We start from the raw sequence: 57,671 nt of genomic DNA, 5'->3' as shown, positions 1-57,671 counted from the left end.
TCTTTTTCCAATGATTTTCCCGTGGCATCCGTGGACAGAGGATTCATGGCATCAGAGGCTGCCTTTATGTCATCTGTAACCGTTGTGATGGGTGCCTTAAATTCATTCACTGTGTTTTCCACATCAATGCTTTGTTTAAAATCCTGGGCTGCTTTTTTAAATTCTCCCATGGCGCGCCCCAGGGTTTTTGCCAGATCAGGTAATTTTTTAGGTCCTATCACCATCAGCGCAATGGCCAGAATCAATAAAATTTCAGGCATTCCCAAACCAAACATTATTTATAACTCCTTATTTTTCATATAACATACATGAGAGCAATCACTTTTTTTATAACAAACAGTTGTACCCTGTCAAGAAACCGGTGGTTTCTTTTTGGACGATGGAGCGGAACGCCTTCTTGGGGGGCGCCTGTTCCTTGAAGGGCGCCTGGATGAACCACCGGAGTTTCGTCTTTTTGATTTGGAAGGCTCAACACGAATTTTTCTGGGTTTGGGAAGGGTTGCCATCATGGCCTCATCCGGATATTCACAGGCCAGAGAATCACCCAGAACTTCTTCAATGGCAGGGATGTAAAAAGAGCTGTTCTCATCGGCAAAACTGACGGATATCCCCTCCGCTCCGGCCCTGCCGGTGCGGCCGATTCTATGCACATAATGTTCCGGTTCCTGGGGAAGATCATAGTTGATCACATGACTTATCCCTTCAATGTGCAAGCCCCTGGCTGCCACATCCGTGGCCACCAGAATTTTGATTTTTCCATTTTTAAAATTTTCCAGGGTTTTCACCCGCCGGGCCTGGGAAACCTCGCCGGATAAAATATCTGCGTTAAGTCCATACTCTTTACACTTGTGGGCCAATCGCCGTGTGGTGTCCCTTCTGTTAACAAACACAATGACCCTGTCAAGTTTTTCACCGTGGATGAGATTGTACAATAGAATGAACTTTTCATCCTCAGTTACGATGAACACTTTTTGATTAACGCTTTCCGAAGCCGTATGACCGGGATCAATCTCTATTTTAACGGGGTCTTTGGTCCATTGGGAGGCCAGGCGTAATATCTCAGGGCTCAGCGTGGCACTGAAAAACATGGTCTGTCGCCGGTCTTTATGGGGGGTGGCATAGATGATGCGACGAATATCGGGCAAAAATCCCATGTCCAGCATGCGGTCTGCCTCATCCAGAACCAGAATTTCCACTTTTTTAAGATTTATGATTTTCTGGCCCATGAAATCAATGAGCCTGCCCGGTGTTGCGGCAATGACATCCACATGGCGATGGGCAAGCGCCTCCTGCTGCTTTTTGTAGTCCATGCCTCCAAACACAGACACAATGCGCAACGGCGTATATCTGGCAAGTCCCCTGCCGTCTTTTTCAATCTGGATAACCAGCTCCCTTGTGGGGGCCAAAATCAAGGCCCGGGGGGTACCGCGCTCCCGTTTTCCACGAATGGGATTTCGCAACAATCTTGTGAAAATACCCACCAGAAATGCAGCACTCTTGCCGGTTCCGGTCTGGGCCTCGGCCGTGGCGTCCTTTCCCTCCAGGGCATGGGGCAGCACCTCTGCCTGCACCGGCATGGCGTACTCAAATTTTAAATCGGCAATGGCGTGCATGATGCTTAGGGGCAGTTTAAAATCATGGAACCTGGATTTTCCCTCCATGGGGGGAACCTGAAATTTTTCCAGGGTCCATCGGGGTTTCCTGCGGCGGGGGGGACGACGGGCAGGTGGTGGGGATGACGGGTCTGATTCCAATGATGATTCAGGCGTTTCAGCCGTTTTATCAAGCACTTTTCCCGGGGATGGTGAAACGGATTCCAAAGGAGGAACGCCATCCACTTTTTCTTCACTCTTTGTCCCAAACAGTCTGGCAAATAACGATGCAAAAAAACGTATCAATCACTTATACCTTTTACAAAAGGCCCTCACCGCGGCATGGGCCGTTGCAATGGCAACCCCAGATCCGCATTTCAAGCGGGTCCAGTCGCAGTGGGCCAAAATTGAACCTGCGGCAAACAGGCCGGGTGCAAAGGGCATTGACGACTCTGTCAATGGCCGAAACATTCCGTCAACCTGGAGGCCTGCACGATTTATGGGGTGTCCCCGGGGATCAAACAAATGGGGGTTGTGCCATTTTTCTCTTTTTGTCGGCTGAATCACCGGCAAATCCATGAGGGTCTCACGGATACCGGTACGTTCCGCACGCAGCCCCTTGCCCAGAAATCGCCCCGTTGCAAGGATAACACCCTTTGATTCTATTCGCTTAAGAGTCCCGGATTCTCCGGCAGTGATCTTGAATTTTCCACTGGAAAAACTCTCGACTCTTTTTACCATTTCTGGCAAAGAAAGCAAGGCATCATTTTGTTTCAGCCCCTTTAAAAAGATCTCCTGGAGACGAATACCGGGTACGGATACCGGGGGGGTGGGAATTTCAAACACAGTGACCCCCAACATTTTTTCCAGGCTTCTGACCGTTTCACAGGATTTATACATGCCCAGAAGGGCAGGAAATCCCACAGCTTCGGCGTTCTTCATCAACGGCAAAATTTTACCGGCAAGCTTTTCGCGGGTTTCGTAAATATCCAGACTCCTTGCCAGATGTTCAGGATAAACCTCCTCTTTACCTTCTGTGCCCGGAAACCGGACGGTTGCATCCCCCAGGCCCTGCCAGGATTCTCCCAGGACAGACGTAATTTGACGGGCACTGTATATCTTAAGCCCGGTGAAATCCATGAGCAGCGTGGGACAACGTTTTTCCAGGACCTTTACCCCCCGCCACATGGAAAGGGGAATCATATGACTTTTTTTCAGGGTCCCCATGGAAGTGATGATATCAACATTACGCCCGGGCGCCCGGCCATGGGGGAGCCCATGATCCCCCAGAAACCGTTGCACCGTCTCCAGGGCTGTGTCAATCTCTTTGTTGGTAATGGAAGCATAGGGATGTCCGGGCTCTTCTGATCGAACACGGTCAATGGCGGCAAAGGGCTCATCCCATTCATGTCCCGGGGGATACACCCCCATGAGATCCATTAGACCTGTGGCAAAATGGATGGAACCGCTTTTGCCTGCCAGCACCACGGAAAGCCCCTGTTCCAGGGCAAACAGGGCCGCACAAAGTCCGGCCATGCCTGCACCGATGATGGTAAGATCCGCTTTAATGGGGTCCATCTCATTTGCTTTCATGGTCACCTGCCAGTTCAAGGTCAAAAAAACCACAATGCATGGCTTCGGTCAGTTCTGCCTGTATGAGTTGCTCCCCCCAGAAAATGGGCAATTGCCCTTTCCAGCGTTCGTTTAAAAAAGCCTTGATGTCATCCACCCCATGGTTGCCGGAAAGAGCCCCCTTATCATACATGTGGGCCAGCACCCGGACACTGCAAAAGGCTCCCTGGCAGGGCCCCTTGCCCAGACGACTGCGTTTTCCAATATTTAAAAGATCTGGAATTTCATTGTTTTTTTTCAGCTCACAGGCAATGTCATCAATGGTTTTTTCAGAGATCATCTCACATTCACAAAGAATTTTATCTGTCTCACCATGGGGCTTGGCCATCCAGCGTCTGGGGGCAAGACCCGGTTCTGTCCATTTGCCTTCCATGGTGGAGGGCAAAGGTTCTGTGCGGGTGACACAGGGATTTTTATTGCCAAGTTTTTCACACGCCATGTCCGAAGTTTTTTCCGCCATGAGCCGAAAGGTGGTCAATTTACCCCCGGTGATGGTGATAAAATTATCCACACCGTCTTTTCCATGGTCCACCAGGGTAAAGCCCCGGCTGACATTACGATCATCTGATCCTCCCTCTGCCGATCCCACCAAAGGCCGCACCCCGGAATAGGCCCGGATGTACCGCACCTGTTCAAGAACGGGAATCATCCCGGCACCCTGGGATACAATGCAGTCTGTTTCTGCCACCGTGGGCACAATATCATCGGGATCATCCACCCGCCGGGAGGTGGTGCCGATGATGGATACCGTTCCCCCGGGCACCAGAATATCTCCATCCGCCGGGGGCCTGAGACGGTTGATAACCCCATTGCAGATCCTGGACTGGCTCACCAGTAAGGTGCCCATGGAACAGAGGATAGTTAAAGATGCCCCGGCCATGGCAGCGATTTGACCGGCCCAGGCCCCACCGGCATTGATCACCAATTGTGGATGTACTGTCATGATTTTACCGGATCGGCTATCTTCAAGAAAAACGGTTTCAATTTTCCTTGCTCCCATGACAAATTTAACGGCCCTGGTGTGGCAAAACAATTTTGCCCCCATTTTTTTTGCATGGGCAATATTTTCCAGGGAGAGCATAAAAGGATCAATGGCCCCGTCTTCCACCTGGTAGGCCGCAATGAGCCGGGAAGAGAGTTCCGGCTCCAGCTGTCTTGCCTCTTCAGGACTCAAAGGATTACAGGGCAATCCGTTTTTTTCACAAAATCCCGGGAAATCCGCCACATAATTTTCATCATCCCCCTCCACTGCCACAAACATCCCACCGCAGTCATCAATGCATTGGGGGGCCACGTCCCTTAAGATACGGCCCTCTTCCATGCATTCCCCGGCGCTGTGCATATCATTTGACACATACCGTGCGCCACTGTGGAGGAGACCATGGTTACCGCCGGATGCCCCTGCATTGATATCTGTCTTTTCCACCACAATTGAAGGGATACCTCTCAGGGCCAGATCCCTTGCAATGCCGGTCCCGGTTACCCCGCCGCCAATGATTAATACTTCGGTTTCCACCTGGGATGCCTCCATTGTTATGATTTTTGTGGGGTAAAACCTGTATTATTGTCCATTACCATTTGGAACATGGTTTTAGCAATATTATATTTTCAATTTCCAGGAGATGCCCTGTTATACAATGTCAAATCGCGGGCTTGGTCATAACATGGGCCATTTTGTAATAAAATTTTAGAGACAAAAATTAATAGCTGTAATTACAGCATGTTGAAGTCAAAAAATTTTATTTCACATATAGTAGCCCAGCTTATGATCACCCCCCAAATCCGCCGTTGTTGTTAAAACGATACCGGCTTTTGATAAAAGGTCATTGGGTGGTTTGATAAAGCAGTTGGCATGGAGAGAAGATGAAAAGCGATTTTGATCGGAAAAGGTTGAACAGAGGGGATAAATAAATTGGCCGGGAAAAGAGCTTCAGGAATGAGCGGCCTTGGTTGTCATTCTTTGGCAGGTCCTTTCCCCCATAGCCATTTGTCCTCTTGAGGATGCCGGGAACGGGAGCCTTGATTGTAAGTGTTCTTTTTTAGTGATGTTTTAAACAGGGTAACACGACTACTAAATTGTGTAGTCAGTAGCAAACGCCTAACTACGCCAATATGCGTTGTTTTCTGTGATAACATTCAAGTTGCTGTGTTTAAAGTCCGCATCATTGGTCATCAGAAACATGTCTTCAACTTGGCAGAGATTCACAATATGATTGTCGTTGAAATCTGTTCCAAACTGATCCTCTTGAAGCAAATTTGCCATTGAAGTTTGGTCATAGTTTGTATTTACAATATGGGAGTTTGATAAGATTTTTTGACGTACAATATCACATACCGTTGCCCACGCCTCTTTGTAGTCTTCAGTGATTCGATAGTCTCTTTTATAATTAATAGACGACAGGTTTTCTCTTTTTAGATAGTTTGAACACGCTATTTTTAGATAACGATTGATGAACTCAGACAGAATGGTCAAATCAGTATAAATCGTGTTTTCAGATCTTAAAAGAATATAAAACGCTTTGGAGTATGTATGTACAAAAAATTTATTGTATTCTCCGATTTCACAAAAAATGTATATCCAGATATTAGTATCAAAAAGTACTTTTTTATTCTTCAAATCTGGAAGGCGATCTATCCTAACATAGTGGGCCATCTAATCTTCCTCCATGATTGTTTTGATGGAGTCTTCAAGTTGATTGGGATTTGCGTAATACACTTTTGCTGTATCAATAACTCTTTTCAAACGAAGTTTGTCGCTGCTGTCCATGTCTTCCACGGACATATGCTTCTTGACTGTCTTCTCATCGTATTCACCATAAAGCTTTCCAATGGCTGTATTGAGAAATGCGGTGGTCAGCATCTCTACATTTTGAAAAGAAAGTGTTATTTTCTTATTTTTTTCAATACCCATCCGTATCTGCTTAAAAACTTTTTCTCCGTCTTCAGCGGCTACGCAAAAAGAATCTCCTACGATCGAGAATATACTAAGTTTAATTGTATCCATTAAGTTTCCTTTAAAAAATATCGTCTGTGACTTCTTTTGAAAGCATGTATTGGTTGGCATCATTGGTACATACCGATATATTAACCATTGTTCCCGGAAATTCGTTTGTAAAACTTCTAACTACTTTGCCTGTATGACTTAGTTCCCAGAAACCTTCATTAGAAACAATCTGAACCGTTCCTCTATTTAATTTAATGAATTCATGTAACAAAGCAAGACCAATTCCTCCTGAAACGTCCTTTTTTGTTGTATGCTTATCTTGAATCGCCCATTCGATTGCTTGAATAGCGCTTAAATTGGAACCAAATCTATTGTTTACAACATTCTTAATCCCTATTCCAATATCAGTTATCGTGAATATTATTTTATGTTTTTTGGGGAAAAATTGTCCACAAACAAATATTTTTTCCGTTTGACTGTGCATTTTTGCATTAATGAAAATTTCATAAATAGATTCGGCAAGTTTCCTCTTTAGAGCATCGGTCATGACTGGCAGGTCTGGCCTGCTTATGAATTCTTTGAAAACATAGTTATTAAAATATCTATCATCCTCTGTTGACAAAACTTGGTATGCTATAGCGGTATGATTATAGTCTATTGCTTTTGAATGCCCAAAATGGGAAAGAAAACCATTTCGTTTGAGAATACTTTCAGATTTTTCGGCAAAAATACGGACGGTATTTAAATTATTTTGAAATTTGGTTAATATAGCTCCTAAAACAGAGGATGAGTTTGCTGAAAACCATCCATATAAATTCACATCTATGTCTCCAAACCACTCTTCTTTATGGTTAGCATAGAGATTGATGAGCTGTTGATAGCTATAATAACTATTCTCAATTTCACATAATGTTTCAGCGCTCATAACAAACTATCCTTCACTATAGGGTAGAAACACAAAAATCTTAGTTACTCTTATAATGAAAAAAATCCAAAAACAAGTATAGAGATTTCGGGCCGCTTTACAGAATTTCTACAATTTGGTTTGCAACGTGCTTTTTTTGAATAAAAAAAGAAAACAGGTATAATCGGTTATTTTTCCGGTCAAGCCCAGATCAAACTCATCAAAAAATATCTCGGCTAACCTTTGGCATAGGAATCCCTGAATATTCCATAAAAATAATTTCCAGATCCCGTTGACTCAACCCTTCCTGGGGCCATCTAAACTGCTCCACCTTCTCAAGATAGGATAGAGCCAATTCTTTCCCCAGCCATTGAATTGCCCATTCTTCATCGTGAAATTTTTTCTGGGATGTTTTCCGGTAAGGAACAAAATAGCCTTTGGCCATCAATACCCGATAGAGTGGTATGGCTGGCTGTATCAAGGGGAGCTTTGCCTGTTTTCGAAATTTATTGATGGTTCTGGGAATGGCCAGCCCTGCGGGATCAAGATCGCCAAAATACCACAGACCTTGGGATTCCAGTTGGGCCTCAATTTCCACAATACCATCCATTTTTTCAGGCTTAGTGGCGGCTTTAAATCCTTTGCCATAAACAATGGCTGCAAAGGTCTGGGTTATTTGATTGGCCCGGCGGCAACTCTCATAGGTATTTGCGTTTTCCACAAAAAGAAGCGCCTTTCCCCGGGTATTTTGAACATCCGGGGAAAGCGGATAAAAGGGAATGGGTTCCGGACAATAAAAGCAATCCAGATCTTTCAGGGAGATGCTGCCGGAAAAAAGGCCTTGATCCTTCACCTTGTCCAACGCTTTTTCATCTCCGAATATCCGAAGCGCCCTTTCCCTTGCAGGAATCATGGGCTGATCTAAGGGTCTGTTGATCAAATAACTGTTCACTTTTTGTGCCTTTTTGCAATCATCCAATGTCATTGGACAGCAATCACCATGGATAATGGGAATCATCTTCTCAGGTTCCCAGGAAGTGCTATTTAAAATATCGTCTCGTTCCTGCTTATTCCTTTTTTTTCGTATATCTTCAGCAGTATTGACCAAGGTGACATGGTGGGGTAACTTAGTTTTGACGTCCCACTTTTTTCCCTTTGCAGCGGGTAACTTAATAACCCCTTCCCGGGCAAATTGCTCCAGTATTTGAAGCAGCTTTTTCTCAACAGCCAGATCACTGTCCTGATTTAGGGAACGATCCCTGGCGGTACTAAAAAGCAAATCAGCAGGAATTTTTTTCCTTTTTGATGTGTGAAAGAGCTCATTGAGCCCTTTGGTAATACCGGAATCAATCATTCCCGATCCTCCACATTCTGTTCAATGACCTCCAGGCAATTAAAGGGTTTGTCCCCCACCTGGAGGTGTTTGCCACTGTGGCGAATGGCCACCCGGTGCTGGAAAAGCCCCAACGATTCCCGGTCATTGATACCGGTGAAATAGATGCACTGAATGCCCATGGCCCGGGCCACCTTAAGCTGGGTGTCCAGAAAATCAGAACGGTTACAAACCCCCAGAGGATTGTCAGCAATGAGAAAGGCAGGGATACGATCATCCCTTTTGTTCCGGCGTTTTTGACGCATGGAGGTGAGAAGAGAGTAAAGAAGCACCGCCGTTGTCAAAGCCTCGCCCCCGGACCCCAGATCTTTACCCACGGGCTCATAATTTCGGCCTGTATCATCACATTTAAGCAGGCGGATACCAAACTCCTGTTTTGCCGAAGAAACCTTGAGCAGTCGGTAAAGAAGCTCCATACCCAAGGTGTCCCCCACCCTGGCAGTGACCTCTGGAATATAATTTTTCTGGATCAACTCATCCAGCCAGTTATCAATGGTTTTACGATATATCAGGGTATGCCGGGTGAAATCCAGGCGGGCACCGGCCTTTAAAATCGGCTTACCCCCATAGACAAACACATTGTCAGGCATGAGTTGTTTTGAGGCGGTCTGGAGCTTTTGGTAAGAGACCCTCACATGTTGGAACAGTTGATCCACAAGGCTTTCCACAAACTGGGCAGATCGGGACAGATCGCTTTCTATGTTGGCGGCAATGTGGCTGCATTTTTCCATGAGCTCACCGCTCTGGGTTCCCATGCTTTCCGCATCATGCCGGGAAAGTTCATCCACAATGGCCGGCAACTGCTTTCTTAAGGTTTCATCCCGAAGTTCCCCCTGGAGTCTGTCAAAGGCGCTGCCCATATTTTTCCGGCTCTTTTCCATGAGGCCTTCCATTTTCTTTCGGGAATTAAGAATCACTTCCATCTGTTTTTTGAATTTCACCGCATTGTTTATCCGGGTTTCCTTTTCCACCCGGACAAGCTCCAGCCAGTCCCCCCGGGGGGAGTTACTGTCCCAGTAAGGCACCTGCCCCGTTAACATGGCCAGGGAAAGGTTGAGTTCATTGAGCCATCGGCGATTTTTTTCCAAATCCGCAACGTGGATTGCCCCATGCTTTTTCAGCTCATTGAGCTTCTCTTCCAGGGCTTCAGCCACTTTGCCGTAGTGAAGAATCAACCCTTCCAAATCAGTATTTTCAAGATCCTCCGGGTCAATGTCTCCATGGATGCCCTGGCGGGATAAAGTTTTTAATTTTTCCTTACAGCGGGCAAGATCCCGGTCCCGGCCTTCCAGCTGCACTTTTTGCCCGGCCAGCTGTTCTTTTAGATCGGCCACAGACACTGAAAGTGCTGCCATGCGTTCATCCCGCTCCCGGCTGCTTTTTCCGGCCCATTTTTCAGCAATTTCTTCATCAAAGGAATTTTTCCTGCCATATCGATGCAAATCGTTTATATTTTTTTGAAGTGTTTCCTTCACCCGCTGCAGTTCATTCCTCAACCCGTCTATACCCAATTCACTGGCCACACGGATGGCATTGCTCTGGGCCTGTTCATGCTGCTTTCTAAGGGTAGTAAGATCCATGGACAAGGCCTGTTGAGTCTGTTCTTCATTGAGAACCATCTCCTCTGAGGCCGGGATGTCATCGGCCCTCTCCTCCAGATTTTTAAGCTCTGCCCTTTTCCGGGCCATGGCGCTGTGAATACGGGTGAGATCCTCTTCTATTTCTTTCTCCCTGTTTCGGATCTGTTTGGCAACATGGTTCATCTCCACCATTTGAATCTCTTTTTGGGAAAGCTCTTTTTCCCAGGCATCCATCCGGCCATACTGCTCAAGCCAATTCTTCACAAGTTTTACAAGTTGCTCCAAACGGGCCAGGGTCCTGTTTTCCCTATGTAAAATTTCTTCCAGCTCTTTTTTTCTGATGACCCGGGCTTCACTTTCCTTTGTCATTTCCTGGATCTTCGATCCAAGGGTAAGTATGGTCTCCCCGGCAACTGCCACATTCCGGGACAACAGTTCCACCGCAGCCATGTCAGGATATTTTTCCCGGTAATCATTGAGCATGCGCCGGGTTTTTTCCATGGATTCAAGCCTGGATAAGCGCTGGGAGATCTCTTTTTCAAGCTTTTCCTGTTTTCCGGCAAGATGCTTTTTTTGATTCTCCAGATAGTTTTTACTGTACACAATGGGGTCTTGAGGTGAAATCACGGGAAACTCAATGCCCTGTCCATCCATATCCAGGGGGGTGGATATCACCACGGGCCTGGAAAGCCAGGAAGGAACAGGAATATTTTGCACCTTCTCAATCACCCCATGGGTGGCAGCCATGATACCGCTGAACCGCCCCGGGTCACCCTCCACCACCCGGGCGATCTCCTCCGGGGTTTTATCAAGCCCGGACAGATAATCCAGAAAGGGTTTTACCTCAGCCGGAGAGAGTCCATTTGATGTGTAATGGGCAATGAGTTTTGCCACCTGCTCATCCACCACCAGGCAGTTCATGTTTTCCAGACGCTTTAATTGATTTTTCAGTTCCAGAACCTCTTCTTGAAAAACCTGTGTACCCGTGCGGATCCGGGCCATGGATTCCCCAAGGCGTGTGGCAAGCTCGGCCTTTGTGGGTTCAAAGGTTGCAACACCTGCGATGCGTATGAGATGGACATCGCCAAGCAGGATTGTCCTTTGGGCCTTTTCATCTGCCATGGATTTTTCAGCCTGTTTCAGAACTTCCTCTTCCTGGATCTGGGAGCGCTGCAATTGATTTAAGCGCTCTTGGCTCTTGTTTTGCAAATTCCCAAGGTCACCAAGTTGATTGCCGGTCTGCTCCAAGTTTTTTTCACAGTCATGGAGTTCTTTCTCCAACCTTGCCAGGCTCTGCCCGGGCGCTTCTCCGGGGGGAAGTGATAAATTTTTCCGGGCCATGACAGCACCGTTAATCTGGGTGGTGATACGGACAATATCACCATTCAAGGTGGATATTTTTCTGTCCTGCTCCAGGCGTTGTTCTTTTAAAGCGTTGTGCTTATCCCGGGTGACCTCTATCTCTTTTTCCATGGCAGTAACAGCAGAGAGGGATTCCATCTGCTGGCTGTTTAACCGGATATGGTACTGGGCCGCCCGGAGATCCACCTGACGTTGCGCAGGTTCCAGGTCAGAGGTCCTGCGGGCCAGAATTTTATCCTTGGACTCCACCTCTGCCTTGAGCTGTCTCTGGGAAGCCATATACTCTGCAGCCTTAAGTGCCATCTTTTCATTTTGGCATTTTTCCAATTTTTCATCTGCTTCCCGGATCAAGCCTTTGAGCTTATGGCTTTCCCGGCTGTGGCCGACCTCTTCCACCTGCACTTGATTGGCATGGGCTGTGTCCCTGGCATCTCTTGTCTCTTTTTGCCTGTCCCGATTATTTTTCACTGCAGCGTCTGCCATTTCAAGGGCCATGTCTGCCTCTTTCCGGGCAGAACTGAGACGATGTGCCCCTTCCCCCAGCTGCAAGGTGTAATTTCCCATATCCTTGTGGGCCTTGCGCCACTCCCGGCCCATATCATGGAAATCCGCCATATTTTTTTTAAGGGATAACACCGCATCCAGCTGTTTTTTCTTTTCAGGACGGTTTTTCATCTTTGCAATGGTCTGGGCCGTATTTTTCCTGATGTCCATGGCAGCATCAAGGTCCGAAACGCACCCCAGAAAAAAACTGAGAAAATCAGCCTCACTTTTAAATTTAAAGGAATCCTTGATCCCCCCTTCACTGCGGGAAAAATCCACCTGACGGTTCACAAGCCAAGGGTCAAGCCCCAGGGATTCAAGTTTTTCCTGCCATTCCTTCTGGCTGGCAGTCTGATGAACCTTGCCGTTTAAAAACTCTTTCACCGCAGTGTGGGGATGATTGGCATTGGAAAGCGTGTCCCATTGCACACGAAGCGTGTTAAAAAACTCATAATCTCCTATAAAATAGCTTCGCTCAATATGATCCGGGGTGGTTTTCTTTCGATGGAGAAGTTGACCCAACACCAGGCGTTCCCGGGGTTGAGACTCAAAAAGGGTGGGGTCCAGATCCATGGATAATTCCAGCATCACCAAAGAAGGTCGGTCAGGTACCAGATATTGATCCAGTGTTTTGTCGCCACTGGACTGGAGATATTGCACAAAACGACGGCGATCAGGAACAAAAACAGAGAACAAAAAGGAGAGCAAAGTGGTCTTGCAGGAGCCGTTGGCAGCAACAATGATACCATGCTCTGCCTGTTCATTTTCTTTGCAAATGGGGAAATAACCGTTTCTGAGAATGTTCTCCCCGGCCACAAGATCACTGACAAAAAATCGACTTAACTTATACATGGGGCACCTCGCCGGGGGCAGACCGGGGGAGTTCCCGGGAATCATCCCCAGGGAGAATGAACATTTTTTTCTCTGCCACAAGCTCTCGAAAGGCATGAAAAACATACACAGATGCCGTACGCATGGCACTCTGGTAAGCGGGTGTGGGTCGGTACTCCATCTCTTCTTCCCCCTCTTCCCTGAATTCCAGCAGATATCCTGTGGCCACCATCTGTTCCAGCACCCGTGTGATTAACTCAAGCCAGCTGTTACCCCCCACGGCCCGCTTGCTGTCGGGATTTTCTTCGGGAAGTTCCCTGAGTCTCCGGGCCGCCGTTCTCACCTCTGGATGGAGAATTTCATCCTCAGGGTCCATGGTCTCTTCTGCCTTGGCAAAAACCCGAAGGATCTCAATGACATCACCGGAAACGATGACCCCAAGATCCTCCACCGGGGCATCCAGATCCGACTCTGTGGGGAAAAACGCCGTGGCCACGGCACAATGCACACAAAGAAGTTCTCCGGCTTTCAGGGGGGTTCTACCCAACATTTTGCCATAATCCGTAAGGGTGGTGGCAAAAAAACTGGCACCATTCCGGGCGGACAGGCGAAGGCCCTGGGGTTCCACCTCCAAAAGCTGGAGTTCCATGGCCCGGATATTTTCCATCACGGCCCGGTGAAAGGTATCCTCGGCCTGGAAACGCTGGAGCAACTCCATGAGCTCTGTCTGATGGTCGTTGATAATTCGTTTATTGCCGTTGCTGTATGCCAGACTCAGATACACAAGGCGGCTGATTTCGTAAATATTTTCCATGGTGATGTCTCTATGTTTTATGCCGGGAATGGGTCGGCGGTGTTGTTCAATGGCCCAATTAACAGAACCCCCGACGGGTAATGGGATCGGTCAATTGGGCGCCTACAACCTCGAACCTAATGATTAATGATATCAGATACTTTAATTCACCGGCACCAGCACCAGGTGATCTCCCCGGTAACGTCTGCCCCCGGGCAGATCAATGGAGATGTATTTATCCCGGGAACCCAGTTTCACCTGGAATCCGTTTCCCTGGCCGGTGCGATGATCCATGATGGACTGAAATACGGTCAATGCCACAGCCATGGGCAACAACGGGGCATCTTCCTCCAGGGCCGCCTCATTTAAGAGATCTTCCAACATTGTTGCTTCGCAGGTTCGCACGCGATTGAGGATCATATCCCGGCCACGTTTCATGAGGGGTTCTGTGAGTTCCGCCTGGTAGTGGGCAATGGATTCTCCGTCAATCTCCTGAAGGGGTGAAGACTTGTCCCCTGTGGTACTGCGGCGCTCCAGGGCCTGGCTGATGGTATCAATGATGGCACCCGGATCAAACAAAGATATCTGCACCGGAGGATCAAACATGGCAATGAACTCCCTGCCCACTGCGGCGGCATCCCCTTCCGGCATACAACACACCCTGCGCAACACCTCTTCCATGGAAGGTAAAACGCCAAGCGTTCGCTTCCTGAACAATTTATAGCTGTTCTGATGATAATCATCGGGAAGACGTTGCAGTTCTCTCACCAGTTCCATCTGGCGCCGGTTCAGCTCCTTAAGATGCCGGGCCAGTTGCAAAAGCTTTAATTCCTGATCTTTGTTTTCAGTGACCTGGAGGTTATCCAACACCATGTGATGGAGACGGCCACTCTCATTCTGGATCTGGGTGGCCTGCCCTGCCCCCTGGTCGGCCATGGTGTTAATCCGGTGAAAATCAATGGAATGGATGTTTCGCTGGATGGCCCGGCGGGTATTGCGTATGTCATGGGCCTTGCGGGTGCATTGCTTGTTGTTCTGTTCTGCCACAGAAATGGCATCATCAACGTTGCCCCGTTCAATTAGAAGCTTGATACGCAGATTTCCAATGGCCGTGGAATCCAGGGCACTTGTTTCATGGAGACCAAAATAAGCTGCGTATCCCTCATCTGTAAGAGAAAATAATGTTTCCTGCCCCTTACCCGTGTAAACAGCCTTGATCAACCAGAATTTTCGATGATTAAACCTGCCCACAATTCCGTCATAATAACGATATTCAAAGGGGAGATAACGATTTTGTCTGTTCACCAAATGATCAAATACTTTTTTTAAAAGGGCGTAAAGGGCCTCATGGGAAAATGCTTCAGTTGACAAAAGCTGCTTTTTAATGGCTGGCATCACCTTTTCCAGCACCTCTTTTCTGCTGGCCCCCACATGGTATTCGGTGAGCTCAGACACACTGTCCAAAATGGCAAAAGCCACCCACATCAGATCCACAAAATCTCGTATATCCGCGCCTTCTTCTTCTGTGTTGAGTCTGCGGGCTTCCAGCTCATAGATGGGCCGCATGATCAAACTTGAATGCACCACACGGGTTACATCAGATTCCCGGGTTCTAATTACCTGTATTGTATCCGCTTCCAAAAAATCAATCTCCCCGGCCACTGGAGAAACCAACTCCATTTGATCCTTTTGCATGGATCAGACCACCATTTTGTTAATGATGATCTTATGGGCTTTCCCAAAAACCATGATCTCTTCGGGCTTACACTCCCCCTTAAGATAGGTGTCCAAAAATTCCGGGGTGGATAACATATACAAAATATAAGACATATGGCCGGAGTATCCGGTGATATCCAACTCCTGCAGCGCCTTAATGGTGAGCTTGGCATCTTCCATGACCTGTCGGCTGACCATGGGAGGATTTTGTCTGGTGCACACATGGGTGGAGTAAATTCTCCGGCATGAAAAAGGGCGATCTTCATAAATCATGCAGGCATTGTTTTTCATTAAAAAAGGACAAGGCACCACAATACCCTTTTCTCTTTTTTTGATCTCCTGCTGGAACGATTTGGTTAGACTTTTCTGCCGGGATCTTGGCAATGCCTTCATGGCATCCCTTATGGCAAACCCTTCAAGGGTGGTGATATCAATGCTTCCTGCCTCTTTACAGCAAAAACCACACCCTTTTTCACAGGCCTGTTCTTTTTTGGCTTCATTGGCTTTTTGGTCAAATTTTCTGTAAATATCTTTTAATTTCGATACTTTTGCTTTTATCATTTCCAAATTCATTCCCATACGGATAGATATCCCTTGGCATTTTCATATGAAATACTCCGCAAATGAGGGGCGTATTTCAAGCTTTGTTGTGGGCAGCACCGGATCAAAATACGGTCTGTGGCAGTTATTAAAAATTCATTTTGTAGCACATTTCATGGCCCATGCAAATTGCAGGATCAATTATCTTCACGCAAAATCCTCCCTTCCCCTGGATAAACAGATCTATCTTCTTCCGGGATGGGGTGTTTAACTTTCGGCCATCTGTTTTTTTGTGGTTCAGCCCCTTCAAGGGCCAGGGTGGATGGACTGGCATCGACCATTTTGGGATGCTTTCGGAGATTCACTTCTGGAATTGCGTAGCTGAACTCAATGGGAATATGATTGGGATCAAAGGAGTAGATGGAATGAATAAAACCGTGATCAATGACCTCGGATACCCAAAAGCCCGCGGCTTCAAGTTTTTCTTTCAACGACCAAAGATCTTCCCGGGATGCAACCCCAATGGAAACATGGTCAAAGGCCAGTGGAATTTTCACCGGTGCCCCATGGTCTTTTTCAGGAATTTTTTTAACATCAGGCCATTCAAAAAAAGCGATCATATCATATTGTGAAATTTCAAAAAAATAGTGGCGGTATCCCGGATGCCCAAGACCCGTAACAAGGCGCATGCCCAGAAGATCTCTCCAAAAAGCAATGGTCATGTCCATATCTGCCGTGGCCATGGCCAGATGGTTAATACCGGTATAGGACGCGCCTGGTATATTTTTATTTTCCATAGTTGCCCCCTGGTGTCACTTTTAAAATAAGCATACCCCATATTTTTCCAATTTCTCCGCAGCATTCTGTCTGATAATAAATCCACTCGGGCTGAGTCAAATCAAAAATTGTTGAACGGCATTGTTGAATCTATCTGGTTGATCAAAAAAAGGAATGTGACCGGCGCCTTCTATTAATTGAATTTTTGCATCAGGCATGAAGCGATGGGCCTTTTCAGCATGGGAGATGGGAAATAATTTTTCTTCAGTTCCCCATATTATCAAAGTTTTGTGATGAATTTTACTTAATACTTCCTTCGAAATGGGTCTGGTAGCTTTGCCTGCACCCAGCCAGAAGACAAGCTTGCTTCTTAATTTTCGCAATAAGGTTAAGGAATACTGGGTCCAGTTTTTATCAATTTTATCTGTATTATGAATCAAAAATCGATTTAACCACCGGGTAGAAAACAAAGAGGGGAAGGTGTTATTCCAGATAAACCCCCATACGGCCCCCAATGGTAATTCATTACCAAGACTTCCTGAATCTGCAAGCACAAGCTTGTCCACTCGTTCAGGATAATCATGGGTAAATTGCAGGGCAATTGATCCTCCCTGTGAATTGCCGACAAGGTCAATTTTTTCTAAGCCCAACACATCAAGAAAGTTCTTCAGCCATAATACAAAATAGGGCCTGCCATAAGAGGCAAAAGGTTTGTCGGACTCGCCATAACCAACAACATCCGGCGCAATCACCTTAAAATCAGTTGCAAGGGCTCCAATCACCGGATACCAGCTAACGGCACCGGCAGCGTTATTGCCATGAAGTAAGAGAATCGTCTTCCCCTTACCGGCTGTAAGATAATGGGTTTTCACGCTTCCGACGTGAACAACCTTTTCTTCCACCGAGGCGCCCATTGATTTGATAATTTTTTCACGTAAACGCAATCTACTTACTCCCATGAAGGATATTGTTTCGGTTTAACGCCTTTTGGGTGATCATTTTCAAAATCCAAGCTCTCTTGCAGTGCAAGATGGACGTTTTCTAAAATTGATGAAGCATCTATTGCAATCGTGCACTCCCATTCCTTGCATAAGCACCAAAAATGAATATTGCCTTTATTCTCCAGCTCATCAATATTTCTGTTTTTAAAATTCACCTTATACCAGTTAATGGCACTGGGTGAATCAGAAAATTTTGGTATCTTTCATTTTCCGTTTTACAAATTGTGCAGTCATAATATCTTTTTGCGAAGCTGGAAAAATTTATTTCAAAAAAAGACTGTGAGCAACATCCCATTGGGTGTAATTTAAAATTTACAAAAAATCAAAATATCGGTGGGAATATGTTGGTCACAGATATTAACCTATTTACCAAAATATATTTTTACAGGAAAGATTTTTTTTACGCCAATAAGATATAACTGAAGCTGTCCAAATTCACATTGCAGTTATCCTATTCATGGCTATTGAAATCCAAACTAAGGTAAAACAAAAACTAACATGAATCAATTTAATCTGATAACAGGCGCAGGGAAAATGATGCTCACGAACCATTTAAAATCCATGGGCAAATCCCTGGGGGTAGAAAAAAATATCTTCAACGGTGCAGTTGACATTCACTGGGACCGTCTGGACCGGGGAAAAAAGGAAACCATCTTATTTATCCATGGTTTCAGTGATACCAAGGAAACTTTTTACGCAATTGCCAGACCATTATCCCAAAATTATAACATTATTCTCCCCCAGCTTCCCGGATTTGGAGACACAGAAAAGCGGCAAGATCTTCGGTATGGGGTTCTGGATTATGTCAATTGGCTCCAGCCGTTCCTTTTTTCACTGGCAAATAAAAAAGTGCATCTGGTGGGTCACTCTCTGGGTGGTGCCATCGGTTCCTATCTGGCAATTAAATGTCCGGAAAAAGTAAACTCCCTGACCCTGGTCAGCTCGTCCGGCTTTTTACTGGAAAATTACAATACTTTTTACGATGAATTTCTGGAGGGAAATTCTCTTTTTTTCATTAACAGCCCTGAAGATTATGAAACCTTTGTCAACCGAATTTTCCACAGAAAAATCAAGGTTCCCTGGCCTGTCAAACAATTTATGATGAAAGAAAAAATGGATAATCGTGAATGGTACAGAAAAATATTGACAGATATGTCCCATGAAATGCTGGACAGTGAGTTTGGGGGAGGATTAAAGACATTACTCAAAAAAACCCCTTTTCCGGTGAACATCATCTGGGGAAAAGAAGACAGCCTTTTTCCCTGTCAAATGGCAGAAGATGCCTGGCAAAACATCCCCGGCTGCACCTTGAAATTATTGGAGCAGGTGGGCCATGCGCCTCACTTGGAAACCCCGGGACAATTTGTTAAAATTCTTAAAAGCCTGTTTAAAAATCAGGGAATCGAAATAGAATCTAATGGGAGCGAGAAGTAAGATGTCCTTTCGGCAAGTACGCGTGGCGAAACTTTTTTCAGTGTTATAATCTCACCATATTAAAGAGTTAATGGATTTCAGCATCATGAAGACTGAGTCCAAAACCTATTGATTTCGGCTTCATTGGGAGGTTTACGAAGTGATCTCCCAAATCCGTTATAATCAAAAACTATTTTAATCCAGGGATCATTACGCTGTACAATAAATGTCTACAATCGTTGTAAAGCTGAGGTTACTATAAGTAAAGTTTATTAATTTTGAAGTTAATTCCTAAATCTCTATTGTCTTTACTGGTATTAAGTTTGTAAGGATTAAAGGTATCTTCGATATGTAAACTAATTTTATGTTGCCCTTTAGGTATTGAAATTTTTTTTTGGTACCATTTAAAAGGTTCAATCATGCTAGATTCAAAATTCTCTCCATCTATTAGAATTTCAAATCGATACAGCTGCTTTTTAGGATTATTTGTTAAATACCGAATTTCAAACTTTTCATCCTGAACACTCTCAATTTCAATTTCTCCCGTTTTTCCTTTTGACCAAGCATCTTTATATCTTTTTTTATAGACATAATTTCTTAATAATTTCATTCTACTCGTAAAAATATCACGAACTTCAGCATCATTTTTTTTGCTGTCTAACACTTTGGTGTTAACCAACATCGTTTTATCTATAGATTTAACAACAATATCCGATCCCAGCTGTCCCATGGCCAAACAATACCCTTTTTTATCCTTTATAGCCGTGTCCAAGTAAGAAATTTTGCGACATTCATCAATCCAAATAAAGGGAGTGGTGGGATTAAAATTAACAAGAAAAGATGTCAATTTTTTAAAATCATTAAATTCAAAATAGGGTCGAACTTCTCTGTTTTTATTTATTTCAAGGAGAAGAGGATATTTATAGGTGGTGCTATTAATGGTTATTGTTTTTGCTGTATTGTTAATAAAAACATGTGTCCCTATTTTAGGATTATTCCAGAATTTTTCAATAACAGGTCTCCATCCCACTAATTTTTTTTTATAATTTTCAAATTCTACGCTAAGAGAATTTAAATGGCTCTGCAAATTACGCCCTAACCCTAATGCAGTATCATAACCGAGAGAACTAAGTATCGTTGCTGCTACATCAGCCAGGCTGCCTTTTTTATCAATGACCCGTGCTGTCTCATTTCGAGGATCAATAATCATGAAAAGATTTTTTCGATCTCCTTTTTTCAATATAGCAGTGGCACCATTTTTCATAGCCAGATGATCGGAACTCAATACAACCACAGTGTCTTTTCCAAACTTTGAAGCTTGAATTTTTCGAATAAAGCGTGAAATGATATAATCAGTGCATGCTACGGCATTTAACATTTCATTGGATCCATCAAGATATTTAATATCTCGACAACTTTTATTCAAATATCCATCCGGACCATGAGTATCCAAAGTTAATGTGAATATGGCAAACCTGGTTTTACTTTCTGAAAGAGCCATAAAATCTTCATATATAATATCAAACAGGGTGTCATCATAAAGTCCCCAAGGTGATACATTGTTTTTATCCTCCAGATGAGGTAATAGCTCTTCACGTCCCTTGACGTCGATGAATCCATGTGTGGTATATAATTTTCCTTTACCTGCAAACTTTAATGATGCCCCACCCCTATACACCAATGTGTATTTTTGAGATGCAAGAAAATCTCCCAGGCAAACGGCACCCTCATAAAATCGTTCCATACCATTCATGCTGTTGCCGCCGGACGGTGTAAAAAGAGGTATCCCGCATTGTGAAGTTATCATACCACCAACGGTAAAATCATCTGCTATTATCTGATTTATATTGGAAAAAGAGATATTTTCCTTCTGGATTTGTTTTAAATTGGGAACGAGCCCGGGAAAAAGTTTTTCATCAAAATAAGTCAACTCCAGACTCTCGGCATAAATATAAATCAGGTTGGGATGCGTCTTGGTCTTCGCTTCAGATTTGGGAAGTAGATAGTATCGGTTGAAATCCTCTTGAAGAGCGGCCATTTTTTCATCACCAATATATTTTGCAGAACCTGACGATTTAAAAGGAAAATCAAAGTAGTTGAGATGGGCAAATAAGGAGCGAGGAGTAGGATTCAACATAAATGCAATACAAAAAAATAGAGCGCACATTATCGCTCTACCTATATTATAGGGAGGAATTTTGTAATCAGCTTTTCTTGTCTTGTAATAAAAAAATGAAGCTACAACGCCAAAAAGAAAAAAGACAATACCGACAAAAGTAATCTTATAAAATTCCTTAAACCCAGCACCACCCAGCCCGTAGAAAATGTGGTATATAACAGCATCATTGATACCTTCCCCGGTAAAATAATCTGCTACCCAAAATATATCGAGTGAAAACAAATATGCAAAAATCACAATTGAAAAAAACAATCTTTTTTTTCGTGACTGCCCGTGATGGATTGAAAAATAAATAGCGATAAGAAAAAAAACAATAGATGCTAATATATAATCCATAAAATTATTATCCCTTCGATAAATGACAAACAATCATTCAATTACTTACTTGGTGGTAAAAAATCCGTATAAATTTCTGAAATTCCAAATTTGTTAATGTATTTTTCTTTTTCTTGAGTTGTATTTACAGTATGCACATATGATGGGATTTGCCTTTTTTTTAACTCCTTTGGTAAAGTTGATTCAGCTCTTGACTTTGGCATTGTCACAGCAAATGGAGTAGCAAAATTCTCAACCCAATTTAAGACTTCATCATTGCTTCCACGATATCTATAGAGTGTCCATATCATCTTTTCAAAACCTAAGCCCTTAATTTTTTCAAAATTTTCAGGATTATAGACTTGCGGAATAATTCTTGTTTTAGCGTTAGGAAGTATTTCTAACATAATCTTTAACGCCTCAATATTATTTTCCTTTACATCAGTTATAATAATGGCGGAGGGATTCATCTTCATCCACTCGGATAGGCTGCAAGCAGTACATTTTTGAAATTCAGATTTATTTTTTACTAAATAATTAAATTCATCTAAAGTTAATTTTTTATTTCTTTCAAATCCAAACGATCTCTTAAAACTTTGCTTCCAATCATGAAGACAAACCAACTTATCATCTGCTGTAAATGAAAAATCAATTTCAAAATATTGAAATTTTTTTTTTAGATTACTATTCAAGGCATCAATAGAATTGGTATATTTTTTATTATTAATACCTCCCCCTGCATGAGCTACTCTATGAGCGATAAAATTATTTGGTAAATTACACAATTGCTCAACCCTGTAAACAATAGTTACATACTCTTGGGCTATTTTTTCAAAAAAATCAACAAATCGTTCAAAATATTCAGCAGAGTAAAAAATATCATCTGTAACATAATTGGAAACTTCCATCTTATTACTGAATTGATCCTGTGAGTTGTCAATATTTGCATATTCCTGGGCTGCGTTGATTATCGAAACAATAACTTCTCCCCTTGACTTCCCTTTCCGAAGCTCCTCAACCCAGTAGGCAATACCATTTGGATCATCAACAATGGTTTTCCCCAAACTAGTTTCATAGATATGTTCAATAAAGTTTTGATCATCATTCATGGTTATACCGAAATAATCTTTTGCTGCATTTGTGCCCAACATGGCATTTGCTGTTGAAATCATATCCTTCTGATTTATCAGCCAGTAAACCTTGTCATCTCCTTCTGAGGCTCTGCCAAAAATGTAAACAGAAAGTTGGGAAACCTGGATTTGAGACAATAAGCCATCAGATGCGGTTTTATCTATCATTGATTCGCAGATATTGAGATCCGAACTGTAAACAAAACTTAACAATGTGAATTGGAAAAGAACGAGCAGAAACAGGATCATAAGTGACTTTAAATTTTTCAAAACGCTCCTTTGAAGACACATTTATTCCAAATATGATAAATAAAAATTTTTATCATAGGTGCATTTTATTATAGAAGCAAGCATATTTTATTTTGTAAATGCTTAATGAAACGCACCTTGTTGGTGGCGGTTTATTATGGGGTGATAGAAGGACCGGTAAGCTTGGCCTTGTCGAGATACTGAGGCATCAGGACTTTGAAATCATCCTCGGTCATGGCGTCAGGAAGCTTCTCAATGTAGATAACGGAAATACCAGTATGGTTCAATATCATTTGCCTTGGCGATCTCAATCAGGTTATAGATGGTTGCACTGGCAGCTGCCCCTTCAGGGCTTGCAGCCAATTTTTGAATTCCTTAGAACAGGCTTGGCTTTTTCTGATTATAACGGATTTGGGGAACTGGGTCGGACAGCGATGAAATAAACTGGAAAATTTTATTTTCTTAGTTATGGTTGACGCGCCAACAGCAACTATAACAAATAAGGGAAATGATGAATTCAGCCTTTAAAACCGCTCCCAGACTGGATCTGGACTATTTGTATGCACATTTGTCAAGCACAATATACATCATTATTCAACATTCCATCCAATTCCGGATGGTGGTAGACATGGCAAAAAAGGAACAATCTGAGCTTTTTCCGGCTGGAATTTCTGTCGGATACAAAATAAGAGAGAGCATATTTTCCAAAAACTGAATTTAAAAATCAAGAGATTTCTTAGGGAGTCAGCAGTTTTCAATTTACCGTTTATCCAATGTGCCACCTATAAAATGTGGTTATCTGAGTTTTGCAAATGGTAAATCAATAAGATCTGACTCCCTTATAGCTGGTGTCAGCTATACCATAAGGCCGCCTATCGCACGATTTGGGCCTGGGCCACAGGAAATATCAGTTTATACACCCCACATGATGTCTAAAGCCGTTTTTCCATTAAATGCATGGGTGTCTTCTTGGGAAGCACTTTTTATTTTAAAGATATTATTCTGTGAAATTGCTCCCTGCCCCTTGTGTTTTTTTTCAACCTGGGCATGGGATGCATCATCACAGTTTTTCTTTTGCAAAATATTCCCAAGCCCAATCATGTAAAGTGGAGAATGCTGATAAGCATCCTGCATGGCCTTAGCGGACAAACGCTCATGGGAAATCTTCAAGGGCTTCTCCCGGCATAATAAATCCAAAGCGGTATTTTCAGTGACAACATGATTTTTTCCCAGAATATCGCCCATGCTAACCATGTAAAACGGAGAGTTTTTGTATGCCGCATCCTGATGAAAAGACTCTGGACTTCCTTTGAGGCCCACACTGCTGTTCACTTCTTTATTTAACGCTTTTTTCTGATTATGAGATGCTGCAACAACAAGATTTGCAGCAATGAGAAGTGCTGCCACAGTCCAGATACCGATAATTTTTTTTGTTTTTGGTTTCATAGTATTCCCCTTTTTTTACTGCAATTTTAAATCATTACTTTTAGATCACAGTGATCTGAAATTGGGTTTGCTGTTTTTACAATTATATGCGCCCAATAGTGATTGCTTCTACTTTGCTATTTGATCTTTTTTCGGATGTTTGACAAGCGATTAATTGTCATGGTAGACATAAGCAAATCAAATGGATACGAGAAAATATGGAATTAACACCGGATGTATTGAGAACCTTTGTGGCCGCAGCCCAGGCCGGTAATTTCACCCAGGCTGCCAAACAGATCAACATCAGCCAGTCTGCTGTGAGCCTGCAGATGCGAAAACTGGAAGAAGATCTGGGGAAACCGCTTTTTAATCGCCTGACCCGGGGAGTGCAGTTAACGGCAAACGGTGAAACCCTTTTAAAATATGCAAGGCGGCTGCTGTTACTACACGACAAGGCCCTTGCCTCCCTCAGTGAACCCAACTTAAAAGGATTGATCCGCCTGGGGGCGGTGGAAGATTACACAGATTTGCATTTTCCGGGAATATTGAAAAGATTTTCGGAAAGATACCCGCTGATTCAAGTGGATTTGTTATGTGATATATCTGAAGTTCTGCTAAAAATGTTTTATTCCGGTAAGCTGGATCTTTGTCTTAGAAATGCAGAAGGGGTTGAACCCGGTGGGGTGATACTCAGAGAAGAGCCTCTTATCTGGGTCAGTTCCACAGAAGCAGAACCGGAAAAACGTTCGCCTTTACCCATTGCGGTCTTTAATAACTGCATCTACCGCCGGTGGACAGAAAAAGTTCTTAAAAATGAACATATAAAATTCCGTGTGGCCTATTCCAGCCCCAGCGTTTCAGGAGTTCTGGCAGCGGTAAAAGCAGGGTTGGCCGTGGCCCCCATGGGGGCAAGTATCAATGTATCGGGCCTTCGTGTTTTACCGGAAGACACCCTGCCGGCCCTGCCCTCTGCAGTGGTGACCATGCACCAGGCCCATACCCGTAAAGATTCGCCCCTGGCCACACTTGCCCAATACATCACAGAAGAATTTCGCTCCATGCCTCTCACTGGAGAAGGGCCCTGCACACAATAAGGGATTTTTTAAAATTTACCTCAGCAGAGCCCTTCCATTGCTAAGGGCTTGGATTATTGTCCGTCTTGCCCAAGATAGCTCTGGCACCGAAGGGCCACATTGGCCTGAAGGTTGCGATACCACAAGGCGTAATCAAACCTGTGATACACTCCCGGGGGGAAGTCGCCAACATCCAAGGTGTCTGGAGGCGTGGCAATAAGCGCTCCCGCATCAGGGTGATCAGCACCATGGCCCCCTGGCTGTGGCTGGCAAGAATGAAGGAGTGATTTACAAAACATGACGATCCTGCATGATAATCACATGATCATTTGCCATGCCTCAATGGAAAAAAAAGACATTCACCATGGAGGCAACGGCCCACATGGCAATGGCATAATGCCAGTTGTGCTGGATAATTCCCCAGGCCGATGCCCGGTATCGACTCACCAGTGCCAACCCCACCCCAGATAAGGGACTACAGGCCGTGGAGATGGCCCAGCTGCTGAGAAATAAAAAACCCAGCTGGGAATTTTCCGGATGAAGGGGAATCAACAGGGGACTCACCACGGATATGCTGACAATGGGATGCACCCCCATGATACAAAGAAGAATCATTCCCCCCAAAAGCACAGCAAACAGGGTGGGGGTAAAGGTTGCCCCTTCCAGGGTAAACAGTGCAGGATACGCATGGGTAATGGCTTTTATACCGGTGGAAAAAACCCCGGCGGCAAGAAACAGGGCAAACTGACTGCTCACGGACGTCAAACGGGTATTTATAAAATTATGCAGGATTGGCAGACGAGGTCTTGATTTCATGAAGACAAGAGCGCCCAACGGGGAAATCAGGCTGATGAGATTCATAATGCTGATATCCGGTCGAAAATAGTGAACACAAAGCACCGCCATGGCAAAAAATATCGGAACAGTGAGACTCTCCACTCTTATGGGATAACCGGGAAATGGTTCTTTTTTGAACAGGCACACGTCAACAATCGAGTAGGTAATGGCAATGACACTCATAAGGAGTCCCGGGATCAGGGTTTCCTGCCACAACATTCCCGGGGCATAGGTAAGAGCAACACCGGTGGCCACAAAAAAGGGAGACCACCATGCCGCAGCACAAAATGAGCGGGGCAGGATAATCAGTTGATTTCGGGTCAAGGAACCGTTTTTCTGAAGTCGATCTCCAAAAACAAACAGTACAGATAAATTAATGACGGCTCCCAGCAGATGGGTACCAAAGGCCGTTATGATAACAGCTTTTTTCCCCCTGGGCAGGGTATCGTCTTCCATATCAGTGTTTGCCAGACCAAGAAAGGAAACGGCAACAAACATACCCAGCAGGGGCAGATTGGGGGCAAAAATATCCTGCCACCCGAAAACAACATCCCGGTGGGCAGCAAAAAGCAACAAAACAGCCCCTGTTCCCATGAGCATTAAGGCTTGACTGCCAGCGCTCTTTCCAAGGGTGGGCCACATCAAAATCGGCACAAGCCAGGAAAGCAGTGTGGGCACCGCCGTCATAACGGGAACACGAATGCTCACAAGATACAAAACAAGGGTTCCAAGAATGATCCATCCAATATATTTTTTCATTTTTTAATCTGTGGATGACTTTCCATAAAAAAATCACCCGGACCTTGATTTCCAACAAAGCCGGGTGATATCAATCAAACGCATAAAGCATCCTGGGGTTGGCACAAATATCACAGGTCAGCATAAAAATTTGACCCGGTATTCCAGGACACCCCTGGTGGGGACAGGCAGGATCAGGATGGAGTCACTCCCCAAACTTACACATGGGAGGCCCAGGCCAGATCAAAGGCCTGGTCATTTTGATCCAAGTTGGTAATAATCAAAGAAGGGGTGATCCAGGCCTGGTCATCAAATTCATGCTTATCTGCAATTTTTATGGTGGGATAGGCGGTCTGTCTTGCAATTTTTTTCACCGTGAGAAACCGGGTGGCATTTTCTCCGGAGGAGATGCGGGTAAAGGCAAGATGGAGCACATTGTTGCGCTGGGCCGCTTTTTGATAGTTCTCAAAATCTTCCATGTTATATTGTTTTCCCGGCAATATTTCCATGCGGTTGGTGTACCGGGTATCAACGTCCAGGGCAATGTAATAACGGTGCTCGTCAAAATCGATTTCATAGCCGTCATAAAGTGTGTAAACATTGCCAAGAATGGTGATGAGTTTTTCAAAATTATCAATTTTTTTGGCGTAGCGCTCCCCTTCCTGGTTTTTGCCCACATGGTAGTAATCCGCCATGAAAAGGCAATGCTCGGGTAGGAGCAACAATTCTTCTTTATTAAATTCGCGCAATATGAACTTTGAGATGATCTCCCGTATTTTGGTGGCCTTGGTGGGTCGTCCGGAAATCAGAAAATAGATCCCATCCAGGCATTGATCTCTTCGCCATTCCTGGAGCAGAGCATATTGCTTGCCAAAAAGCAGTTCAAGAAAGCGTGAGAACTCTTTTTCAATAAAGATGTCAGAATCCCACCATTTTTCTTGGTCATCGGGCAGGCGGGTTTCTTTGTAAAGTTCATTAAAATACTCACCGGCCTTTTTCTCGGAAAAGGACTCCTTTCGCTTCAAGGTGGTGGTAATCCCCAGATCCGGGTCTTCAAAAGAGCGCATGAGAAGGATACTGGCATCGGTGGTCAACCCCCCAATGTCCACATGGCACACCACAAAGGTAAGGCCTTTTTTCTTTTCCCGGAGGGAGTTTTTCTTCTGGGAAAAAAGAAATTCAACCTCCTTTAAATCCGGCAGGCGATCCTTTTCGCTGGAAAGATCCCAAAAGGGCATGAGCTTGATGAGATTGAGAAAATAAAGTTCACAGGAACCGCTCTCATCAGCGGATATATTCACAAAGGTTTTTTTAAGGCTTCTCAGGTTGGGGGGTAAAAGGGGCTTCCACTTGTTATGCCCGGCAAACTCCATGCACACTGAATAGATGCTCTCCCGGTAACCGTTTCTTAAATTTTCAATGAAAAGATCCGGCACAGTCACCCTTATTTCGGTGATCACAGGAATTGCAGGGCCGTTCCATGGACGACCTTCCTTGGGGGCTGTGATATATTTAAAGCTCTCTTCCAGCACTTTTTTAATATAAATTCTGAACTGGGGAACATTGCCTTTATACGCGGCAAATTTGCTGGCAAACACCGATTTTGCACTTTTTACGATCTGGCTGTTGGAAATATTAATCTCATCAAAATTATCCACAAAGGCAAAATCGCGTTCATCGCCCGACGGCGGATTGATAAAGGCAGAAGGAAAGCCGCCTTCAGTTCCTTTACCGTTTTCGTAATGGACCACATATTTCCAGGTATCGGTGATTTTATCCCGGCCAAAGCTACAGGGCCAGCACAGCACAGAGGTGCGATAGGAGCCAAAATCCACAAAAAGGATGTACTCTTCACGGTTATTGGGGTCCCTTGAGGTTCGTCCGGCAATGGTTTCGTAATAAAGGCGGTTGTCATCTGCCAGTTCCAGCTGAAAATCATCCACCTTTTTTTTCTTTCGTTTAAAAAAATCAAACAGCATTATTCGTCCTCCAGCGCTCTTCCCATGACCGCAATATCTCCCCGAATCAAGGCATTGGGCACATACAACTCAGCACTGTTCATTATAATATAGGGCAAATCTTCCTCCCGGGTGCCCAGAAATCCCTTGTTACCACCGTCCAGACGTTGCCTTAAATTTTGCCACAATCCCTGGGAAACCTGCTGACACATCTCATCATCATCAAAAAACTGCATGAGATACTGGGCAAAAACAGAATTCCAGAACCGATCGTGGTTGTCCACAATGCCGTCTGCCTGGGTGGCCATCTCATTTTTAAAATAGGTTCTAATGGAGTGATACCTCTCCTGGACAATGAGCTTGCGCATTTTTTCCTTTATTTCAGCCACCTCATCATAGGTTTCAATCTCATTGAGTGCGGCCATGGCATCGGCTATGCAGTTTTCCGCCTCGGTAATCCAGGGCATCAGAAATATTATATCCAGGGCTTCTCTGATGGTTTCACCGCCACAAATGGATTCAAGGGTTGCCCGGGACCAGGAAATCCCCCCATCCAGGGTGATATTTTCCTGGATTTCCCCAAGATTTTTGTATCGGCTCAGTCCGGAAATCCACCCCTCCACATAGGGACCCGGCGCACCAAAAGTCACAGGATAACTTCCATTGCAGGGATTCACCAGCTGAATCATGGTATCAAAGGCTGTGTAACTCTTAAAATCCGTGGCAATGTCTTTTTGCACATTGGTGTTGCCGCAATATCCGGCAATGGCGCTTTCTCCTTGCAGAGACACCACCAGGGGCAATTTACGATCCAGGGGACCTGTGTTCAGGACTTCCCGGTATTTTTTTAAAATAATATCCATGGGGTGGCCCGGGGGAATGGCAATTTTATGCTGAAAACAGGCCACCAGAATACCGGGAAATCGGATAAGATTATCCACCAGATTTTTTTCAAAGGTTTTGTGCAGAGCCCGGTGGGTCTCCATGGCATCGGCCCCCTCTTTAATTCCGGGGTACTCAATCACCGGCAGGGTCATGGGGGTCTCTGGGGCAGGCACCAGTACCTGTAGCAGATAATCGTCGGGCACGGCTCCCTGGGAAAGATCGTAAAGCTTGCCAAAAAGATCCGGGGAGATATCATCCCGGATGATCTGACCGGTGCTGATGGCCAGTTGTCGGATCACAATGCGCGTCACTGCATCCGAGGGTTCCACAAGGCATGGAACCGCTGTATTTTCCGAGGTGTTATGGGCCTTGACAGAAAAGAGATGCCCCAGGGCCTCATGGTCAAACAGATCCAAAAGATAACTTGTCTTAAAGGACTTGTCTGTACCCATGATGTGAACGTACACCGGTGTATCTGTGGCCGGCACATGGTCCAGGCATTCCCGACAGGCCGTGACCACTGAAGTTGCTCTTTCTTTTTGACGGGAGGGGACAGATTTTAATTTTTCAATGATATTTTGAATATTATCTTTTAGCCGCACCAGACGGCTTTCGTTAAAACGCATGGGAATTTATTTTCTCCTGACAACGGTTAATTCCAGGGACTTAAATATATTCATTGTACTTAAAAACCTTCGACAACTTTCTTTGAGCCCATATTTTAATCTATATGCAAACATTTAATGCATAAAAAAAACGACATATGGCATAAAGCTTGGATGGCTTCTAATCAATTATAAATTTGGCGAAGGCCTTGTACTTACATCCAATATCCAGCCCTTTTTAATTTAATGCAAAACCAATATAGGGCAAGGGCTTCAATCAACATTGAAGCTTTTTTTATATGAAATACTCCGCAAATAGGGGTGTATTTCAAGCTTTGTTGTGGGCGGAACCGGATCAAAATAAGGCCTGCCCATGGCAGTTATCAAAAAATCAATCAAATTCTGTGATCTGATATCCTCCATCCACAGATTTAATGATTCCAAGCTTTGTCCGGTCAATCTCAAATTTCATCCCATTGATTTCATGCTTGTAGCTGAAGGTGATGCTGTCGTTGTACACCATGAAGGAAAAAGGATTGAAAAGATTAACATCGGCCCGTTCAAATTTCACCACCCGACCATTTGCCAGCTTTCCCCGGAAATAGTCTGCATTTTCAAACAGCTTCACAATTCCCGACCGCCCCGGACTGATGTTCACGGCCTGGGTGGAAGAACTGTCATCCTTGGACAATTGCACAAGGGAAGTATTGACCTGTATGGGGTCCCGTTTCAAAGTGACATGGCTGCTCTTTTCAAAGGATGCTTTATTGATAAGATTGGACAACACCAGGGATGTCAGCGGGTCATAACACTGGATGCCGTATTTTCCCTTGGAATCTTCCATGAGCAGTTCCCGGTGGACCACCACAGGGAAATCTGACTCAATGGGGCTCAACTGCATATTTTTAATTTTTGCAGCAATGAGGCCCAGTTTAAAGGATTGGCCGATTTTATCCGTAAAGTAGACGGCTGACGCATTGGAAATTTTCAATTTCCGCTGCTGATCATCGTCAATGGCATACCAGGTGTAGGTCGTATCTGTACTGCCTGAACCCATGAGGGCCGCGGCAACCCTCCGGGGCACCAGGGTGGATTCACCTCTTTTGAAAAAAGCGGCAAAGGAAACCTTGTCTGTGCTGTCCCTTCCGATTAAAAGATACCAGTCAATGTCATCCAGGGGCGCTTCGATTTTCAAAGGCGAAAAGGTGTAGACATCGGCAAGAAAGCTTTTCATTTTAAAATCAATGGTATCAGCCTTGAGCATCTGGGAAAATTGCCGGGAATCCCTGAGTCTTTTATAATCTGTATAAGAGATCATATTTTCATTGAGAAACTGGGTCACCTGGGGGTGTTTGATGTTCAAATCCCCCACCTTGAAATAAAACACGTTGCTGGTATAGCCAGATTTGTCACAGGAATAGACCCTGGCAAGGCGACTGATCTCTGTGCCGGAAAGTTTCATTTCATATTTTCTAAGGGCCTTGATCACATCCCTGTTGTAATTAAAATAGACAAAAAGCGCCAGCCGGTTTCCCTTGAAATTGACATCGGAATCCGAGATGTCCCGGTAGGCTTCCTGATTCATGCAGGATAGAATATCTTTAACATATTCAGGCTTCAAAAAGGTTTGTGCAATTCTTTTCTCATCCGGCTTGTCTGAGTCCAGCCATGAATACACCCCGGGGAAAAGTTCGTTGTAAAACGCCATTTCCATGGAATCAGGTTCACTGCTTCCCAATGAAAAATCAAAGGATTTACCGGTGAAAAATTTATCATACAGGGCGTACCCTCCCAGGAACACAAGGGCCAAAACAGCGATGGATACCGCAAGTTTGATGAAAAAAGCCGTTTTGGGTCCTCCCTTTTGAAGCTCTTTAAGAAGGGCAATGGCCCGGGCCTGACCCTGGAGGGAGTCTTTATGTACCACATTGGCGCCGTAGGCTGTGATTATTTTTTTATCTTCCGAACGAAAAAAAGCCCACAGGGAACCAATGTTATCCCCCCTTGTCACCCGCACCTTAAGATATTCGATGAACTCCCTTCGGGCACCGGCAGGCAGGCTGCCCATGGGAATCTGGGTCATTCCCTGTTCCAGGGGAATTTTCCCGTTGATATCAATAATTCTCACATCCAGGTTGGAGGTTACACTTTGATACCGTCTCACATCCTGAAAAACACTGCATTCCGGTGGTACCATTGCCTCAAAAACCAGGGGATAAACCTGAATTTTTTCAACGGGCAACTCAAAGTCATCAAAACGCCCCATATATATTTTTCTCCTGTAAAATCAACTCTGTGGCCCGGAACATCCCAAATGTAAAAACCACCGCTGGCCACCGTTCAAGTGCTTTAAATAAAATTATCTATATTATCCACAAACCGTCCAAAAGTCAATTTGGTTGGAGATTAATTCACCCATTCCAATTATAAGTCGCCGGAGCAGTGCATGGGAGGCTGCTTTCCATGGTTAAAATCAGGTCTGGCGGTGCTTTACATGTATCCCATATCCTGTTATTTCATATAAACTGCCACGGGCAGACCTTATTCTGATTCGGTTCTACCCACAAAAAAACTTGAAATGCACCTCTGATTTTTCGTGGTGGGGCCAGGCTTTCGTTATTGACATTATCGAGGCTTTTTTCGTTGGCAAAGGCCTTGGTCGATAACATCAATAACAAAAGCCTGCCCCCGTCGGCACACTGAGCCCAGCGGTACATTTAAAAATGCCGGCTTTGAAATAAAGCCCGAAAGTTGAGATAGTATTATGTCGGCCCCGACGGGCAATGAACGGCACAATTGGCCGGTTCCCATTGCCCCTCGGGGGCTCTGCTGAGGGTATCTGCTACTGCATTCTCATAATTAAAAAAGGAAACATCCAATGGATCTGTTGATAAAAAATGGCATGATATTAACCATGAATGCCGGGTTGGAAGTTATTGAAAAAGGGGCTGTAAGGGTAAGGGACGGAATCATCATTTCCGTTGGTAAGGATGACATGGAGCCCTCGCAAGAGGTTCCAACCCGGGAGATTGATGCCCATGGCGGCATTATCATGCCGGGGCTCATCAACAGTCACACCCATGCCGCCATGACCCTGTTCCGGGGGCTGGCCGATGATCTGCCCCTGATGGAGTGGCTCAATGATCATATTTTTCCGGCAGAAGCAAAGATCACAGCGGACATGGTCTACCGGGGCACCCTTCTTGCCTGTGCTGAAATGCTGCTTTCCGGCACCACATGCTTTTGTGACATGTATCTGTTTGAAGAAGAGGTGGCAAAGGCCGCATCAAAGGCGGGCATGCGGGCCGTGGTGGGAGAGGTGCTCTATGACTTTCCCTCCCCTTGTTACGGTCCCCTGGACAAGGGATTTGAGTATGTAAAAACCATGATGGAAAAATGGAAAGCCCACCCTTTGATCACTGTGGCGGTGGAGCCCCATGCCACCTACACCTGTGCTCCGGAACTTCTCACAAGGGCCGCAGACATGGCCCGGACCCGACAGGTCCCCCTTGTGATCCATGTGGCTGAAACCCGCAACGAGGTAAAGCTCATCAAAGAAAAATATGGCAAAACCCCGGTGAACTTCCTTGCGGATCTTGGTATCCTCGGTCCCAATGTGGTGGCCTGCCACAGTGTACACCTCACCCCGGAGGAGCGGGCAGTGTACCGGAAATTTGATGTCAAAGTGGCCCACTGCCCGGAAAGCAATATGAAGCTGGCCTCGGGGGTGGCACCGGTGCCGGAGTTTTTGTCTGAGGGGATATGCGTGGCCCTTGGCACCGACGGATGTGCCAGCAATAATGACCTGGACCTGTTCCAGGAAATGGACAGTGCAGCAAAACTGCACAAGGTGTTTTCCATGAATCCCGAAGCTGTGGATGCCGCAAGCGCCGTTAAAATGGCCACCATTAACGGTGCCAGAGCCCTGGGGCTGGATGAAAGTGTTGGATCATTGGAGCCGGGGAAAAAAGCTGACATCATTGTGGTGGACACTCGCAGTCCCCATATGGTTCCCATGTACAATCCCTACTCCCAGCTGGTGTATGCAGCCAAGGGAAGCGATGTCATGCTCTCCATTGTTGACGGCAAGGTGTTAATGGAAAACCAGGCACTGACCACCCTTGATGTGGATCAGGTGATGGATGATGTTCTGGCCATGGCCAAAAAGATTGCCGCCGGAGATGGGGGCTGATGCCATGGTTGTTTTCCCTGGAAAAGAATATTACTCTTCTTGAAAAAAGCAATGATCCCATCAAATAAGGGGTGAGCACAAATTGAAGTTTCCATACAAATCTGATAGGGTTCTCATGATAAAAATTACGGTGGAATTGTATTTGAAAGCCTCAGCCCCGGGCAAAGCCTGCCATGAAACCCCAATATTTGCCTGCGGCATCAAGTAAACAAACAACAAAAATTGGGCTTGGTCATAACATGGGCCATTTTGTAATAAAATTTTAGAGGTAAAATTAATACATGTAATTACAGTGTTTTGAAGTCAATAGAATTTTATTTCACGTATAGTGGCCCAGCTTATGATCAACCCCCAAAAATTGAATGGATCATCTCATGGGTATTGAAAAAAAAATAGAGGCTGCCGCAGGCAGACAAAAGGCAGATATCCTCTTTATCAACGGCAACATCATCAATGTCTTCACCGGAGAGATTCTCCAGGAGTCCGTGGCAGTAAAAGATGGGTACATCTGCGGTTTTGGAGACTATGAAAACCGGGAAGTGGTGGATCTTAAGGGAGACTATATGGCTCCGGGCTTCATGGACAGCCATGTACACATTGAAAGTTCCATGGTGACACCGGAGGTTTTTGCCAGATCTGTGCTTCCCCGGGGCACCACAACCGTGGTGGCCGATCCCCATGAGATTGCCAATGTATTGGGCGCTGAGGGACTCACCTATATGATGCAGGCCACAGAAAATCAGCCCATGAACATTTTGTTTGCCCTGCCCTCCTGTGTGCCGGCCACTGACATGGAGACTTCGGGGGGAAGACTTGAAGCCCCGGATCTTAACCCTTTTTTTTCCAATCCCCTGGCCTGTGCCCTGGCAGAGATGATGAACTATCCCGGGGTCATCTTCAAAGATCCCGGTGTGATGGCAAAACTTAAAATGGCCCAACATGCAGGTAAGCCGGTGGATGGTCATGCCCCGGGCCTCACAGGAAAGGAGCTAAACGCCTATGTGGCCGCCGGTATTCAAAGTGACCATGAATGTACCACCTGTGAAGAAGCACTGGAAAAATTAAGACAGGGAATGCATATCATGGTGCGGGAAGGCACCTGCGCACGGAACCTTGAAGCCTTGATACCGGCCATCACCGACCATACCTGGCCCCGCATGATGTGGTGCACAGATGACAGGCATCCCGGAGATATTCTGGCCCAGGGTCATGTGGATTATATTATCAGAAAGGCCATTTCCCTGGGCCTTGATCCTGTCCGGGCCATACAGATGGGTACCATCAATTGCGCCCGGTATTTCGGTATTAAGGACGCCGGAGCCATAGCCCCGGGCCGGAGGGCAGATCTTGTGATTTTCCGGGATCTGAAAAAATTAATCATTAAAAAAGTCTATGCCCGGGGGGTGTTGATGGCAGAACAGGGCGCCATGGCCCCCGGGATCGCCCCACCCCGGCCTTCTTCCTGTCCGGCCACCATAAATATGGATATGGGTGCCATTGATTTTTCCATTCCTGTGAAGGGTTCCCGGGTGAGGGTGATCAAAGCCATTGCCCACCAGGTGGTCACAGACATTGAAATCATGGATATTCTGGAGGAACAAGGCTTTGCAATGGCAGATCCTTCCCGGGACATGGCAAAAATTGCCGTCATTGAACGCCACACCGGGAACACCGGCATGGCCAGGGGGTTTGTCACAGGCATGGGGATTTTAACCGGAGCCCTGGCCTCCAGCGTGGCCCATGATTCCCACAACATCATTGTCGTGGGGATGGATGATAAAGATATGATGCAGGCGGTTAACGAGGTGGTGACCATGGGCGGCGGGCTCAGTGTGGTCAATGCCGGGCGAACCCTGGCCACCGTTCCCCTGCCTGTGGCGGGTCTCATGTCCCAGGCCCCCATGGACCGGGTGCACCGGGAAATGCAAATGGCCATTGAAGCGGCCCAGGCCCTGGGATCGCCCCTTGACGATCCATTCATGACCCTTGGATTCCTGGCCCTGCCGGTGATTCCCCGTCTTAAGATTACGGATAAAGGCCTTGTGGATGTGGATAAATTTAAACTGGTTAAGCTTTTTGTATAAAACGGGGATGTCCTCACGGACACAACAAAGCTTGAAATACACCCCTGATTCACGGAGTATTTCATATAAAAAAAAGACTGTCACAACAAATAAGGACTCAAAAAAAATGAATGTGGATGGAAAACAGATGCGGCCCATCTGGTTTGATGCTGAATCAAAAACCCCCTGGGTCATTGACCAGAGGAAACTGCCCCATCGGCTCATCAAGGCCAACCTTGACTCTGTGGATGCTGTCATTGAAGCCATACAGGAAATGTTTGTCCGGGGGGCCCCGCTCATTGGCGCCACAGGTGCCTTTGGGGTCTATGTGGCTCTTTTTAAAAGCAACGGCAAGGGAATGAATAACGATCATATCATCCATGAATGCCAACGCATCAAAGACGCCCGTCCCACAGCAGTGAACCTGGCCTGGGGGGTGGATCGGGTCCTTCAAACAATTTTACCCCATGAGACCCATGGGACAAGAATCACCGCAGCACTGGAAGAATCACTGGCCATTGTGGAGGAGGAGGCGGAAAACTGCAAACGTATTGGCCTCCATGGGCTCTCCCTCATTGAAGAAATCAGCCGCACAAAGAAAAACGGACCGGTGAACATTTTAACCCACTGCAATGCCGGATGGCTGGCCACTGTGGAATACGGCACAGCCACAGCCCCCATGTACACAGCCTTTGACAAAGGCATTGATATCCATGTGTGGGTGGATGAAACCCGTCCGTTGAATCAAGGTGCCCGGCTCACAGCCTGGGAGCTTGGGAAACACGGTATTGCCCACACCGTCATCACAGACAATGCCGGGGGGCATATCATGCAGCACGGCATGGTGGATCTGGTCATCGTGGGCACAGACAGAACCACCCGCACCGGAGACGTGGCCAACAAAATCGGCACATACCTCAAGGCCCTGGCTGCAAAGGACAACAATATCCCTTTTTACGTGGCCCTGCCCTCCAGCACCTTTGACTGGACCCTGCGGGACGGCATTAATGATATTCCCATTGAAACCCGTGATCCCCATGAAATTACGCATATACAAGGCCTGGACAAAAACGGTGAACTCACAAGCGTCATGGTACCTCCGGCTTCCAGCCCGGCAGCCAACCATGCCTTTGATGTAACCCCGGCCCGGCTGGTGTCTGGATTCATTACGGAAAGAGGTAGGTGCGACGCTTCTGAAGCATCCATTTTATCCCTTTTTCCAGAACGAACCTGAACCGTTGCATTACCCAAAAAGACCAGGGTAATCTCAGCAGAGCCGCCCCGATGGGGAATAGGAACCGGACAATTGAGCTGTCTACAGTTCCGGTCCGGGCCCATTGCCCATCGGGGGGGGGGGGGGGGCGGTATAACACCATTTGGCTCCGCGTCTACACCCCTATATTTGTTGTGTTCCACAGGAGATGCCCGTTATATCAAATGCCTCGCAGATCTGGGGCGTATGCAAGCTTCATTGTGGGCAGAGTAAGATCAAAACAAAGTTGCCTTGACAGTTATTTAAAATGGCTCCAAAGGATTTAGGACTTGACAACAAAACCATAAAATACATAATAAAACCCATGCTGACTGATATCGAAAAAAAAGTGGTAGCGTCCCTCCAGGGGAATATTCCTGTGTGTCAACGTCCTTTTCTGGTGCTGGCCAAAGGCATTGGCATTTCGGAAGAAAAATATCTGGATATAGTGGCCCGTCTCAACGAGAAGGGTATTATTCGACGGTTTGGTGCCACCCTGAAACACCAGAAATCAGGATTTAAAGCCAATGCCATGGTGGCCTGGAAAGTGGATGATGCCAGGGCAAAGGCCGTGGGAGAAATTATGGCATCCTTCCAGGAAGTGACCCATTGCTATCGAAGAGACCCGGCCCCCACCTGGCCTTACAATCTCTATACCATGGTTCATGGTGCTGATGAAGCCACCTGCCATGCCATTGCCGAAAAAATTGCCAAAGCCGCAGAAGTGGATAAAGATGACTACACACTGCTGTTCAGCCGCAAAGAACTGAAAAAAACCTCCATGCAATATTTTGATTGAGCCCGACGTGAAACCGCCCCATATACTTTGCGTCAATCCCTGGATACACGACTTTGCCGCCTATGATTTCTGGGCCAAACCCTTGGGACTGCTGGGTCTTGCCGCCATTCTCAGGGACCATGGCATGACAGTCAGTTTCTTAGACTGCCTGGATCGATTTCACCCCCGGGCAGAATCTCCGGTAAAGGTGCTGAAAGACGGCAGAGGACCCTTTCGAAAAAAAGAAATTCCCCTGCCTGCCGGGGTGGAAGAGATAGGCCAACGCTTTTCACGTTATGGCATTGAACCGGAGTGGTTTCGCCGGGACCTTAAAAAAAGCCCCCCACCGGATATTATCTTTGTCACTTCCATGATGACCTATTGGGCCCCGGGGGTCCGGGAAACCATTTCGGTTATCAAAGAGATATTTCCCCGGGTACCTGTGATCCTGGGGGGAGTCTATGCCTCTTTGTGCACCGGGCATGCCCGACAATTTTCCCTGGCAGACCAGGTCATCACCGGTAATGCAGAAGAGCAGCTCCCCGGTATTATCCTTGACCATACCGGCTATTCTTTTACCCCGAAGTATGATTTCAATGATCTGAATGCCCTGCCCCGTCCAGCCCTGGACCTGGTTTCAAAGATGGCCTACGCCCCCATTCTCACCTCCAGGGGCTGCCCTTTCAGTTGCAGCTATTGTGCATCATCGTTTCTGGAAAAACGACTTCGACACCGCTCCCCGGAAACGGTGTTCCAGGAGATCCAGCACTGGCACAATATCCATGGGGTTAACAATTTCGCATTTTATGATGATGCGCTGCTGATCCACCCGGAAAATCATATTATTCCCCTGTTGGAAAAGATCATTCACTCCGGTATGCCCCTTTCCTTTCATACCCCCAATGCCATGCACATCCGACAAATCAGCCAGAAAATAGCAGACATGATGTTCCAGGCAGGCTTTAAAACCATTCGAATGGGATTGGAAACCGCAGATTTTTCTCCCTCAAGGCCCGGTGATCACAAAGTCACAGGAAATGAATTTTCCCTGGCCGTGGACCGCCTGAAACAGGCAGGATTTGCATCGGAGCAGATTGGTGCCTATCTATTATGCGCCCTGCCCGGTCAACACCCCGACGACGTGGCCCGTTCCATCACGGCTGTGAAAGAAAAGGGAATACAACCCGTACTGGCCTATTATACCCCCATACCCCACACCCCCATGTGGCAAACCGCCTGTGGAAATTCTCGATTTGATCTGGAAAAAGACCCTGTTTTTACAAACAATGCCTTGCTTCCGTGCATGGAGAAAGACAACGCATTTAAAACCATCGCCCAACTCAAAGCATTGACCAGAAAATAAATTTAAAAAATTCGCCCACGGACAAACGGTTGGCCTTTGGTGCTTTTTATGATAATTTTTATATGAAATACTCCGTAAATCTGTGGAATATTTTTACCTTTGTTGTGGGCAGAGCCGGATCAGAATACGGTCCGCCCGTGGCGGTTATATGAAATATTCCGTAAATCTGTGGAGAATTTCTATCTTTATTGTGGGCTTAGCCCTCCCCGAGGTGCACTGGGAACCGGCCAATTGAGCCGTCTACGGTTCCGGGCCGGGACCATTGGCCCTCGGGGAGGCGGCATGATAGCATTTTTTATATTTGTTGTGTCCAAAAACACATGCCCTTTAAATGACAACATACTTTTTACATCAGGATATAGCAATATGATTGTATTTGACCTGGAATGCGTCAACGGCCACACCTTTGAGGGGTGGTTTGATGACAGCAATGAATTTGAACATCAATGTCAGCAGGGCCTTGTGTCATGCCCTGTGTGTGAAACCACATCTGTTCATCAGAAACTTTCCGCTGTGGCGGTGAGGACATCCTCCCAGGCCACCTCCATCCGAAATAATCAGCAGGATGTGCTGTCCAGAATCAATGCCAAGTTGACCCATTATGTGGAAAAAAACTTTGAAAATGTGGGCACAGATTTCGCAAAGGAAGCCCTTAAAATCCACTATGGCAGTTCAACCCCCAAAAACATACGAGGCACCACCACCCCCGAAGAAGACAAACTTTTGAATAAGGAAGGGGTACCGGTGATAAAATTTTCCATGCCGGAAAAGGACAAGGAAAAATTGAATTAAGACTAATAAAAGGGAGATAGCCATGTACACCAGATTAAAATTGTATTTAACACTATTTGGAACACTTTTTCTGTTCATGGGATGCGCTGATTTTTCCCTGGACCTCTCTTTTTCAGACATCCAGGGCCTGAAAAAAGAAGCCCCGATTTTCTTTGATCAAAACAAAGTGGGACATGTAACCCACATTGCTTATACGGATGGGGGTGAATTTATAGTATCTGTTGACATTGATGATGCATTTAAGTCCGCTTTTACTGAGCATTCACGATTCAGCATCGTAGATTCCCCACTTCAGGAAAATGAAAAAGCAATTATCATGACCCTGGCTCACAAGGGCGGAGAACCCCTGAAAAAAGGGGCTGTTATTAAAGCTGTCCCCCCATCTCCCCTCCAGGGCCTCACCCCTTTTATGGATAAATTAAAATCCGGCATGGATAAAATGGTGAACAACATGAAATCCATACCGGAAAGTAAAGAATACCAGGATCTTGAAAAGAGAATTGATGAACTTGCACAAAAAATGAAAACATCGGGGGAAGCGTTCCAGGAAAGTATAAAAAATGATTTTATTCCCAAACTGAAAAAAGAGATTGAAGCCCTGGGAAAAGCCCTGGAGGAGAAAGGGATGAAAGATGAAACCAAGCCTCTGGAAAAAAAACTTAATGCCCTTGAGGATGTTTAAAAAACAATATGCCAAAAAAAATTTTTATCATCACAGGTGTCACCCTTGCAGTGGGGTGCCTATTACTTTGCATGACCCTTGTTTCCGCCCTGTTTTACATTGAATCTTCCCAAGGGTCCCAAAAACTTCAAAACATCATCAATACGCACATCCCCGGCACTCTCACGTGGGAGGCCCTTGAATTTTCCCCTGCCAGGGGACAATTCGTACTCAGCCGGGCCGCCCTTGTTTCCCGGGAAAACAAACCGGTGGTAAAATTCCAGAAACTTTTTTTATCCCTGGACATTACAGCTCTTTTAAAACAGAAAATTGTCATAAAAGAGTTCTCCATCCATGCCCCCACCATCGTCATTGAAAAAAATAAAAATAATGAAATAAACATCGTTGCAGCACTTATTGGTGACCCGCCCGCAGAAAAGGAGCCCCGGGAAACAATATCCTCCCCAAAGGGGCTGCCCATGAACATCATTGCAAAAACCATTGCGGTCATAGACGGAACCATCTCTTTTACTTCCATTCCCGATGCCATTGAAACCCACATCAAAGATTTTTCCCTGGAAACCCGGGGAAACCTGAAAAAAATGGCAGCGGATCTAAGCTTGACCACCGGTAATATCCAGCTGAAGCTGCCGGGGATAAACACCACCATCCACACACTGAATTTTTCCACAGCCTTTTTAAAGGATGCCCTCACCGACCTGAAGCTTCATCTTGATGCCCAGACAGCCAGACTGGACATGACAGGCAGTGCCCATACGCTTTTTTCGTCCCCGGAAGCTGATATGAACCTGACGCTTAAAGGAGACATTGCCAAAACCCTTATGGCCGTTGAAAATAAAACCGATATTTCCGGTCACATTGCAGCCAGGGCCACGGTGAAAGGCGCTTTAAACAACCCGGACATCACCCTTTTCCTGGAGTATCCCGGAGGCAATGTACTTAACCAAAAAATAAACCGGGCAGATATTGACATTGCCATGGCAAACAAAATCTGTAATATTCGCAAACTTTTTCTGAATCATGACAATGGTCTGATAAGCGCAAAGGGCATTGTGGACCTTTCCCGGGCCTTTCCCAAAGGATTTATGAATTCTGAAAAACACCTGGATGCCCTGGCCTGGGATATTACCCTTGACGGCAAAAATGTTGTTCCCGGTCCACTGCTTGAATCCTTTGACATCAAAGGTATTGAGGGCATCTGTCAGCTGAATACCACCTTTTCCGGCAGCATGACGGCCCCCCCCAAGGGCACATTAACCCTTAAAACCACCAAGGCCGGATACCGCCAATATCCCAAGGCAGATGCAGATATCAGTGTGACATTGGAAAAGGGTGTCATTGATATCAAGCAGTGCAAGCTCACATCGGGATCAAGCCGCCTGAATCTCCTGGGCAATGCCATTGTTCTGGAACCCGGCAAAATGACACCCCTGAAAAATCCGGAATTTAACCTTAAACTAAACTCGAATCCCATTGCCCTTGAAACGTTTACCCCCTATGTAAGCGCTCTGGAGAAACAGGGCGTTAAGGGCAACATAACCGTAAACGCTGATATTAAAGGCAGTAAAAATCGACCCAACGCAATCTTCACGCTCCTGGGCCGGGACATGGAAGTGGCCGGGGAATCCATAAAAAAAGTCAATCTGTCCGCCCATGTTGATACACAAAAACTCTATGTTGATACACTTAACATCGCACTGGACGACACCCGGAAAATAACGGCAACGGGATGGGCAGATCTTAACCGTCAATTTGACATAAAACTTTCAACCGGTGACATCAGGCTGTCAAGTTTCAATAATCTAAAAGACAAAAGTCCTGCTGACGGTATTTTTTCCTGTAATCTGTGGGGAAAAGGAACATTTGGAAATCCCCAGATACAAGGGGATATTTCCCTCACAGACCTCATCGTGGATGGAAAACCGGTCCAGGATTTCAAGGCCAGTGTGGCCCTCCATAATCAATACGCCAATATCCAGGGAAAGCTGAACTTTGATATCAATGCCGGTTTCAATCTTGGCACCCGGGATTTCAAGGGAGACCTTGTTTTTCAAAAAACCGACCTGGCCCCATGGCTCCAACTGGCAGGTCAAAGGGATATATCCGGCAATGTCACTGGGGATATTGCCTTTAAAGGCAATGCTGATCATCTTGATAAAATCACTGTTCAAAGTGCCATCAAAACCCTGTCTGTGGTGCTCCAGGAGAAATTCAACATCCAGTCAAAAAACATGAACGCCACACTCCAGGGAAAAGCCTTCCGGGTATCCCCCTTTAAAACATCATTGCCCGGACAGGGCAGCGTTACCGTCGAAGCATCGGGGAGAGTGGACGGCGATATCACAGCCAAAGCAACGGCCCGGGTTCCAGCCAAGGTCGTCAAACTCTTTGCAGACACCATTCCCGATTTGGAGGGAGATCTGACCCTTGATGCCTCAGCCCTGATCAAAAAAGAGATTAAAGCATCCCGGTTTAATGCCGCACTCAACCTCCATAATCTGGGGCTCACCATACCGGACTCCCAGTCAAAATTGCATGGCATCAACGGCACCATACTGGCAGATATAAACCAGGTGGAAATAAAAGAGATCAAAGGATTTCTGGACAAAGGAACATTTTCCATGGCCGGTAAAACATCTTTAAAGGATTTCATGCCCCAGGCATACACGGCCACGGTGGCCGGTAAAGCTCTGCCGGTGAACGTTCCCGAAGGACTTGACGCTCTTTTTGATGTAAACCTCAACCTTGACGGCACCATGGATAAATCGACCCTCAGCGGCACCATCCTTTTAGATTCCGGCCAGTTGACCAAAGAAATCAATATAAACAAAGAAATCCTTTCGGCCATACTCAACCCCCAACGCTCCCGCAAAGGGGTTAAAACCGAAAAAAAACCCAATCCTTACCTGGAAAACCTGACATTGGATATCTTTGTCCAGGCCAGGAACAATTTTATTGTTGACCTGGATCTTGCCAACCTGGAGATCCACCCGGACATCCGCATACAGGGTTCTCCCCTGGCCCCCATGGTTTCAGGGCGCTCCACCATTGACCCCGGTAGCATCCAGCAGTATAATAAAGAATTTACCCTCACCCGGGGCATCATCGATTTTATTGACCCCTATAAAATAGAACCGGAAATCGACATTGAGGCCCTCCATGAAGTCAGAGACTGGGATATTACCCTATCCGTCACCGGTACTCCAGAAGAACTTATTTTTTCCCTGTCATCGGACCCGGAACTGGAACAGGCTGATATCACCTCCCTTTTGCTAAGGGGAAAAACCACCAATGAATTGATCTCTTCCGAGGGAGGAAGCACCTTTTCTCCAGAAAATGCCCTGGCAGAGTTTGCCGCCGCTTCGGTGCAGGATAATGTGCGGGCCGCCACAGGCCTGGATATTTTTGAAATGGGATTTGACGATTCTGACAGCAACGGAGGGGTGGGAAGTGTTAACCTCACCGTGGGTAAGAAACTCACCGATCGTATCACCTTAAAATACGGCACAGCCTCCAAAGACGGACAAATGGTGCAGACCACTTCTGCTGATTATAAGATGTCTGATAATTTAAGCGCCTCGGGATTCCAGGATTCCCAGGGAAAATTTGGTGGGGAACTGAAATATAGACTGGAGTTTGAATGAAAAAAATCATCATGACATGGATCGTTGCGGCCCTGGCCTCCACCCTTTGTGCATTCTGCGTCAACGCAGAAGAAACAAAACCGTGCATCCGGATAAAAAAAATTGAACTTGCTGGAAACATCCACTTTTCCACCGCCCGACTCAAACCCCGCCTAAAAATATGGACATCTTCTCTTTTACCGGGAAAAATGAATTGCTTAAATGAAAACTGGTTAAACCAAGACATAAAAGATCTCATTGCCTTTTACCGAAAAAAAGGATTTGCCCGGGTCACCATGAAAGCCGAAGCCGTTCCCATGCCCGGAAAAAAGAAACACACCATTAAAATCACCATCCAGGAAGGCCCGAGATACGAAATTTCCTTTAAAGGCAATGCTTTTTTCTCCAGCCGGCAACTGAAAAAAGAGATCACCGTCTTTACCAAAGGAGATCCCAACGGTTCCGGGTTAAGAAAAGGAAAAAACAGCCTTCTAAAAAAATACATTCAAGCAGGATTTGCCAATGTCAAAGTAAAACTGGACGTAAAAACAGTTGAGACAAAGCCCCTGGCGTCTACCTGCCAGGTGATCTATCGCATTGAAGAAGGCCCTCGGCAGGTGGTAAAACAGCTTAACATCACAGGCAACAAGGTGGTGGATTCCTCAAAAATACGTGATGCCATGATCACCCATACCAAAGGGTTCAGGGAACTGGGTGGATTTAATTTAAAAACACTTGAAAAAGACCTGGAAGCCGTAGCTCTGGTCTATCTAAGCCAGGGGTTTTTAAATGCCCGGATCACCCATGATATCCGCATGGAATCTGAAACAAAAGATTCTTCAGATCCCCATGAAAGTTCTCCCACAAAGCAGATATATATAACCATCCATATTGTTGAAGGCCCCCGGACGCTGGTGAACTCTGCCGGGATATCAGGCCTTGGAAATATTTTTCCCCGGGACGAGGCCCTGGGTTTTCTCACCCTGGCCCCCCAGGAACCCTTCCGGGATTATATGGTGAAAAGTGATGCCAATATACTGGCAGCCAAAATATCTGAAAAAGGGTATCCCCATGTCAAAGTCACCGGTGAAACGAAGTTCAATGCCGACAAAACCCTGGCAGACATCACCTGGAATGTCCAGCCCGGTTCCTTTACCCGCTTCGGGAAAATCCACTACCAGGGAAACAAACGCCTGAAGCAAAAAGTGATGGAAAAAAAAGTATCCCTCACCCCGGGGGAGCCCTTTTCCCTGGCACAACTTTTTACCACCCAAAAAAAAGTAAGGGAAATTTACTCGGTGGCGTCGGTGAAAATAACAGCTCCGGGTTTAAAAACCCAGGAGCCCCAGCCTGACATTGACATCACCATAAAGGAAAAAAAACCCTATTACGTTGAAGCATCCACAGGGTTTGATACAGAAAACTTAGGGTACCTCCGGATTAAGACCGGAGATACCAACTTCATGGGTGAAGATATGAACGCCTGGGTGGAGGGATATATCAGCGGCATCGGCCACCGGGTGGAAGCCGGCATCAAAGACCCTTTTTTCTGGGACACCCTCATTTCTGCCACATTCACCATTTATGAAGAACAAGAGGAGCCGTTGAACCAGGAATTCGGCACCCGCAGCTGGGGGGCACAATCTGCCTTTGCCAGGCAAATGACGCCCCATCTCACGGCAGGCCTTAATTTTGAATATGAAAATAAAATTCAATTTAAAGGTGCAGATGAAGAACAGGACGAGACCCGTAACATCCTTATCACATCTGCCTCCCTTGCCTGGGATAACAGGGATTCGGTTTTAAAGCCCACCCAGGGTTTTTTATCCTTTGCATCGGTGGATCTGTTTTCAGGGTTTGGCAGTGATCTGGATCGATTTTTAAAATATCAAATAGATTTAAGACACTATCGATCACCTTTCAAGGGCCTTACATTTGCCATGGCAGGCCGCATGGGATACATCCAGCCGCTGGGGTCATCCAACACCGTTGCCGATGATCAACTTTTTTTTCTGGGCGGTATTTCCGATGTCCGGGGGTTCAAGGAAAATATGCTCCTCACCGATCCCGAAGATACCCATGAGGCCCTGGGGGGAAGGACCTCCATATCCGCCAGCTTGGAGGCGCGCATTGACCTGCCAGCCAATTTTGAACTGACTTTTTTCATGGATACCGGAAAAATTGATAACACCGATCAAGCACAAGTCCTTGATGATTTCAGGTATGCCGTTGGCACGGGGCTTCGCTACAATACCCCCATTGGTCCCATAGGACTGCTTTACGGCCACAAGCTTGACCCGGAAGATGGAGAAAGTCCGGGGCAAATTCATTTTTCCATCGGATATACATTTTAATTTTTTCCTTGTAAAACCCTTTTATTTGAAGTATAGATTTTGGTTCCCGGCTGTGCTGTGTCAAATTGCCCATGGGTATTCTGATCGGTCGCCGCGTAACAGAAGGTCATGAACCTCGTCAGATCCGGAAGGAAGCAGCGATAAGTGATATCATCTGTGTCGTGGATTGATCCCGGTCATGCAATACTCCGGTGATTTACCAGTCAGCCGGGTCTTTTTTTTTACCCTCCCTCCTCCATTTTTATTTCTTGACATGGCATCAAACGGTCTTATTTTCTCCTAAAAATTAAATCAATGTTTATTATATACTTTTTAAGACGTTATATACCAAAATATTTGGATCAGGAGAAAATGTTGGCTGACAAAGATGAACCTTTAAAAGAAGAAACCGGCAAAAAATCCGGAGATGAGACCACAAAGTCTGCACAATCCCCCAGTGTCGAGGATTCCACACAAGAACAAGAGTCCTGTAGTAAAGACAAATCATCTGAAGAAAAACCGGACATTGCAACCCTCCAGGCAGAACTCAAGACTGAAAAAGATAAAGCACTAAGGCTTTCAGCGGAATTTGAAAACTACAAAAAGCGCTCTTCCAGGGAAATATCTGATTTCAGGAAATATGCCAATGAATCGGTTTTCAAGAAATTGCTCACCGTGGTGGATAACCTTGAGCGTGCCATTGATTCTGGAGAAACGCAAAACAACCAGGCTTCGATACTTGAAGGAATTCAGTTAACCCACAAAGAACTGATTAAACTGTTTGAAGCCTTTAACATCAAGGCGATTGAAGCCTTGAATCTACCCTTTGACCCTGCATTTCATCAAGCTGTCACCCAGCAGGAAACAGATGAACACCCTGACAACACGGTGATCAGCGAGCTTCAAAAAGGGTATGTGCTACATGACAGACTATTGCGACCTTCCATGGTGGTGGTCTCTAAAGCAGTGGTAAAACAAGACAATTAACATTTAAGACACATCATATATATACATTATATTCGGAGGAATAGAACATGGGTAAAATCATCGGAATTGACTTGGGAACAACAAACTCATGCGTGGCCGTCATGGAAGCAGGTGAGCCAAAGGTAATCACAAACCCCGAGGGTGGAAGAACCACCCCGTCTGTTGTGGGTATCACGGAAAACAGTGACCGCCTGGTGGGTCAAACCGCCAAACGACAGGCCATCACCAACCCTGAAAACACCGTGTTTGGCGTAAAACGTCTGGTGGGTAGAAAATTTAATTCCAAAGAGGTTCAGGGCGACGTCAATGTGCTTCCCTATAAAATTGAAGCTGCCTCCAATGGAGACACAAGAATCAATCTCCGGGGAAAACAGCACAGCCCGGCGGAAGTGTCCTCTTTTATCCTTGCCAACATCAAAAAAACGGCTGAAGAGTATCTGGGAGAAGAAGTGACAGAAGCTGTCATCACCGTGCCCGCATACTTTAATGACAGCCAGCGTCAGGCCACCAAGGATGCCGGTAAAATTGCAGGCCTTGATGTGAAACGTATTATCAATGAACCCACCGCCGCCTCCCTTGCCTATGGCCTGGATAAAAAAGGCGAAGAAAAGATTGCGGTCTTTGACCTTGGCGGGGGTACCTTTGATGTCTCCATACTTGAAATTGGAGATGGGGTATTTGAGGTAAAGTCCACCAATGGAGATACCCATCTGGGTGGTGAAGACTTTGACCTGAGAGTCATTGATTACATTGCCGATGAATTTAAAAAAGACCAGGGCATTGATATTCGCAACGACAAAATGGCCCTTCAACGCCTGAAAGAAGCTGCAGAAAAAGCAAAAATGGAACTTTCCACAGCTGTTGAAACCGATGTGAACCTGCCTTTTATTACAGCAGATGCCAGCGGTCCCAAACATTTGGATGTGAAACTCACCCGGGCCAAACTGGAATCTCTGGTGGCAGATCTTCTGGACAACCTGGCAAAACCCTGTCGCCAGGCGTTGAAAGATGCCAAACTCAACCCCGGAGACATCAACGAGGTGGTGCTGGTGGGTGGTATGACCCGTATGCCCGCCGTTCAAAAACGAGTGGAAGAAATTTTCGGTAAAAAACCCCATAAAGGTGTAAACCCCGATGAGGTTGTTGCCATGGGTGCTGCCATCCAGGCTGGTGTTCTCCAGGGAGATGTTCATGATGTACTACTTCTGGATGTCACTCCGCTGTCCCTGGGTATTGAAACCCTGGGCGGTGTCATGACCAAACTCATTGAAAAGAACACTACCATTCCCACAAAGAAAAGCCAGGTTTTTTCCACGGCGGCCGACAATCAGCCGGCGGTTTCCATCCATGTACTCCAGGGTGAAAGAGAGATGGCAGCAGGCAACAAAACCCTGGGCCAGTTTGAGCTGTCTGAAATTCCACCGGCACCCCGGGGCGTTCCCCAGATTGAGGTAACCTTTGACATTGATGCCAATGGTATTGTACACGTTTCTGCCAAGGATAAAGCCACAGGCAAAGAGCAATCCATTCAGATTACCGCTGCCAGCGGTCTTTCCGAAGAGGAAATCGAAAAAATGGTACGGGATGCCGAGCTCCACGCCGATGAAGACAAACAAAAACGTGAGCTGGTGGATGCCAAAAACACTGCAGAATCCCTCATAGATCAGACGGAAAAAACCCTGAAAGAGCATGGCGACAAAATTGATGAGCCCACCAAAAAATCCATTGAGGAAGGTGTGGAAGCACTCAAACAGGTCAAAGACAGTGATGATGCCACTGCCATCAAGGAAAAAATTGAAGCCTTGACCCAGGCATCCCACAAGCTGGCAGAAGCCATGTACCAGCAGGCAGCCCAGGAAGGTGCGGCCCCCGGCGCAGAACAAGAAGCCGGTGCTGCCCCCCAGGACGATGATGTCATGGATGCCGATTTTGAAGAGGTAAAGGACGACAAAAAGTAATTCCTGCTTCAGCTGAATTGATTTCCACCACGGCGGATTTGTTCTAAAATAGATTTGTCCGCAATAAAAATTGGAAGTATTTTCAGCACTCTACACTTTATTTAAAAAAATCCCGCTGTGCATCTGGTGCACAGCGGGATTTTTATATATACTCTCTGGATTTAGCTGAATTGCTCACAACATCGGCCAGCCATCATCCTCTGGTGAATGGCCGGGGCTGACAGATTTTGTATTGGTGGGGCTTATTTTTTCATAACTGCCATGGGCAGACCTTATTTCCACCGGGTTCTGTACACTTGAAAAATACAAAAACCACAGCACCCGGCAACGCCCCTGTCCGCTCCCTGAATGTCCGAGTCCGAGGTTGTGATGATGTTTTTAAAATCCATAACAAGCAACAGGAATAATACCATGATCATCACCGAAATCCTGGCAAGGAACAGCCGACTTTATAAAAACGACATTGCCCTGATTGAAAGGGTGCCCCAGGAAAATATACGCCGGGAAATCACCTGGAATGATTTTTACCGGGATGCCAACCGCATGGGTAACGCCCTGGTTAAAAAAGGCATTAAAAAGGGCGATGCCATTGTACAGCTCATGACCAACAGTCTGGAATGGCTTCCCATCTATTTTGGTATTCTCAACACCGGGGCCTGGGCTGTTCCTTTAAACTTCAGATTTGAAGCAGATAAGATACGACTGTGCACAGAAGTTTCCGAGGCAAAGGTCTTTATTTTTGGTGAGGAGTTCATTGAACGCCTGGAAGGCATTCGGGTCCTATTGGAGGCCACCGTGCACACCTGGATTTTCACAGGCCCCATGGAGTTATGCCCTGATTACGCCATTCCCTATACCACCTTTATTAAATCTGCAAACCCGGACACGCCCCCCCGGGTTTCCATATCCATTGAAGATGATGCGGCCCTCTATTTTACATCCGGTACCACCGGAACCCCCAAGGCGGTTCTGCTGACCCACAGAAATCTGGAACATGCCTGTTACATTGAAAACAATCATCACAAACAAACCCGGGAGGATGTATTTCTATGCATCCCGCCCCTGTACCACACCGGGGCAAAAATGCACTGGTTCGGCAGTTTCCTGGTGGGGGGAAAAGCCATCATTTTAAAAGGGGTTCGTCCGGAATGGATACTGGAGGCCGTGTCCGAAGAAAGGGCCACCATTGTCTGGCTGCTGGTCCCCTGGGCCTATGATATCCTCACGTCCTTTGAACGAAATCTCATTGAATTTTCAGAATACCACCTGGCCCAATGGCGTCTCATGCACATTGGGGCCCAGCCGGTTCCGCCGTCCCTGATCAAAGAATGGAAAGAATACTTCCCCGGCCATTGCTATGACACCAACTATGGGCTCACAGAATCCACAGGTCCCGGTTGTGTTCACCTTGGCATGGATAATGATCACAAAGTGGGTGCCATTGGAAGGGCAGGATTTGACTGGGAAGCACGCATTGTGGACGGTTCTGGCAATCTATTGCCACCGGGGGAAAGCGGCGAACTCATTGTCAGGGGCCCCGGTGTAATGAAATGTTATTATAAAAACCCCCAGGCCACGGCAGATACCATAAAAGAGGGCTGGCTCCACACCGGTGACATTGCCCGGCGGGACAAAGATGGGTTTATTTTTCTGGTGGATCGGAAAAAAGATGTGATCATCTGCGGTGGAGAAAACATATTCCCCGTTGAAATCGAACACTTTTTCATGCAAAATAAAAAAATCCAGGACATTGGCGTCATCGGTATTCCAGATGAACGTCTGGGGGAAATTCCTGCGGGCATTATTGCCATAAAGCCGGATATGGAGTTGACAAAGCATGAAGTCAAAAACTTTGGAATGGGGCTGCCACGCTATAAACGGTTGAAAAAAATTATTTTTGCAGAGGTGCCCAGAAATGCCACGGGTAAAATTGAAAAACCCAAACTCCGACGTCTCTATGCCAAGGATGCCCGAAAAGATATCAATAAATTGATCCGGTGACGTACAGCTGTCGGGTGGCCTTTTGCGGTCAATTCTATGCTGCACTTTCATCCATACAACCGCCACGGGCGAACCTATTTCTAAAATTGGTCCGCCCCCCAACAAAGCGATGAATTCGTCAAGTGCACCATTTTTGTTTTATTCTCTTTTTATCAAACCCGAATCAAAGCGCTGGAATGAGCTATTGGACAAAATCTTTTCCCTGGGTTACTCTAAAAAGGGTACACCCAAATCAATTAATGGAGAATATCACCCATTCTCACAGAAAGAGGCAAAAACTATCCATGAAAAAAATCTCTTTTTTTTCCATCCTGCTACTTGTTTTTTTCATTGGCATGGGCCGGTTTCACCTGGAAAATGCCCGGGCTGAAATACCGGAAAGCCAAAAAATCCTGGATCGCATGGAAAAAAAATATGCGGGCAAGGATTTTTTTGCAGATTTTCATCAAATATCCACCTTGACGGCCCTGGAAATAACAGAAACCGCTTCAGGAAAAGTTTTTTTCAGCCATCCCGGTAAAATGCGATGGGAATACCTTGTACCCACACAGCAACAGATTATCTCCAATGGAAGGACCCTTTGGATTTACCGTCCCGATGAAAACCAGGCGGTCAAAGGGAGTGCCCAAACCTTTTTTAACTCAGGGGCCGGAGGGGCCTTTTTATCCAATATTTCCCTTGTGAAAAAAAGATACAATGCCCGCATTAAACCCAATCCGGTTGACACCGATTACATTACCTTGATTCTGGAGCCCAAAAAAGCGTCTCCAGATATTGAATCCATTCATATTCGAATCTTAAAAGCAAATGACCACATTGTGCAGGTCACCACCCACAATCCCTACGGTGATACAACCACATTGGATTTCTGGAATATTGTATTTAACAAAATAGATGTGTCAATATTTGAATTCATCACGCCGGATGGAGTGGATGTTATTGATATGCAGTAAAGGTGCTCCTGGCAAAAAACAGGTTCAAAAGGGGATTTTAATTTTAACGCCTTATGTGTTTAAAGCATAGGAAATTAAAAATACGCCTCTGGTTTGTGGAGCATTTCATATAATAAAACCATTGATATGGTTTTATATATTTCAAATATATAAAATCAATCAACTTTCGGGCTTCATTTCAAAGCCGGCATTTTTAAATGTACCCATGGGCTCAGTGTGCCGACGGGGTCATGTGCCGACGGGGTCAGGCTTTTGTTATTGATGTTATCGACCAAGGCCTTTGCTAACGAAAAAAGCCTCGATAATGTCAATAACGAAAGCCTGACCCCACCACGAAATGCGAACACCGAAAGTTGAGTAAAATTATGAATGCATTTTTCAGATACAACTTGAAAAATGGCTACATGGCATTGAAGATATCATCGGAGATATCGGCATTGGTGTAGAATTTCTGAATATCATCACAATCATCCATGGCTTCCATGAACCGAATCATCTGTTCTGCTTCTTTTCCTTCCAAGGCTGTCTGGGTCTGGGGAATCATGGTCACTTCAGCCATATTGTATTTAATTTCAGCGGCATCCACAGCTTCTTTCACCGCATCAAAATCTTCCGGTTCCGTGATGATCTCAAAACAATCCCCTTCATCTTTTACATCTTCAGCACCTGCTTCCAGCCCCACTTCCATGAGGGTATCTTCATCAGCATCGGATTTGTCCACGGAAATCAACCCTTTTTTATCAAACATCCAGGATACGCATCCATCGGTGCCAATGTTTCCACCTGCTTTGCTGAAAATATATCGAACATCGGCAATGGTGCGATTTCTATTATCTGTGAGGCATTCCACCAGTACGGCAACGCCCCCCGGACCATAACCTTCATAGAGGATCTCTTCATAATCCACCCCTTCCAACTCGCCGGTACCTTTTTTAATGGCCCGCTCCAGATTGTCCTTGGGCATATTTTGGGATTTGGCAGCGGCAATGGCAGTTCTAAGCCGGGGGTTTGAATCTGGATCCCCCCCCCCCATTCTGGCAGCCACAGTGATCTCTTTGATAAGCTTGGTAAAAATCTTACCGCGCTTGGCGTCTGCGGCCCCTTTTTTATGTTTAATGGTCGACCATTTACTATGTCCTGACATGACTATATCCTCCTTAACTGTTATTTTTTATTCAAACCTATAATATATATCTCTTTACTTGCTTTTCTGCAACTTTCCGGTTTAAAGATTTTATGTTGTTTAAAATGCTGCTGCACCTCTTTTTCAAAAACCTTAAAATCTCCACCCTGGAATATTTTACAGACAAAATGCCCCCCCGGGCCCAGTAACTCCAGGGCCTTTGCCAGGGCCGCTTCACACAGGGCCTGGGATCTTGCGGCATCAATGTCCTTTCGACCTGTGGTGGCAGGCGCCATGTCACTTACCACGGCATCGTACATTTTTCCATCCGGGGCAGCAATATTTTCATCCATCTCAAAAATATCCCCCACATGGGCCACGGCATTCTCAGGCAATGGAACCTCAACAGCTTTAAGATCAATGCCATGGGCTTTTCCGGTGTTACCCACTGTTCTGGCCGCATATATGAGCCAAGACCCCGGGGCACACCCCAAATCCAGCACTATGCCCCCTTTTTTCAACACTTTAAATTTCTTCTGAATTTCCATCAATTTATAAACAGAGCGAGCCGGATAATTTTCTGCTTTGGCCCTTTGGGTTAGATGATCTGCCCACTGGGAGCCTTTTTTTGCTTTATTTTTTTTTCGCACCATTGTTGCCTTTATTTTTTTTATTATGCAATACTCCACAAACAAACTATTCATACAAAATATACAAAAACTTAAAATTAACCAATATCTGTTGAAGACACCGCAAAAAACAAAATTTTTCAGTTAAAAAAGCAATTCCACCACCTGCTTTAAAGATGTCACCCCCTGAATGGCAAGTCCCGGTATATCCGGCAGCTGTTTTATATTGTTCTGGGGCAGGAGACAACGGGTAAAACCCATTTTGGCAGCCTCTTTCACCCTTGCTTCTACGTGCCCTGCCGCCCTAATTTCACCAGTGAGCCCAATTTCACCAATGACAGTGACCCCCTCGGGTACAGCCATATCCAGAAAACTGGATGCCAGGGCAACTCCAATGGCCAGATCGGCAGCCGGCTCCACAACCTTTACCCCCCCTGCCACATTCATGAAAATATCCAGCCCAGACAAATTAATACCAAGACGTTTTTCCATCACTGCGGCAATGAGTGCCACTCGGTTGGGGTCCAGCCCCAACACGGTGCGCCGGGGATTTCCCAGACCGGAGCTGGAGGCAAGTCCCTGGACTTCAATTAAAATGGGACGGGTCCCCTCCATGCTGGCCGTCACCACCGATCCCGGGGCATTCACCGATCGTTCTGCCAAAAATATTTCAGAAGGATTGGGTACCTGGGCAAGCCCTTTTTCCTTCATTTCAAACACCCCGATTTCATTGGTGGAGCCAAATCTATTTTTAACAGCCCTTAAAATTCTGAACACATGGCTGCGGTCTCCTTCAAAATAAAGCACGGTATCCACCATGTGTTCCATGATTCTGGGACCTGCAATGGCCCCTATTTTGGTCACATGTCCCACAAGAAAAAGGGGAACCCCTGCCTGCTTTGCCATGTTAAGCAAGCGTATGGAAGCCTCCCGAATCTGGGTGACACTGCCCGGTGTGGAGGCAATCTCGGGATTGTACACCGTCTGGATGGAATCCACCACCATGGCATGGGGTTTTTCCGATTCTGCCATGGAAATGATGGAGTCAAGATCGGTTTCTGCGGCCACCAGCATGGAGGTAGCTCCGGAAGAAAGGCGATTCCCCCGCATTTTAATCTGACGGATGGACTCCTCGCCAGACACATAAAGTGTTTTTTTTCCTGATTCAGCAAGCCGGGAAAGAGCCTGGAGCATCAGGGTTGATTTTCCCACACCAGGATCCCCCCCGATGAGCACAAGGGTTCCCGGTACAATGCCTCCCCCCAGAACCCGATCAAACTCCTGAATCCCGGTTTCAATGCGCGGGTCTTCATCAAATTCAATGGCTCCCATGGGGACGGCAGCCGTTCTGGTTCTGGAAAATCGTGCTCCCGGCGTGGTGTCATCCTTGGGTTTCTCTCCAGACAAGGTGTCCCACTCTCCACAGCCAGGGCATTTTCCCATCCATTGATGGGTCTCATGACCACAGGATTGACACCGAAAAATCAATCGCTCTTTTTTTTTCAAAATGTTTCCCCACAGAATACATTTCATGTATAACAATATATGAAAATAGGTAATTATTTTTCATATGGTAAAGGCAGGCCTTGATTTCCGGGTATTCATCTTATTTTCTAAAGAAATGCAACAACGAGTCATTGATTTATCAACTTTATTATGGGCAAAACCCAATCCAAGGAACTACCACAGGCGGACCGTATTCTGATCCGACTCTACCCACAACAAAGCTTGAAATACGCCCCTGACATGCGGAGCACTTCTTATGGAGGCTTTTATAAACAAATTGTGATGTTTTACCCTTCAGGCGTGGCTGTTATATCATTTTAATTTCAGACTATCAAGAAAGGCTCTCGCCCCAAAGGACTGGCTGGCTGAAAAAAACAACCATACGGGGTTGGTTATCACATGAAAATTCAATAAAATCTGATACCCTGACAGGAGAATTCACGATCATGACACATAACCCCTCACCAACCGCCAATCACGGACGATCCCTCTTTTCTATTTTCGCATTGGCTTTTATGCTCTTTTTTATCATTCCAACCTCTGCTCCGGCGGATAACATAAAAGGCCCCAAAGAACTGAATCGTTTGGAGAATCGCCTTTTAAAAGATGGTTTTTCCCGGGATTATATTGAAAAAACATTCACAACTCCAGGTGCAGCTTTTGCACTCAAGGGGGTTTCTCTATTTTTTGTCCACTCTGAATCAAGCCTTAACTATGACCAGTTTATATCAAAAAAATCCATTGCCAATGCGTTAAAATACATGACAGCCCACCAAAAAGATCTCCAGGCGGCCCAAGATCTTTATGGGGTGGATAAAACCATCATAACCGCCATTATTCTTGTGGAAACACGATTGGGGACCTACCTTGGCAATAGACGTGTTATCAACACACTTGCCACCATGGCTGCTCTGTCAGAAAAGAAAAATAAAGAGGCGCTGTGGGCGTCTTTGGCAACATCCAAACGTTTTACAAGGAAAAAATTTGATAAAAAAGTCCTTAAAAAATCCCAATGGGCCTA

44 protein-coding genes and 1 other RNA gene (2 of these 45 running past the window's edge) are annotated in these 57,671 nt (G+C 45.8%); 20 read left to right on the top strand and 25 right to left on the bottom strand.

All coding sequences use genetic code 11. From position 1 onward, the window contains the following. From B9A32_RS05405 to B9A32_RS05350, 12 genes are all read right to left on the bottom strand, one after another. A protein-coding gene (locus B9A32_RS05405) for a twin-arginine translocase TatA/TatE family subunit (protein ID WP_232367051.1) crosses the window boundary here: on the bottom strand, positions 1-260 show its 5' portion. 169 nt of this gene lie to the left of the window's left edge; only the first 260 of its 429 coding nucleotides appear in the window; the start codon lies at positions 258-260; the stop codon falls past the left edge of the window. 90 nt (positions 261-350) lie between these two features. Next, on the bottom strand, positions 351-1,898 hold the full coding sequence (locus tag B9A32_RS05400) for a DEAD/DEAH box helicase (protein ID WP_084067359.1): 1,548 nt from the start codon (positions 1,896-1,898) through the stop codon (positions 351-353). Next, the gene (gene glpB, locus B9A32_RS05395) at positions 1,899-3,185 is read right to left on the bottom strand and encodes a glycerol-3-phosphate dehydrogenase subunit GlpB (protein ID WP_084067358.1); all 1,287 of its coding nucleotides are present in this window, start codon (positions 3,183-3,185) and stop codon (positions 1,899-1,901) included. Continuing rightward, the gene (gene glpA, locus B9A32_RS05390) at positions 3,172-4,755 is read right to left on the bottom strand and encodes an anaerobic glycerol-3-phosphate dehydrogenase subunit GlpA (protein WP_139795721.1); all 1,584 of its coding nucleotides are present in this window, start codon (positions 4,753-4,755) and stop codon (positions 3,172-3,174) included. The genes glpB and glpA overlap by 14 nt, the downstream gene beginning before the upstream one ends. A 567-nt stretch (positions 4,756-5,322) precedes the next feature. Next, positions 5,323-5,877 carry a PIN domain-containing protein gene (locus B9A32_RS05385; protein ID WP_084067357.1) on the bottom strand — a complete coding sequence of 185 codons (555 nt, stop codon included), beginning with the start codon at positions 5,875-5,877 and terminating at the stop codon, positions 5,323-5,325. Further along, on the bottom strand, positions 5,878-6,228 hold the full coding sequence (locus tag B9A32_RS05380) for an STAS-like domain-containing protein (protein ID WP_170923714.1): 351 nt from the start codon (positions 6,226-6,228) through the stop codon (positions 5,878-5,880). 10 nt (positions 6,229-6,238) lie between these two features. After that, a complete protein-coding gene (locus tag B9A32_RS05375; protein ID WP_084067355.1) occupies positions 6,239-7,093 on the bottom strand; it encodes an ATP-binding protein in 855 nt (284 codons plus the stop codon). 199 nt (positions 7,094-7,292) lie between these two features. Continuing rightward, the gene (locus B9A32_RS05370) at positions 7,293-8,426 is read right to left on the bottom strand and encodes a Wadjet anti-phage system protein JetD domain-containing protein (RefSeq protein ID WP_084067354.1); all 1,134 of its coding nucleotides are present in this window, start codon (positions 8,424-8,426) and stop codon (positions 7,293-7,295) included. Beyond that, a complete protein-coding gene (locus tag B9A32_RS05365; protein ID WP_084067353.1) occupies positions 8,423-12,802 on the bottom strand; it encodes a hypothetical protein in 4,380 nt (1,459 codons plus the stop codon). Before B9A32_RS05365 ends, B9A32_RS05370 begins: the two co-directional genes overlap by 4 nt. Beyond that, the gene (locus tag B9A32_RS05360; protein WP_084067352.1) at positions 12,795-13,595 is read right to left on the bottom strand and encodes a hypothetical protein; all 801 of its coding nucleotides are present in this window, start codon (positions 13,593-13,595) and stop codon (positions 12,795-12,797) included. Before B9A32_RS05360 ends, B9A32_RS05365 begins: the two co-directional genes overlap by 8 nt. A 141-nt stretch (positions 13,596-13,736) precedes the next feature. Beyond that, positions 13,737-15,269, bottom strand: a complete 1,533-nt coding sequence (locus tag B9A32_RS05355; protein WP_084067351.1) for a hypothetical protein — start codon at positions 15,267-15,269, stop codon at positions 13,737-13,739. 3 nt (positions 15,270-15,272) lie between these two features. After that, complete coding sequence (locus tag B9A32_RS05350) at positions 15,273-15,851, bottom strand: YkgJ family cysteine cluster protein (protein ID WP_139795720.1); 579 nt, start codon at positions 15,849-15,851, stop codon at positions 15,273-15,275. 46 nt (positions 15,852-15,897) lie between these two features. Here B9A32_RS05350 and B9A32_RS21560 point away from each other — a divergent pair, with 46 nt between their 5' ends. Then, entirely contained in the window at positions 15,898-16,101 is a 204-nt protein-coding gene (locus B9A32_RS21560; protein WP_212637770.1) for a hypothetical protein, read from the top strand. On the opposite strand, the gene B9A32_RS05345 is transcribed toward B9A32_RS21560, so the two are convergent. From B9A32_RS05345 to B9A32_RS21050, 3 genes are all read right to left on the bottom strand, one after another. After that, a complete protein-coding gene (locus tag B9A32_RS05345) occupies positions 16,028-16,627 on the bottom strand; it encodes a VOC family protein (protein ID WP_084067350.1) in 600 nt (199 codons plus the stop codon). The genes B9A32_RS21560 and B9A32_RS05345 overlap by 74 nt on opposite strands. 96 nt (positions 16,628-16,723) lie before the next feature. Next, positions 16,724-17,551 (bottom strand): alpha/beta fold hydrolase, encoded by an 828-nt coding sequence (locus tag B9A32_RS05340; protein ID WP_170923713.1) that lies wholly within the window; start codon positions 17,549-17,551, stop codon positions 16,724-16,726. 5 nt (positions 17,552-17,556) lie between these two features. Further along, entirely contained in the window at positions 17,557-17,763 is a 207-nt protein-coding gene (locus tag B9A32_RS21050; RefSeq protein ID WP_139795719.1) for a hypothetical protein, read from the bottom strand. Between the two features lie 343 nt (positions 17,764-18,106). Here B9A32_RS21050 and B9A32_RS05335 point away from each other — a divergent pair, with 343 nt between their 5' ends. Beyond that, complete coding sequence (locus B9A32_RS05335) at positions 18,107-19,042, top strand: alpha/beta fold hydrolase (RefSeq protein ID WP_084067348.1); 936 nt, start codon at positions 18,107-18,109, stop codon at positions 19,040-19,042. A gap of 235 nt (positions 19,043-19,277) precedes the next feature. Here B9A32_RS05335 and B9A32_RS05330 read toward each other — a convergent pair whose 3' ends face one another. Together B9A32_RS05330 and B9A32_RS05325 are read right to left on the bottom strand one after the other, a co-directional pair. Continuing rightward, a complete protein-coding gene (locus B9A32_RS05330; RefSeq protein ID WP_084067347.1) occupies positions 19,278-21,536 on the bottom strand; it encodes a sulfatase-like hydrolase/transferase in 2,259 nt (752 codons plus the stop codon). 41 nt (positions 21,537-21,577) lie between these two features. Beyond that, complete coding sequence (locus B9A32_RS05325) at positions 21,578-22,813, bottom strand: glycerophosphodiester phosphodiesterase family protein (RefSeq protein WP_170923712.1); 1,236 nt, start codon at positions 22,811-22,813, stop codon at positions 21,578-21,580. A gap of 200 nt (positions 22,814-23,013) precedes the next feature. On the opposite strand from B9A32_RS05325, the gene B9A32_RS05320 reads away from it, so the two are divergent. After that, the gene (locus tag B9A32_RS05320; protein ID WP_084067345.1) at positions 23,014-23,337 is read left to right on the top strand and encodes a hypothetical protein; all 324 of its coding nucleotides are present in this window, start codon (positions 23,014-23,016) and stop codon (positions 23,335-23,337) included. A 469-nt stretch (positions 23,338-23,806) separates the two neighbouring features. Here B9A32_RS05320 and B9A32_RS05310 read toward each other — a convergent pair whose 3' ends face one another. Beyond that, on the bottom strand, positions 23,807-24,340 hold the full coding sequence (locus B9A32_RS05310; RefSeq protein ID WP_084067343.1) for a hypothetical protein: 534 nt from the start codon (positions 24,338-24,340) through the stop codon (positions 23,807-23,809). Positions 24,341-24,537: 197 nt separating this feature from the next. On the opposite strand from B9A32_RS05310, the gene B9A32_RS05305 reads away from it, so the two are divergent. Next, a complete protein-coding gene (locus B9A32_RS05305; RefSeq protein WP_084067342.1) occupies positions 24,538-25,413 on the top strand; it encodes a LysR family transcriptional regulator in 876 nt (291 codons plus the stop codon). A gap of 140 nt (positions 25,414-25,553) precedes the next feature. Further along, positions 25,554-25,679: a hypothetical protein gene (locus B9A32_RS22295; RefSeq protein WP_269749000.1), complete on the top strand. Its 126-nt coding sequence runs from the start codon at positions 25,554-25,556 to the stop codon at positions 25,677-25,679. A gap of 52 nt (positions 25,680-25,731) precedes the next feature. On the opposite strand, the gene B9A32_RS05295 is transcribed toward B9A32_RS22295, so the two are convergent. From B9A32_RS05295 to B9A32_RS05280, 4 genes are all read right to left on the bottom strand, one after another. Further along, entirely contained in the window at positions 25,732-26,988 is a 1,257-nt protein-coding gene (locus B9A32_RS05295; protein ID WP_084067340.1) for a hypothetical protein, read from the bottom strand. Positions 26,989-27,185: 197 nt separating this feature from the next. Further along, positions 27,186-28,946, bottom strand: a complete 1,761-nt coding sequence (locus tag B9A32_RS05290; protein WP_084067339.1) for a hypothetical protein — start codon at positions 28,944-28,946, stop codon at positions 27,186-27,188. Further along, on the bottom strand, positions 28,946-30,436 hold the full coding sequence (locus B9A32_RS05285; RefSeq protein ID WP_084067338.1) for a hypothetical protein: 1,491 nt from the start codon (positions 30,434-30,436) through the stop codon (positions 28,946-28,948). The genes B9A32_RS05290 and B9A32_RS05285 overlap by 1 nt, the downstream gene beginning before the upstream one ends. 370 nt (positions 30,437-30,806) lie before the next feature. Further along, positions 30,807-32,681 carry a hypothetical protein gene (locus tag B9A32_RS05280; RefSeq protein WP_084067337.1) on the bottom strand — a complete coding sequence of 625 codons (1,875 nt, stop codon included), beginning with the start codon at positions 32,679-32,681 and terminating at the stop codon, positions 30,807-30,809. A gap of 612 nt (positions 32,682-33,293) precedes the next feature. Here B9A32_RS05280 and B9A32_RS05270 point away from each other — a divergent pair. From B9A32_RS05270 to lolA, 14 genes are all read left to right on the top strand, one after another. Next, the gene (locus B9A32_RS05270; RefSeq protein ID WP_084067335.1) at positions 33,294-34,607 is read left to right on the top strand and encodes an amidohydrolase; all 1,314 of its coding nucleotides are present in this window, start codon (positions 33,294-33,296) and stop codon (positions 34,605-34,607) included. Positions 34,608-34,969: 362 nt separating this feature from the next. Beyond that, a complete protein-coding gene (gene ade, locus B9A32_RS05265; RefSeq protein ID WP_232367050.1) occupies positions 34,970-36,691 on the top strand; it encodes an adenine deaminase in 1,722 nt (573 codons plus the stop codon). A gap of 106 nt (positions 36,692-36,797) precedes the next feature. Then, positions 36,798-37,904: an S-methyl-5-thioribose-1-phosphate isomerase gene (gene mtnA / locus B9A32_RS05260; RefSeq protein ID WP_084067444.1), complete on the top strand. Its 1,107-nt coding sequence runs from the start codon at positions 36,798-36,800 to the stop codon at positions 37,902-37,904. Between the two features lie 343 nt (positions 37,905-38,247). Further along, entirely contained in the window at positions 38,248-38,721 is a 474-nt protein-coding gene (ahbB, locus tag B9A32_RS05255) for a siroheme decarboxylase subunit beta (RefSeq protein WP_084067443.1), read from the top strand. Then, positions 38,714-40,063: a B12-binding domain-containing radical SAM protein gene (locus tag B9A32_RS05250; RefSeq protein ID WP_084067333.1), complete on the top strand. Its 1,350-nt coding sequence runs from the start codon at positions 38,714-38,716 to the stop codon at positions 40,061-40,063. The genes ahbB and B9A32_RS05250 overlap by 8 nt, the downstream gene beginning before the upstream one ends. Before the next feature lie 366 nt (positions 40,064-40,429). Further along, positions 40,430-40,855 (top strand): DUF1178 family protein, encoded by a 426-nt coding sequence (locus B9A32_RS05245; RefSeq protein WP_084067442.1) that lies wholly within the window; start codon positions 40,430-40,432, stop codon positions 40,853-40,855. 22 nt (positions 40,856-40,877) lie between these two features. Continuing rightward, a complete protein-coding gene (locus B9A32_RS05240) occupies positions 40,878-41,537 on the top strand; it encodes an MlaD family protein (RefSeq protein ID WP_084067332.1) in 660 nt (219 codons plus the stop codon). 8 nt (positions 41,538-41,545) lie between these two features. Beyond that, complete coding sequence (locus tag B9A32_RS05235) at positions 41,546-45,181, top strand: translocation/assembly module TamB domain-containing protein (protein WP_084067331.1); 3,636 nt, start codon at positions 41,546-41,548, stop codon at positions 45,179-45,181. Next, positions 45,178-47,514, top strand: a complete 2,337-nt coding sequence (locus B9A32_RS05230) for a BamA/OMP85 family outer membrane protein (RefSeq protein ID WP_084067330.1) — start codon at positions 45,178-45,180, stop codon at positions 47,512-47,514. The genes B9A32_RS05235 and B9A32_RS05230 overlap by 4 nt, the downstream gene beginning before the upstream one ends. Before the next feature lie 82 nt (positions 47,515-47,596). Then, positions 47,597-47,693, top strand: an RNA gene (gene ffs, locus B9A32_RS05225) — signal recognition particle sRNA small type. Between the two features lie 172 nt (positions 47,694-47,865). Then, positions 47,866-48,480: a nucleotide exchange factor GrpE gene (grpE, locus tag B9A32_RS05220; RefSeq protein WP_084067329.1), complete on the top strand. Its 615-nt coding sequence runs from the start codon at positions 47,866-47,868 to the stop codon at positions 48,478-48,480. Between the two features lie 47 nt (positions 48,481-48,527). Continuing rightward, entirely contained in the window at positions 48,528-50,438 is a 1,911-nt protein-coding gene (gene dnaK / locus B9A32_RS05215) for a molecular chaperone DnaK (protein WP_084067328.1), read from the top strand. 411 nt (positions 50,439-50,849) lie between these two features. Then, positions 50,850-52,439: an AMP-binding protein gene (locus B9A32_RS05210; protein WP_084067327.1), complete on the top strand. Its 1,590-nt coding sequence runs from the start codon at positions 50,850-50,852 to the stop codon at positions 52,437-52,439. Positions 52,440-52,723: 284 nt separating this feature from the next. Then, positions 52,724-53,392 (top strand): LolA family protein, encoded by a 669-nt coding sequence (gene lolA, locus B9A32_RS05205; protein WP_170923711.1) that lies wholly within the window; start codon positions 52,724-52,726, stop codon positions 53,390-53,392. Positions 53,393-53,792: 400 nt separating this feature from the next. On the opposite strand, the gene B9A32_RS05200 is transcribed toward lolA, so the two are convergent. From B9A32_RS05200 to radA, 3 genes are all read right to left on the bottom strand, one after another. After that, the gene (locus B9A32_RS05200) at positions 53,793-54,536 is read right to left on the bottom strand and encodes a YebC/PmpR family DNA-binding transcriptional regulator (protein ID WP_084067325.1); all 744 of its coding nucleotides are present in this window, start codon (positions 54,534-54,536) and stop codon (positions 53,793-53,795) included. Between the two features lie 20 nt (positions 54,537-54,556). Then, positions 54,557-55,168 carry an SAM-dependent methyltransferase gene (locus B9A32_RS05195; RefSeq protein WP_084067324.1) on the bottom strand — a complete coding sequence of 204 codons (612 nt, stop codon included), beginning with the start codon at positions 55,166-55,168 and terminating at the stop codon, positions 54,557-54,559. A 120-nt stretch (positions 55,169-55,288) separates the two neighbouring features. Next, a complete protein-coding gene (gene radA, locus B9A32_RS05190; protein ID WP_232367049.1) occupies positions 55,289-56,677 on the bottom strand; it encodes a DNA repair protein RadA in 1,389 nt (462 codons plus the stop codon). 419 nt (positions 56,678-57,096) lie between these two features. Here radA and B9A32_RS05185 point away from each other — a divergent pair, with 419 nt between their 5' ends. After that, positions 57,097-57,671: the 5' portion of a lytic murein transglycosylase gene (locus tag B9A32_RS05185; RefSeq protein ID WP_232367048.1), read on the top strand. It continues 325 nt past the right edge of the window; the window shows 575 of its 900 coding nt (coding positions 1-575); the start codon lies at positions 57,097-57,099; its stop codon lies beyond the right edge, outside the window.

This window comes from Desulfocicer vacuolatum DSM 3385 (assembly GCF_900176365.1).
Classification (GTDB): Bacteria; Desulfobacterota; Desulfobacteria; order Desulfobacterales; family Desulfobacteraceae; genus Desulfocicer; species Desulfocicer vacuolatum.
This window is presented reverse-complemented; position numbering and strand designations above follow the sequence as displayed.

What these genes read in the sequence shown, in the direction of transcription:
- glpB (WP_084067358.1), bottom strand. Translation starts at nt 3,185, where the DNA reads ATGAAAGCAAATGAGATGGACCCCATTAAAGCGGATCTTACCATCATC.
- B9A32_RS05230 (WP_084067330.1), top strand. Translation starts at nt 45,178, where the DNA reads ATGAAAAAAATCATCATGACATGGATCGTTGCGGCCCTGGCCTCCACC.
- B9A32_RS05365 (WP_084067353.1), bottom strand. Translation starts at nt 12,802, where the DNA reads ATGTATAAGTTAAGTCGATTTTTTGTCAGTGATCTTGTGGCCGGGGAG.
- mtnA (WP_084067444.1), top strand. Translation starts at nt 36,798, where the DNA reads ATGAATGTGGATGGAAAACAGATGCGGCCCATCTGGTTTGATGCTGAA.
- B9A32_RS05285 (WP_084067338.1), bottom strand. Translation starts at nt 30,436, where the DNA reads ATGCGTTTTAACGAAAGCCGTCTGGTGCGGCTAAAAGATAATATTCAA.
- B9A32_RS05380 (WP_170923714.1), bottom strand. Translation starts at nt 6,228, where the DNA reads ATGGATACAATTAAACTTAGTATATTCTCGATCGTAGGAGATTCTTTT.
- B9A32_RS05310 (WP_084067343.1), bottom strand. Translation starts at nt 24,340, where the DNA reads ATGAAACCAAAAACAAAAAAAATTATCGGTATCTGGACTGTGGCAGCA.
- ahbB (WP_084067443.1), top strand. Translation starts at nt 38,248, where the DNA reads ATGCTGACTGATATCGAAAAAAAAGTGGTAGCGTCCCTCCAGGGGAAT.
- glpA (WP_139795721.1), bottom strand. Translation starts at nt 4,755, where the DNA reads ATGGAGGCATCCCAGGTGGAAACCGAAGTATTAATCATTGGCGGCGGG.
- B9A32_RS05280 (WP_084067337.1), bottom strand. Translation starts at nt 32,681, where the DNA reads ATGGGGCGTTTTGATGACTTTGAGTTGCCCGTTGAAAAAATTCAGGTT.
- B9A32_RS05325 (WP_170923712.1), bottom strand. Translation starts at nt 22,813, where the DNA reads ATGATAGATAAAACCGCATCTGATGGCTTATTGTCTCAAATCCAGGTT.
- B9A32_RS05320 (WP_084067345.1), top strand. Translation starts at nt 23,014, where the DNA reads ATGCTTAATGAAACGCACCTTGTTGGTGGCGGTTTATTATGGGGTGAT.
- B9A32_RS05370 (WP_084067354.1), bottom strand. Translation starts at nt 8,426, where the DNA reads ATGATTGATTCCGGTATTACCAAAGGGCTCAATGAGCTCTTTCACACA.
- B9A32_RS05290 (WP_084067339.1), bottom strand. Translation starts at nt 28,946, where the DNA reads ATGCTGTTTGATTTTTTTAAACGAAAGAAAAAAAAGGTGGATGATTTT.
- B9A32_RS05195 (WP_084067324.1), bottom strand. Translation starts at nt 55,168, where the DNA reads ATGGTGCGAAAAAAAAATAAAGCAAAAAAAGGCTCCCAGTGGGCAGAT.
- grpE (WP_084067329.1), top strand. Translation starts at nt 47,866, where the DNA reads ATGTTGGCTGACAAAGATGAACCTTTAAAAGAAGAAACCGGCAAAAAA.
- B9A32_RS05350 (WP_139795720.1), bottom strand. Translation starts at nt 15,851, where the DNA reads ATGATAAAAGCAAAAGTATCGAAATTAAAAGATATTTACAGAAAATTT.
- B9A32_RS05345 (WP_084067350.1), bottom strand. Translation starts at nt 16,627, where the DNA reads ATGGAAAATAAAAATATACCAGGCGCGTCCTATACCGGTATTAACCAT.
- dnaK (WP_084067328.1), top strand. Translation starts at nt 48,528, where the DNA reads ATGGGTAAAATCATCGGAATTGACTTGGGAACAACAAACTCATGCGTG.
- B9A32_RS05245 (WP_084067442.1), top strand. Translation starts at nt 40,430, where the DNA reads ATGATTGTATTTGACCTGGAATGCGTCAACGGCCACACCTTTGAGGGG.
- B9A32_RS05355 (WP_084067351.1), bottom strand. Translation starts at nt 15,269, where the DNA reads ATGCAAAAGGATCAAATGGAGTTGGTTTCTCCAGTGGCCGGGGAGATT.
- B9A32_RS05240 (WP_084067332.1), top strand. Translation starts at nt 40,878, where the DNA reads ATGTACACCAGATTAAAATTGTATTTAACACTATTTGGAACACTTTTT.
- B9A32_RS05270 (WP_084067335.1), top strand. Translation starts at nt 33,294, where the DNA reads ATGGATCTGTTGATAAAAAATGGCATGATATTAACCATGAATGCCGGG.
- B9A32_RS05335 (WP_084067348.1), top strand. Translation starts at nt 18,107, where the DNA reads ATGAATCAATTTAATCTGATAACAGGCGCAGGGAAAATGATGCTCACG.
- radA (WP_232367049.1), bottom strand. Translation starts at nt 56,677, where the DNA reads ATGAAATGTATTCTGTGGGGAAACATTTTGAAAAAAAAAGAGCGATTG.
- B9A32_RS05385 (WP_084067357.1), bottom strand. Translation starts at nt 5,877, where the DNA reads ATGGCCCACTATGTTAGGATAGATCGCCTTCCAGATTTGAAGAATAAA.
- B9A32_RS21560 (WP_212637770.1), top strand. Translation starts at nt 15,898, where the DNA reads ATGAAATACTCCGCAAATGAGGGGCGTATTTCAAGCTTTGTTGTGGGC.
- B9A32_RS05375 (WP_084067355.1), bottom strand. Translation starts at nt 7,093, where the DNA reads ATGAGCGCTGAAACATTATGTGAAATTGAGAATAGTTATTATAGCTAT.
- B9A32_RS05200 (WP_084067325.1), bottom strand. Translation starts at nt 54,536, where the DNA reads ATGTCAGGACATAGTAAATGGTCGACCATTAAACATAAAAAAGGGGCC.
- B9A32_RS05235 (WP_084067331.1), top strand. Translation starts at nt 41,546, where the DNA reads ATGCCAAAAAAAATTTTTATCATCACAGGTGTCACCCTTGCAGTGGGG.
- B9A32_RS05330 (WP_084067347.1), bottom strand. Translation starts at nt 21,536, where the DNA reads ATGGATTATATATTAGCATCTATTGTTTTTTTTCTTATCGCTATTTAT.
- ade (WP_232367050.1), top strand. Translation starts at nt 34,970, where the DNA reads ATGGATCATCTCATGGGTATTGAAAAAAAAATAGAGGCTGCCGCAGGC.
- B9A32_RS05295 (WP_084067340.1), bottom strand. Translation starts at nt 26,988, where the DNA reads ATGAAAAAATATATTGGATGGATCATTCTTGGAACCCTTGTTTTGTAT.
- B9A32_RS05210 (WP_084067327.1), top strand. Translation starts at nt 50,850, where the DNA reads ATGATCATCACCGAAATCCTGGCAAGGAACAGCCGACTTTATAAAAAC.
- lolA (WP_170923711.1), top strand. Translation starts at nt 52,724, where the DNA reads ATGAAAAAAATCTCTTTTTTTTCCATCCTGCTACTTGTTTTTTTCATT.
- B9A32_RS05305 (WP_084067342.1), top strand. Translation starts at nt 24,538, where the DNA reads ATGGAATTAACACCGGATGTATTGAGAACCTTTGTGGCCGCAGCCCAG.
- B9A32_RS05360 (WP_084067352.1), bottom strand. Translation starts at nt 13,595, where the DNA reads ATGGAAAATATTTACGAAATCAGCCGCCTTGTGTATCTGAGTCTGGCA.